We start from the raw sequence: 57671 nt of genomic DNA, 5'->3' as shown, positions 1-57671 counted from the left end.
CCTACTATCACGTCCTGGTTGGAGCAGTTGGGCGCTGGGTGATCTCTGGCTGTCCCCGGCGCTACTGGCAACCGTGGCGGCCACCTTGTTCTACCTTCGACTGGACAGGCCACTGGGCATTGCCCTGGGGGTGGTCCTGGCGTTGTTCCTGTGGATTGGCGCCCACTTGGCGCAGCAAGGCACGATGGTCTGGCTCGGCTCGGGTGTGGCGCTGTTCGTCGTGGGCTGGGTCATTCAGTTCATCGGCCATTATTACGAAGGCCGCAAACCGGCATTCGTGGACGACCTTTCCGGCCTGATCATCGGCCCGCTGTTCGTCACGGCCGAAGCGGCCTTTTTGATGGGGATGCGCAGGAAGTTGCAAGGGAACATCGAGGGGCGCGTGGGGCGCACGCACAAGCGGGATTTGAAGAAGGCGGCGGTTTAAAAGCTCCTCGGCCCGTTTCTGCCGAAGGCTGTCAGATCGTTCCCACGCTCCGCGTGGTAACGCCGCCCAGGACGCTCCGCGTCCATCGCCAGGGTGAGGCGGAGCGTCACGGGATGCATGCCCACGCAGAGCGTGGGCACGATCAATCAAACAGAAGGGCTATATACCGGCCAACTTCTGCCAGACCTTGGGTTTGAAGAACAACGTCTCCCCTCGCGCCAGGCCGATCAGGCTGTCGTGATCCTTCACCACCTCGACTTCGATCAACTCTGGCTGCCCCTCGGCTTTCAACGTCACTCGCGTGGTCGCGCCCAACGGACGGATATCGCGCACCTCCGCGGGATGGTGACCTTCCACCTCCTGACGCGACAGCGAGACCTCATGGGGGCGGAACAGCACATGATTGTCTTCACCCAGATGCAGGCGGTTGGAATCGCCCAGGAAGTGGTAAACGAAATCGCTGGCCGGGTTCTCGTACACTTCGCCCGGCGAGCCGATCTGCTCGATCACCCCTTTGTTCATGACCACAATGCGATCGGCGACTTCCATGGCCTCTTCTTGGTCGTGGGTCACAAACACGGACGTCAGGTTGATGTCTTCATGCAGACGCGCCAGCCAGCGACGCAGCTCCTTGCGCACTTTGGCGTCGAGCGCGCCAAACGGCTCATCCAAAAGCAACACTTTGGGCTCGACGGCCAGGGCCCGAGCGAGGGCGATGCGCTGACGCTGCCCACCGGACAACTGCTCGGGATAACGGTCCGCCAGCCAGTCCAGTTGCACCATGTTCAGCAGTTCATGGACCTTGGCGGCGATCTGGGTTTCGTTGGGGCGTTGGTTCTTCGGCTTCATGCGCAAGCCGAACGCGACGTTGTCGAACACCGTCATGTGGCGGAACAAGGCGTAGTGCTGGAACACGAACCCGACGTTGCGATCACGCACGTCGTGACCGGAAACATCCTCGCCATGGAACACGATATTGCCCTGATCCGGCGTTTCGAGACCGGCAATGATGCGCAGCAGCGTGGTCTTGCCACACCCAGACGGCCCCAGCAACGCCACCAGCTCGCCACTCTGGATGTCCAGATTGATGCTGTTGAGGGCCTTGAAAGCATTGAAGTTCTTGCTGACGTTACGGACTTCGATCGACATGGATTATTCCTCCGCCGCGCTTTGGCGCAGACGGCTAATGCGCGCTTCGCTCCACTGCTTGAGCAGCAGGATGAACAGCGCAAGGATCAATAACAGGCTCGCCACGGCAAATGCAGCCACGTGGTTGTACTCGTTGTAGAGAATCTCGACATGCAGCGGCAGCGTGTTGGTGACGCCGCGAATGTGGCCGGAGACCACCGAGACCGCACCGAACTCGCCCATCGCCCGTGCGGTGCACAGCACCACCCCGTAGATCAGGCCCCATTTGATATTGGGCACGGTCACATGCCAGAACATCTGCCAGCCATTGGCGCCCAGCAGACGAGCCGCTTCTTCTTCCTGGGTGCCCTGCTCCTGCATCAGGGGGATCAACTCACGGGCCACGAATGGCACGGTGACGAAGATGGTTGCCAACACGATACCGGGCAGTGCGAAAACGATCTGGATGTCGTGGTCCTGCAACCAAGGGCCGAAGACGCCACGGGCGCCAAACATGAGGATGTAGACCAGACCGGCGATCACCGGGGATACCGAGAACGGCAGGTCGATCAGCGTCACCAGAACCGCTTTGCCGCGAAATGAATATTTGCTGACACACCATGCCGCCGCGACACCGAAGACCACGTTCAATGGCACCGAAATCAGCACGGCATAAATCGTCAGCTTGAGTGCGGACAGTGCATCGGGCTCGAGAATCGCCGTGAAGAATCCGCCCAGCCCGTTTTTCAGGCCCTGGCTGACGACCACGAACAGTGGCAACAGCAAAAACAATGCGAAAACCAGCCAGGCAAGGCCGATCAGGATACGCCGCGACACCGCGCTGCCCCGACGGGCAGCGTTCGCAGAGGAAGCAGCAATGAGCGATGGACCGGACATAAGCGCCTCCTCAGTTCGGGGTTTCGATGCGGCGCTGCAGAATGTTGATCAGCAGCAACAGAATGAACGACACCACCAGCATCAAGACGCCGATGGAGGTCGCGCCGGCGTAATCGTACTGGTCGAGTTTGACCATGATCAGTAACGGCAGGATTTCGGTTTTCATTGGCATGTTACCGGCGATGAAAATCACCGAGCCGTACTCTCCTACGCCACGGGCGAAAGCCAGCGCGAAGCCGGTCAGCCAGGCGGGCAACAGCGCAGGCACCAAGACGTGACGAAACACCTGAATCGGCCGTGCGCCGAGGCAAGCGGCAGCTTCTTCGACCTCACGTGGAATGTCGGCGAGCACGGGCTGAACAGTACGCACCACGAACGGAAGGGTGACGAACGTCAGCGCCAGGGTGATCCCCAGCGGCGTGTAGGCGATTTTGATGCCCAGGTCCGTCGCGAACTGGCCAACCAGCCCCGTAGGCGTGTACAGCGCAGTGAGGGCGATGCCGGCAACGGCAGTGGGCAACGCAAAGGGAAGGTCGATCATGGCGTCGATGATCTTGCGCCCTGGAAAGGAATAGCGCACCAGCACCCAGGCGAGCAGCGTACCGATGACGCCGTTGATAATGGCCGCATAGAACGCCGTGCCGAAGCTCAGTTTCAGCGCCGCCAGCACCCGAGGTGCGGTGACGATGTTCCAGAATTGCGCGGCGCTCAGCTGAGACGCGTGTACAAACATGGCCGCGAGGGGTATCAGCACAATCAAGCTGAGGTACACCAGGGTGTAACCCAGCGTCAGCCCGAAGCCGGGTATGACGGGGGATATGCGTCGAGACATAGGTGTCCTTGGTTGATACGCAGAACCCGGCACAAGTCCGGGTCTTTATCTTGGTCTGCGAAAACGCCGCAAAATCTAGCAGATATCGCCGCACTAATTGTAGGAGCGCGCTTGCCCGCGATGAGGGCGTGTCAGGAAGCAAATCTACTGACAGATAGCAATCGTCCGGATATGGCCCAGACCAAGCGCGCACTTACCATTCAGGGACGTACGTTGAATTTACTGCGGTACGTATATCTGGTCGAAAATACCGCCGTCGTCGAAGAATTTCGGCTGGGCCGATTTCCAGCCACCAAAGTCTTTATCGATCGTCACCAAGTCCAGTTTCGGGAATTGCTTCTCGTACTTGGCCGCCACTTCCTTGTCACGAGGACGGTAGAAGTTCTTCGCCGCTATTTCCTGACCTTCCTTGCTGTACAGGTGCTTCAGATACTCGGTAGCGATTTCGGTGTTGCCTTTCTTCTCGGCATTTTTATCGACGACCGCTACAGGCGGTTCGGCGAGGATCGACAGTGAAGGCACGACGATATCAAATTTATCCGCGCCGCCATCTTCTTTCAGTGACAGGAAGGCTTCGTTTTCCCAAGCCAGCAGGACGTCGCCCAAGTTGTTCTGCACGAAGCTGATGGTCGCACCGCGCGCCCCCGTATCTAGGACCGGCACGTGCTTGAACAGCTCTTTGATGTAGGCGTTGGCCTTGGCTTCGTCGCCATTGTTGGCCTTCAACCCATAGGCGTACGCCGCCAGGAAGTTCCAGCGGGCGCCTCCGGAAGTTTTCGGGTTGGGGGTGATCACCGAAACGTCTTTCTTGATGAGGTCGCCCCAGTCATGGATGCCTTTCGGGTTGCCTTTGCGCACCAGGAACACGATGGTCGACGTGTAGGGGGTACTGGCATCCGGCAGGCGCTTCTGCCAGTCGGTTGGCAGCGACTTGCCCAGCTTGGCGATTTCGTCGATGTCACCGGCCAGTGCCAGGGTGACGACATCCGCAGGCGAACCATCGATGACCGAGCGCCCTTGCTTGCCCGAGCCGCCGTGGGACTGGTTGATGACCACGTTGTCACCTGGGTGAGATTTCTTCCAGAAGTTGATGAACTCGGCGTTGTAGTCCTGGTACAGCTCGCGCGTCGGGTCATACGACACATTGAGCAATTGGTAGTCCTTGGCAAAAGCGGAACCGGCGAACACAGCACTGGCGAGCGCTGCCAGCGCATAGCGGCGAATGGACATGAATCAAGCTCCTGGAAATCGGTGTTGTTGGCGTTTTTCTAGTTTTTACGACGCTTTACTTTTTGTAGGGAGGCGCTTGGTTTGGGCCAAGCGCGCTCCTACCGGTCTGACTCAGTTCGACTGTTTGCCGGGGTTCTGCAACCGGAATTTTTCCTTGCGCTCGATCTGCACGACCTGCGCGTTGTGCACAGTGATTTCAACTGCGCCAAAACGCAGGTCGCGCAGCGCACTTTGGATTTCCCGCAGAATGCTTGCTTCGTCCTGTCCGTCGACGCTACGTAGGGATGCGCTCATCATGGTGCTCCTTGAGAGATTGCCCGCAGCAACGGTGAAAATCGGCTGCTTATGGCGTGGGAGCGATATTAGAGACGGGGAGATATTCTTAAAAATACTATTTAAGAATGCAGATATAACCAAAGGAAATTACGCGAACACCCTCGCTTTACAGGCCTTGGGAAACGCCCGCTTTTCGCGAATTCCCACGGCTGCAGACCTGTCACCCGAAGGGCGAGTAACCCTTTCGGGCGTCAGACAGAAGCGAACTCCGGCGCATGCTGCCAGTCGATCTGGGCGGCGGGCATCGGCCGAGCGAACCAGTAGCCCTGGCCCAGTTCGCACTGATTACGCAGCAGAAAATCCGCCTGATCGGCGTGCTCGATGCCTTCGGCCAATACCCGCATGCCCATGGCCCGCGCCAGCGCGATGATCGCGTTGACGATGGCGACGTCGTCATCGTCTTCGGGCAGGCCCGCAACGAAGCCTTGGTCAATCTTCAACTTCTGCACAGGCATCCGCTTGAGCCGTAGCAAAGACGAGTAGCCGGTGCCGAAATCGTCAATCGACAACTTAAGCCCCAACTCGCGCAACCGGTGCATCTGTTCGATTGCCTGCTCGGGGTCGTCCATGACCGCGCTTTCCGTCACTTCCAGTTCCAGATGTTGCGGCGCCAGACCGGTCTCGTTCAGTGCCCGCGCCACTCGACGTTCAAGATCGCCGCGGCTGAACAGCCGGCTGGAGACATTGACCGCCACGAACGAGAGCTCAATGCCTTCGCTGAGCCACTGGCGCATCTGCCGACACGACTCAACCAACACCCAATTATCGATATCGGCGATCAAGCCACTTTGCTCGGCAATCGGGATGAACTCTCCCGGCGAGACCATCCCCAATTGCGGATGCTGCCAGCGCACCAGGGCCTCGACCCCTTCGATACGACGCGTCTTGAGGTTGTGGATCGGCTGATAGAATACGCGCAGCTCCTCATGCTCGATGGCCCGGCGCAATTCCGTGGCCAGCTCCACACGACGCTGAGCGTGAGCAGTCAATTGCTCGGTGTACAACGCATAGCCTTCGCGCCCCTGACTCTTGGCCTGAAACAACGCGGCATCGGCATTGCGCAACAATTGCTCGGCAGTTAGTGCGTCGCTGGGGAACAGGCTGATGCCGATACTCGCCGTGAGAAACAACGACTGTCCTTCGATCACGAAGGGCTCGCGCAAGCCATTGAGCATGGACTGCGCAAGCTCCGCCGCCTGGGCCGCGTGATAAGGCCCCTCCACCAGCACCGCGAATTCGTCGCCACCCAATCGGGCCAGTGTCAGCCCCTTCTCCAGCAGGCGGGTGAGCCGTTCGGCGACCGCCTTGAGCACCTCATCACCCAGATTGTGACCGAGGCTGTCGTTGATGTGCTTGAAGTGATCCAGGTCGATCAACAGCAACGCCAGGGTCTGCTTATGGCGCTGTGCATGGGTTTGCGCTTGCTCCGCGCGGTCGATGAACAGCAGGCGGTTGGGCAGGCCGGTGAGTGCATCGTAGTGGGCCAGATGGGCCAGTTCCCGCTCGGAATGCTTGACCGTGGTGATGTCGGAGAACACAGCGACGAAGTGAGTGATCACACCCTGATCGTCCTTGATGACCCGAATGCTTTGCCACTGCGGGTACACCTCACCGCTTTTACGGCGGTTCCATATCTCGCCGCTCCATTGCCCGGCGCTGAGAATGGTTTTGTACATGCGCTCGTAAAATTCCGGCCCGTGTCGGCCGGATTTGAACTTGGCGGGTGTCAGACCCAACACTTCGTCCTGTCGGTAGCCGGTGATTTCCATGAAGGCACGGTTGACGTGCACGATGACGCCATTGGCATCGGTTACCAGCACCCCTTCCAGCGTACTGTCGAAGACTGCCGACGCCAGGCGCAGACGCTGAATGTCTTCACCGCGCCGCGGGGCTGAAGCCAGCCTGCGCGACAATCGGACGCGGGCCAGGAAGATGCAGATGCCGCTGACCACCAGCCAGGCATAACCGCTCATCAGTTGAGCACTGGCCAATCGACCCGGATCTTCGATCAGGTGAGGAAGTGCGAAGTCGCAGAACGCTAGCCAGAAAACCGACAGCAGCCCATACAACAGCGCGGTTTTAAGCGCATCTCGGGTAATCGCTGACATGAAAAACCAAAAGCCTTACAGATGGCCGGGATTATAGATTAAGAAACATCCCGCGACGCTTATCCGAAACACCGACTGGTTTTATCAGATGGCTAAGTGATAATGCGCACTGTCATCTCAGGGCCATCGCATGCGCCCTGCCTCCCGATGCGTTACAACCGAGGGCAACTCAGCCTATGTGGAACAACGGTCTGCTCGACCTGTCCGTCTGGCAATTGGTCGCAGTCATTCTGGCGATGACCCACGTCACCATCGTCAGCGTCACAGTTTATCTCCATCGCTACTCCGCGCATCGCTCTCTGGAGCTCAATGCCGGGCTCAAGCATTTTTTCCGTTTCTGGCTGTGGCTGACCACCGCGCAGAACACCCGCGAGTGGACCGCCGTCCATCGCAAGCACCACGCCAAATGTGAAACCCGCGATGACCCGCACAGCCCCGTCGTCAAGGGGCTGTCCACCGTGTTGCGCAAAGGCGCCGAGTTGTATCGCGTCGAAGCGGAAAACCCCGAAACCCTGCGGATCTATGGCAAGAACTGCCCTGAAGACTGGATCGAGCGCAACCTGTATTCGCGCTACCCGAAGCTGGGCATCGCGATCATGGCGGTGCTCGATCTGGCACTGTTCGGTGTCATCGGCATCACGGTCTGGGCCATTCAGATGCTGTGGATTCCATTATGGGCAGCCGGTGTGGTCAATGGCCTGGGTCATGCCGTTGGCTACCGCAATTTCGAGTGCCGTGATGCGGCGACCAATCTGGTGCCATGGGGCATCCTGATCGGCGGTGAAGAACTGCACAACAATCACCACACCTACCCCAACTCCGCCAAGCTGTCGGTCAAACGCTGGGAATTCGACATGGGCTGGGCGTGGATCAAGCTATTCACCTGGCTGCGGCTGGCCAGCGTGCAACGCGTGGCGCCCATCGCCCACCGGGTCGCCGGCAAGGGCCATGTCGACATGGACACTGCCATGGCCATCCTGAATAACCGGTTCCAGATCATGGCGCAGTACCGCAAGCTGGTGATCGCGCCGCTGGTCAAACAGGAACTGGCCAAGGCCGACGCGTCGGTGCGGCATCAGTTCCGTCGCGCCAAGCGCCTGCTGTCGCGGGAAACCAGCCTGTTGGAAGACCGCCATCAGATGCGTATCCAGACCCTTCTTGAGCACAGTCAGGCGCTGAAGGTGATCTACGAAAAACGCCTCGCGCTGCAACAGATCTGGGCCCGGACCAGCAGCAATGGCCACGACATGCTCGCCGCCATCAAAGACTGGATGCACGAGGCCGAAGCCAGTGGCATTCAGTCCCTGCGCGACTTCGCCGACCAGCTCAAAACCTACTCGCTGCGCCCTCACCACGCCTGATGCCGTTGATCGGCGCACGCTTGTCCAGGCGTGTGCCGGTTGAACTAAGGGCCACTATACCGATCTCACTATCACTTCCCCGCTATGCTGAAACACGTTGTGGCTGTGCGCCGCACCTTATTCTTGAGATGCAGTGCCCATGGACAACCAGACGCCTTCCCTTGACACTCCCGCCTCTGCCGAAACACTCCTTGCCCTGATGCACGCTCAGGCCGAAGTGGCGCGCTTGAGCGAGCGGGAGCAGCTGTTCAGCTCCCTGCTGGTCAGTGTCAATGCCGTGTTGTGGGCATTCGATTGGCAGACGCAGCGCATGGTCTATGTCAGCCCCGCGTACGAGCGCATCTTCGGTCGCTCCGCAGGCCTGCTGCTCGCTGACTTCGGCGAGTGGCGCGACAGTATCTATCCCGATGATCTGGATTACGCCGAGCGCAGCCTGAGTGAGGTCCTGGAAAAGGGCTCCATCGAGGATCGCGAATACCGCATCATCCGTGCGGACGGGCAAGTGCGATGGCTCAGTGACAAATGCTTTGTGAGCCATCAAGCCGACCAGCGCCTGATCGTCGTGGGGATTGCCGAAGACATCACCGAGAAGAAGCAGTTGGAAGACGAGCTTCAGCGCCTGGCGACCACTGACGTGCTTACCCAGAGCAGCAACCGTCGACACTTCTTCGAGTGCGCGCAGCGGGAATTCGAACAGGCCAGGCTTCAAGGCACGCCGATGGCGTTTCTGCTCCTCGATGTCGATGATTTCAAGATGGTCAACGACACATGGGGCCACCAGGAAGGAGACATCGTGCTGCAGCGCATCGCGGAGTGCGGCCGGAACACGCTGCGTCGCGGCGATTTGTTCGGGCGCATCGGTGGCGAGGAATTCGCGGCGGTGTTCGTCGGCTGCGCGCCCGACATGGCCAAACAGATCGCCGAGCGATTGCAACGGGAAATCCAGCGTTTGACGTTCCCGCGCGACGATAAGGTGTACGGCATCACGGCCAGTCAGGGCCTGACGAACCTCGGCAAGCAGGATCAGAGCCTGGAAGCCCTGTTTGCCCGCGCTGACGCGGCCATGTACCAGGCCAAACGGCAGGGCAAGAATCAGATTGTGTTGGTGTGACCACGGCCCTTGCTCACGCCACCAGCTTGCTTCGCACTCGCTCCAGATCAGAAGCATTGATCTTCAACAGACGCGCCGACTTGCTTTTCGCAAGTGCCTCTACAGGGTCCTCCTGGTTCAGCCTCCCCATTTGCCCAGCCAAGTTCATCGCCAGCACTTCTCGGGTGTAGACCCCCGTGTTGTATTGGTAGACAGCCGCAATCAGCTCACGTAACTCCAGCGGCAAGCGCCAGCGTGTCCGTAACGCCGAACCGAAGGCTGCGGCGTAATGCTCAAGCGCATGAGCGATGGTCACATCGTCCAACTTGCCTCCTCCTTGCAGCCACTCCTGAAGGCACCGGATGACCGACAGATCGCCCAACCCCCTGAGCAGCCCGGCGCAATAACAGCGTTCGTGATCCAGCTCCAGGGAGCGCGCGAGTATTTGCGCGTACCCTGCCGTCCGACGCGACACGTCCCAGATGTCACTGGCCTGCAAAATCAGTGCTGCGTCGGTCAGGATCGCGCCACGCTTGAGCGCCAGCCCCTGAACGAGATTGGCACTCTGTACGCCGCCCAGAACACTTAACGCCTGCCCCAGTGTCTGTTGAGGCTTGCCCTGGTGCTGGGACGCACTGTTGGCGGCGGCAATCAACACAGCGGTGACGTGCGGATCTTCGATCAACTCGTGCTCAAGCGCCTTGAGATCGACCCCTGCCGGGCTGCGGCTGCGCGCCAGCACGTCGCGCACATCGACATACAACGGGCCCCCGTCGGCCAGTTCGCGGCGTTGTTCCAGAAAAGCATCCAAGCCCACGCCAGGCGCCAGTGCCGGAACCTCGCAAGCCACTTGCGCGCCATCCTTGAGCAGCAAATGCTCCAGACGCTGGCGCAGGTTGTCGATGTTGAGGGGGCGGGTCAGGTAGGCGGTAGGGGCCAATTGAACGGCTTCGCGCACGCTGGCGCTGTCGTTACGATTGCTGAGCAGAATGAAGCGCACGGGGGGCTGGCGTTTAAGAAGCCGCACACCGCGCAACAGGCTCAAACCGTCGACGCCCGGCAGCTCACGGGAAGCGATCACCAAGTCCGGGATATAACCCCGCATCAACTCAATCGCCTGCTTGCCGTCCGTGCACACATCAAGCTGTGCATCGCAACGCACATTCAAAACCAGCTCGCTGAGCATCTCTCGGGCCCAGGGATCGGCCTCGGCAATCAATACGCGAGGTACTGCAGGTGCCTCTACAACGGTCATCATGACTCTCCGGCAACGGTCTAAATACATTAGTCAAAGACCGCCGTCTGAGACAGGCCACAAGCGCAATTTCTGACGTCAACAAACGAAAAAACCTGCCGAAGCAGGTTTTTTCTGACGATTTGGTCACAATTTGATCAATTGCGACCCCGGCTCAAATTGGTCAAGCCAGTTCAGCAAAGCACTCTTCGATGATCTTCAAGCCTTTGTCCAGTTGCTCGTCCGGCGAGGTCAGCGGGACCAGCACGCGCAAGACGTTACCGTAGGTGCCGCAGGACAGCAGGATCAGGCCTTTCTCACGCGCCTTGCCCACTACCGATGCCACCGCAGCCGCGTTTGGCTTGTGCGTATCGCCGTTTTCGAAGCACTCGATCGCGATCATTGCGCCCAGCGCGCGAACGTCACCGATGACGGCGGGGAATTTGGCCTGGATCGCCTTCAGACCCGTCACCAGACGCTCACCCACCGCTTTGCAGCGGTCCAGCAAGTGCTCTTCCTCGAACACTTCCATCACGGCCAGCGCTGCGGCGCAGGCTATCGGGCTGCCAGCGTAGGTGCCGCCCAGGCCGCCCGGCGCGATGGCGTCCATGTATTCTGCTTTACCGCAGACACCGGCGAGCGGGAAGCCGCCGGCAATGGATTTGGCGAAAGTGGTCAAGTCCGGTGCAACACCCATTTGCTCCATGGCGAAGAAGGTGCCGGTGCGACCTGCCCCGGTTTGCACTTCGTCAGCGATCAGCAGGATGCCGTGCTGGTCGCACAATTGACGCAGGCGTTGCATGAAGGCTTTCGGCGCCACGTAGAAACCGCCCTCACCCTGGACGGGCTCGAGGATGATTGCGGCGATGTCCTTCGGCTCGGCATCGTTCTTGAAAATGCGCTCAATGCTGGCGATGGAGTCGTCAATGCTGACGCCATGCAATTCGTTGGGGTAAAGCGCACGGAAAATGCCGCCAGGCATCAGGCCCATGCCCGCAGAGTAAGGCACGACTTTACCCGTCAGGCCCAGGGTCATCATGGTCCGGCCGTGATAAGCGCCGGTGAATGCGATCACGCCCGCACGGCCCGTGGCAGCGCGTGCAATCTTGATGGAGTTCTCCACCGCTTCGGAACCGGTGGTGACCAGCAAGGTTTTCTTGGCGAAGTCGCCGGGCACGCGCGCGTTGATTTTCTCGCACAGCTCGACGTACGGCTCGTAGGCGAGAACCTGGAAGCAGGTATGGGTCAGCTTGGTGAGCTGCTCTTGCACCGCCGCGACGACTTTCGGATGCAGGTGCCCGGTGTTCAGCACTGCGATGCCGCCGGCGAAATCGATGAACTCGCGGCCTTCGACGTCAGTGACGGTGGCGTTTTTCGCAGAGTCGGCGAAGATCGGGTGAATTTGACCAACGCCGCGTGGGACAGCGGCTTCGCGGCGTTTCATCAGGGATGCGTTGGTTTTGCTCATGATTTCCTCATTCACCGCTCATCGGGCGGCGTGGTCCAAGGATTTAGCGGCGGGGTCAACAGCGGCAGCATACGATGATCGACTGCCCCGGCCTCCCGACCGCCCAACAGGTTCATTACAACAAAGACCCGCCGAGCGTCGCTCTCGCGCCCGGCGGGCTGAATCTTCTAACGCTTCTCAAAGGGTCGCGACGCAGCGCAGCCGCTTCAGACGGAGAGGCAGAGGTATTTGATCTCCAGATAGTCCTCGATGCCGTACTTGGACCCTTCCCTGCCCAGTCCGGAAGCCTTGACGCCACCGAACGGCGCGACTTCATTGGAGATCAGGCCAGTGTTGATGCCCACCATGCCGTACTCCAGCGCTTCCGCCACACGGAAGACGCGGCTCATGTTCTGCGCGTAGAAATACGAAGCCAGGCCGAATTCGGTGTCGTTCGACATCGCAATGACATCGGCCTCGTCCTTGAAGCGGAACAGCGGCGCCAGCGGGCCGAACGTCTCCTCCTTGGCCACAGCAGCGTCTTTCGGCACGTTGACCAGAATAGTCGGCTCGAAGAAATTGCCTTCCAGGCTATTGCCGCCGGTCAGCACTTTTGCACCCTTGCCCAAGGCATCGGCGATGTGCTCCTTGACCTTGGCGACCGCCTTCTCGTCGATCAGCGGACCGGTCGTGGTGCCTTCTGCCAGACCATCGCCCACTTTCAGTTTGGCGACAGCGACTTGGAGCTTCTCGGCAAAAGCGTCGTAAACGGCGTCCTGTACGTAGATGCGGTTGGCGCAGACGCAGGTTTGACCGTTGTTGCGGTACTTGGAAACGATCGCGCCTTCGACGGCCTTATCCAGATCCGCATCGTCGAACACGATGAACGGCGCGTTCCCGCCCAGCTCCAGAGAGACTTTCTTGATGTCGTGGGCACATTCGGCCATCAATTGACGACCAATCTCGGTCGAGCCGGTGAACGACAGCTTACGCACGATCGGGTTGCTGGTCAGCTCGGTACCGATGTCGCCGGCACTGCCTGTGACGACGCTGAAAACGCCCGCCGGAATGCCAGCACGCTCAGCCAGTTCGGCCAGTGCCAGAGCGGAATACGGGGTTTGCGATGCAGGCTTCAAGACCATCGTGCAACCGGCCGCCAACGCAGGGCCAGCCTTGCGGGTGATCATCGCCGCCGGGAAGTTCCATGGAGTGATCGCAGCGGTCACACCAATGGGCTGTTTCAGCACGATCAGGCGCTTGTCTGGCTGATGGCCCGGAATCACGTCACCGTAAACACGCTTGGCCTCTTCGGAAAACCACTCGATGAACGACGCAGCGTAGGCGATTTCGCCTTTGGCTTCCGCCAGCGGCTTGCCCTGCTCCAAGGTCATCAGGCGACCGAGGTCATCCTGGTTCTCCATCATCAGCTCGAACCAGCGCCGCAGCTTGGCGCCACGCTCTTTAGCGGTCAGGGCACGCCAGGCAGGCAATGCCTTGTCGGCGGCTTCAATGGCTCGGCGGGTCTCCGCAGCGCCCATTTTCGGCACGGTGCCCAGAATCTCGTTGGTCGACGGGTTGTTCACCTTGATGGTCTGGCCACTGTCGGCATCGGCCCAGGCGCCATTGATATACGCCTGCTGGCGGAACAACTTCGAATCTTTGAGCTGCATGTCGGCCTCCTAAACAGCACCGCGCGACGCGGAGCGAATTATTGATTGTTCAAAGGCGCCTCGAAGGAGGCTGCCGTCAGGAAAACATTCACCGGGCTGCCCACGCACAGGCCGCAAAAGCGCAGGGAATTGAGCGGGAGCGTTTGAAATCTCAAACGAATCCTAGGGACAACAGGGGTAAAGGACAATAGCCCGTTCGAAAAAAAGAACGCTTGTAGCCCTGCGGGAGAAAGATTCCGATCAACGCCCTCCCTGAGCGCCAAAACGTGCGAAATCAACAACAGTCGCTCGCCAGCATGGACGCACGCAGGTCAGATGAGTATTATGGCGCCCGCGTTGCACTTGTAGCTCAGCTGGATAGAGTACTGCCCTCCGAAGGCAGGGGTCGTGGGTTCGAATCCCGCCAAGTGCGCCATCTTCGATTCAGCGCTTTCCGGACGTCCTGGAAAGCTGCGTTACACCTCAAAGCCCGCCGACGTGCGGGCTTTTCTGTTTACAGAGCTTCAGGCTGTCAGGCCTGCCGCCGCGAAAGGATCGCGAGACCAAGCGCAGCGACCTCACTCCTCCTCCACATCCCCCAGGCCCAACAGCACCTGCGCCTGATCCAACCACACGGTTTGCGCCGGTCCATTGTCGTCGGCGACGTCGGCGCGCACCCATCCACCACTGGCCACGGAAGTGACGCTCACGAGGGTCCCCGCTTTGATGGTCCGGCGCTTGTCAGTGCAGGTGGATTGAGGGGCTTGGTAGACCCAGGCATTGCCGCCAATGATCTTGCCCTGTAAAGGCGGGGTGTAGGTTTCTTCCTGCCTGCCGTCGTTGTGACTCAGCAGATCGCAGTCAACGGGCGCGGCGGGCATGCCGCTGATCAATTGCACCTTTTGCATCAGCACTTGGGTGTGATGGTAGCCGCTGACCGCACCGAACAAGCTGCCTTTGAGGACGACCGGCTGGTCGAGGTACGGACGTAGCTTGTCGTAATCGCTGGTCTGGAGCACCAATTGAACGAGGGTCTCATTGTCTTCGACGCTGACGTCCCCCTCATGGTCATTGCCGTTCATGCATAGCGGCTCTGAGAGCGAGAGATAAAAGCCGACCTGCGGCTCGTCCCCTGTGACGACGTCCTCAAAGCTCGGAGGGCCAGGGAAGACCTGGCGAGTGAGGGTGCCGCTGAGGGTGGTGTCTACCGGTTCATACTGTTGGCACTCGCTGGCGTGGACGGTAGTCAACGGGGCAAGGCAGAAGGTAAGTATCAACAGCAGGTGACGGCGGTATATGGCGGTCATTGGAGGATGTTTCCGACTCAGCTATATGAAAGGTCATGAGAGGTTAGAGAAATCTCTGACAGCAGCTATCGGAAAATGACTTGGTGATAAACAGGGCGCCCTAGCCCTGCTTAACCTGATCGGGCTGGTTTTCGTCCTTGCGGGCTTGTGGAAAAGTATTTCCTTTACAGGCATCGGTCGTCGCTGGGCCCGTCGGCCCGGTGCTGGCGTCGCGAGTCATGCAGCAACCTTTGCTGCCCTCGGCCAACGGTACTTTGGCCGAGGTGGGCGGTGGCCGCAGTCTCCAGGCACCCCGTGGCGGAATGAAGTCTTGTGGCACCTCACAGCTGACACCATCGTTACGACAGGTCAGCCGGCTGCAAGCCCACCGACGTCTTCATAACCGCTCGGGCAGTCTGAAACCACTCAAAAGTCGGCTTTTGAACGGATTGAATGCACTGTTGGCACGCAGTTCGTAGGAAATGCTGGCGTCGTCGAGCCACAATCGAAGGTTGAAGCGATCCGGTGCCTCACCCGCGGCAAGATCGGATTGATCGAGGAGGCGAAACCAGGCCCACGGGCCATCCAATGTGAGCCCTCCATGGCCGCTGGCCGGAGGCGGGGAGATCGCCAGGCGCACTCCGCCAACGCTGGCAGGGTTGGGCCACTGCAAGGCGACAGATCGGCTTGGACCGTGGTCGTAGCTGACTTGCTGACCGTCGAGGTCCAACAGGAATTGGTTGATGGACGCCTCCATCGCCACGGGTTTAAGTTCGAAGCGCACGGTGGGCTGCACACCCCCGGCGCGGAAGAATGCATCACGGATTGCCGCCGCCCGTTGGAATGTCCGCAACACCGATACGTTGATTCCCAATTTCTGAGCCGCCCCCGGCTGCCAACGCCAAGCTGACGACGAGGTATCAACGTAGCTTTGCAGGTATTTGCGGAAATAACTGTCCATCACTCCACCCACACCGAAGAACTGGCCGAAGTCATCGAGGGTAGCGTCGCGCTTGCTTCCCGGGGTCAGCGGGTAGCGACCGCTCAGCGACTTGCGATAGACGTTCACCACATCGCTGATCCATGCCGCGTTCAGTTGATCCCGCACACCGCCCATCAACGTACTGGTTGTGGCGCCGACCACCGATTTCACCAGCCCTTGCACCGCCGGCGGCTGGCGCTCGACGTTCAGATTGACTCTCGCAGCTGCGGCGCTCGCGGAATTTTTGGCCTCGCCTAATAGCGCTTCGCCGCTGGCACCCGCCATGGCGCTGACCTGAACGTAAAGCGCGTTCATGTCGGCAAGCAAATCTTCGATGGCCGCCGGTTCGCTCGCGCCTTTACTCACGAATGCACGGAGATCTGCAAAATGCGCGCTGACCGGGTCCTCGTTCGCGACCGACCTCAACGCGCTGTTCTGCTGCTCCTGCCCAAGTAGTGAACCCAACCGCTGTTTGAGCCGGTCAACAGCCTCCCCGGCCTCGAGACCATGCTCGTCCATCGCTTCGTCAAGCTGATGCAGATGGGTTTCCCTTGCGACCGCCACCAGCAGTTTTTTTAGCGGCGAGCCAGGCCCGGAGATGATTCGCAATGCCTCCGCCGCCTGAGCCACACTGGTGACGGGTACCAAATCGAGATCCGCGAGCAGGGCGTCCCACTGCCGCTGATAATCCAGGAAGTATAAGCGCCGCACCTCGCTGGCAAGGGTGACGACGTTCTGCTGATCCGCGCGGTCCAACCCCAGCACCCATTGCTCTTCGATCAGCGCGGCAGCTTGGCTGAGATTGGCCGCGAGGAACACCTCTCGATAGCCTGTGGCGGTGAACAAACCACTTAACGGATCGCTCAGTGGTTTGCCGCTTTTACGTGAGAAGACTAAAGCGGCATCCCGGCCGGCAGCATCGGTCAGTCGAAACGACGACACACGCTCTGGAAGCTTCATCCGCTTGATGCGGCCATAGACGCGTTCAGCCATTGGCAGTTGCTGTATGTGCCGACGTAGGTCATCGATCAGATGCTGGTCCACATGCGCAAGCGGCGGACGGCGCGTAAACAGCGTCTGCAGGTGTTCACTCAGCGCCCGACGCTGATCGGGAGAAAGATCTAGCGGCAGGTTTTGCTCCCAGTCCAGTGCCACCCATGCCTTGATAAAGTCAGGGTCGTAGTGGTTGCTCTCGGCGAACATCAGGTAGGCCTTGAGTCCTTCGTAAAGAAAGTCCGAGCTGTGACTGCTCCGCAATTGTTCCTCGATACGAGAGACCAGACGCGGCGCCAACACCGCGTTCAATAACTTGCGATAGACGCTCTCCGATTCAGCCTCCAGATTGCCCGGATACAGGCCGAAGCCTCTGGCCAGGGATGGCGGATCGCTGGCCAGATTACGCACTGCATTGAGCAATGGCAGGACGGCGAGGACCTCGCGCTGCGCCGGGCTGAGGTTCTGCACGCTCTGTTCCAGCGGCGCGACCCGTTGATCGACCTGCGCGATGAAAGCCTGGTTAGCTCGAAAGCTGAATAGCCAGAGCGTGCCAACCGCCAGCACGATTGCGACGGTGGCCCCCAACGCGCTGCGTGCAAACCACCTGCGCCGCCGCTCGGTCCGCGGATCGATCTCGACCAGTCCGCGCTCGGCAAAGGCAACAGCAGTGAAAAGCCTCTCGATGAAATAGCTGCGGCCGGTCCCGGTCGCAAGGACCGACGGCTGATGGTCGAGGTCCATGCTTTGGGCCATGGCACCGATCGAACGGTCGATCGGACGGCCCTCCTGCGTACCGCATGTGAAATAGACACCACGCAGCAACGCTGGGGCTTCAAAAACGTTAGGCTTGAATACGGCGCTCAGAAACGCTTCGAGGGTTTCTTTCAACGCAGCGAACTGTTGCGGGAAGCCGTAAATCAAATCGCGTCGGGCGGAGTCGCGCGTTTGCTGCAAGCGGTCCACCAGTCGCACGTTAAGGCGCTGCTCCAGCAAAGTGAACTCGTCCGCGAAGCGATCCAGTGGGCCCTCAGCCTGCCGACTGCCCTCCTGAACGCCATGGTCGAGCGTGAAGGTCATTCCCCATACCTGCGCCCGCTCTTCCTGGCTCAATGCATCGAAAAATTCCACGAAACCAGGCACCAGGTCGCACTTTGTCAGCATGACGTAGATCGGGAAACGCAAACCCAACCGGTTATACAGCTCCTGAATTCGCAAGCGAATCGCTGTCGCTTGTGCCGCACGTTCCTCCTCGCTGCCCAACAGCAAATCGGACAGGCTGACTGCGATGAACACCCCATTGAGGGGCCGACGCGACCGCTGGGTTTTCAGCAGGTCAAGAAAGCCCAGCCAGCCGGCCTTGTCCGCTTCGGCGTGAGTGTCCTGCGTGGTGTAACGACCGGCCGTATCGAGAAGAACCGCCTCATCGGTGAGCCACCAATCGCAGCTGCCCGTCGTGGCAATGCGTCGAGCCCCCTCATGGGCCGCCAACGGAAAATGCAATCCCGAGTTGACCAACGCGGTGGTCTTGCCCGAGCCGGGCGGACCGATAACGACGTACCACGGCAATTCGAAGCGGTTTCGTCGTTGATTAACGCCCAGACGCGCTTTCCCAAGCAGCCTGGCTGCCTCGTCCATACGCTGGCGCAAGGTCGTCAATTCCTCGGCGATTGCCAGGCGGACAGGGTCCTGTGCCGCTTCCGCCCTCAGGCGCTGCAGGTGCTTGGCGGCCTCCCGTCGCGCCTGCAAAACGCGTAACCCTCGCCACGCGATCCAGATCACGCACAGCAGACCGATCAGCCCCCAACGTCGATGGTCAGGCACGAGCACGTCAAGCACGGGGCCGATGAACCAGATGATGATGCCCAATGCGACCAACAGAAAGATCGGCACGACCCAACGGATGACACAACCTACAAATCCCTTCACTCCACTCCCTCCGCCAATACCGCGATTTCCACCCGACGGTTCTTCGCTCGACCTTGCTCAGTGGCATTGGAAGCCAGCGGCTGGGTGTCACTTACACCCTCGGCGGAAAAGCGCTCGGGTTGGCCGGTCTTGGCTGCCAGAATGTGCAGTACCTGCTGGGCACGAGCTTGAGACAGCGCCCAATTGGAGGGGAAGCGTGGGGTGGCAATGGGTTGGTTGTCGCTGTGCCCTGTAATCCGGACCTGCCCTTTGACTTTGCGGATAGCATCGGCAATGCGCAGCATCAGCGGCTGGTAGTCATCGACAACCGTGGCGCTGCCCGAAGAGAAAACCTGATCGCCCCGAATCGTCAGGACTGAACGGTCTACCGCGTCTTCCACAACGATACGGTGAGCTTTGATGTCCTCCACCAGGAAGCCGGCCAGGCGGGGCCGCTCATACAGTTTGGGCTGAAGGAGGGGCGGGCTGATCGCCTGTATCGGAATCTCGCTCAACGCATGAATGGTCTTGAACACGGGCTCGGCCTCGAAGGCCAGTTTCATCCGCAGGGCGAGCAGCAGAACCAGCAACAATGCAACGCCCACCGCCAGGCCGACCCAAGGCGCTACGAACTGCAGAACCCGCGGGTGCATGACGTTCACGCCGCACCAATGGGCCGACAACGCATGTTCATACTCACCACGGGCACTGCGAATAGCGGCACTGGTACGCTCGCGAAGCGCTTCGAGTTGGCTGCGGCCTTCGTTCATTACCCGATAGCGCCCTTCGAAACCCAGGCACATACACAGGTAGAGCAGCTCGAGCAGATAGAGGCGTTCGCGGGGGCTTTGCAGGCAGTGCTCCAGCAACTGAAAGACCTTTTCACCCCCCCAGGCTTCGTTGTGTTCCGTGATCAGCAAGCTCTGCTTGCCCCACTCACTGCTACTACCCCACGGTGTGCTGAGTACCGCTTCATCGAGCGCGGTGCACAGAGCGTAACGCGCGAGCAGCACCTCGTTGCGCACTACTCCAGCCGCTTCAGCGCGCGATTCGAACTCACGCAGTTCACCCAGTAACTGGGCACGCAAACTGGCGGGCGCTGGGTGATCGACGGTTCTGCGCAAGCGGGTGAGCATGGCCAGTAGAGGGCCGGCAGCGGCTTCCAGCGGATTGAGACCCTGCGCCTGCCCGAGCGGCAATGGGTTAGCAGACGCCGATAATTCAGGCGAAGCGCCTCTCCCGGCCTCAGGCGCCAGCGGAGCGAGGTCGTAGAGGCGAGGCATGTAATGTGAGCAATCGCCGCCGGGGATCGGGTGGTTGAACGGGTTTTGATTGGAAGGCATCGTGCGTTATCCCCGGATGGCCCAAAACGCGAGGCTCAAGCCGGGAAACTCGCCTGCAATGTGTAAGGCGAAGCCCCCGGAATGCGCCAGCTGTTGCCAGTGTTCACTGCCACGATCCAGCTCGTAATACGTAGAGCCCGCATGAAACGGAATCTGCCGTGGGGCCACCGGCAACGGCATCAGGTTGATACCCGGCAATTGCAGGTTCACCAGATCACGAATGTGTTCCACCGAGCCGATCTTGCTCTGTTGAGGGAAGCGACTGCGCAGGGTTTCGCCGGGCATGTCGGCCCGCACCACCAAAACGAAACAGGCATGATCGATCAAGGTGCGGTCCGTCAGCATCGCGACATGGACACCGTAGGCTTTTTCAACGATGTCGATTGGCGTGGCCTTGGTATCGATCAGCATCGACAAGGCTTCGCGCAAGGCGAGGATGACCGGTTCAAAGGTCTCGGCCAGGGCATCGTGCCTGTAATGCCCATAGGTTCGAGGTCGCCGGTCGTCCTGGGCGAACGTGGCAAACTCGCCTGCCAGACTGACCAGTTCACTGTAGAACCGCTCCGGGTGCAGCGGACTGAGTTCGCTGAGATGACGAAGCTGCGGTTCGGCCCGGTTGATCAGTTGCAGCAACATGAAGTCGGCAATTTCCGAAACGCCGCCAGCGCTCGAAGCGACAACCCGCCCGGCCAACGCTTCGCCCCGTTGATGCAGCAGGCCCAGCAGCTCACTGCGAAAGCTCGCCAGGGGTTTGGAAGCCGCAACGTCGAGTACCGGCGGGATGTAGCGGTGATCAAGGCGCAATGCGCCATCGGCCGATTTTTGCGAGACGAGGGCGACCCCGATTGCGGCATATTCGCCCAGCCCGTCCGTGTCGGTCAGCAGACGTAGCGCCCGCGCGCCCACCGCCACCGGAGCCCGGTTTTCGAACGGCGAATTGTCATCCCTTACTTCACGCACTTGGCTGATGAATCGAGCGCCTCCCACAGCCTCGCCTTCATCCACCGTGTCTCGCTGCCCTGCACGTTTGTGCGGCAACGCAAGATAGACAATGGCGTCGCGCGGACCGCTTTCGACGTGCAGTGGCGCGGGAGGCAGGTCGTCATGGGGAATGTTGAACGGCGTGCCGTCAGGCAACAGCCCCCGTGCAGAGGTGATCGCCAGCTTGCCCTGACTTAGCAGACCCTCATCCAGCAACAACTCGGAGAACCCCCAAGCGCCTGCCGATAAAGGACGACTGCGTGCATCGATGAGGTTTTCCAGGTAGCGGTCATGCTGCTGAAAGTGTTGGGTGCCAATGAACATGCCTTCCGACCAGACCACACGATTATTCCAGGACATGAGTTCTCCGAATGCCTAGTGAGCAGAGTGAATTGAAGGGGCGGACAGGGCGGTACGGACCGCCAGGGTGTCGAGGGCGATATCGAATTCGTGGGACATGCGCGGGGGAACATCAAGCACGGCGCGCCAGAGCGCCTGGTCGAGCTCACGATAACCAACCACCAGCCCGACCCGCCGCGTGGCGGCATCGAGCGTCCGCTCGACCGTCAGATGCTGGCCGGGTTGCAGCAGCACTTCGTCCTGATCGACCAAGTCGCTACCCAGCGAATCCTGCGCTCGCTCCGCTAGGGCGAAGTAGTCGGCACGGTTGAAACTCGCGGCGTTTTTCAGCTCGAACAGACGCACCCGAACCGGCGTAGGCTGACCGCTCCCACCAGGGTTAAGCCCGTCAGCGGCGGTGAAATGCAGTACAACCCGGGAGGCTTCAGTGGCCCCCTCAACCGGGTTCGGCGGTGCTATGTGTCGGGAACACGCCATCAGCAACAGTGCCATGGCGGCGGCCAATCCAACTCTTTGAAACATCCTGCGCCCTCATGACGAACTGACTGGCTATCCGTTATTCCGCTATCGCTCATTCAGGAAGCGATGCCGCTGTGGACAAGGCTGCTCGTAGGCACGACGGCATACGGGGCAGAACAGAAGCACAAAGTTCAATTCGTCTTAGTGTGAATGTGTGAGTAAAGCTCGGGGCAGTGCTAACAGCCCCGCGCCGAACACGTGCCGACTAGCGCGCCCCCACAGTTGCCTGGTTGAAAGCAGCCATACGTATATAACTAGCGTAATGCCATTAACAACGGAACTATCCCTGCTCTGGAAACATTTAGTCATTGCCGAGTGCGACTTAATGGCTAAAGAGCCCTGGCTGCTTAAAGTTTTTCAAAATGATGCGCAGCCGTTTGGCGGAAGGCAGCGCCAGTCCATCCGATTGGCACAACGCCGCCCTGCACTCGCCTCCTGAACGCCGAGACCCTTTAAAACCGCGCTCTCGATAGATTGAACCAGTCAAGATTCAATCAGCAAACGCAGGCTCTAAACTTCTTTTACACAATCTTACACATCTTATAAAACCCGAGAAATACTGCCGACCACTGAGAAATTACATACCCCATTAGTGTACGAATCTGTCTGAAGCGGCGCATAGCTTACCTTGACATTCGGAAACTTACACAACAAAAATAAACAACTTTTCGAATTCACCGATACCCGCTTGCCATCAAGCTTGATCAGCTAGAACGACATTTCCTTATTTCTTGTAGGAAGTTTCTTCGTCAGTTAGTGAGTTCCCCCACGCCGATAAGGAGATCGATCTTGGCGGATTGTTTTTTGTTGCTCGCACCCGTTTCCGCAAGTTCTCCGTGCGGCGATAACTTGGAATACGACGCGGACTTTCTAGAACTGGAGCGCAACGCCCAAGGTAAGCCCGAGCGCACGATGGGCGAAGCCGTGCATCCCGCAGAACCGCCAGATTGGCGGCAAATCGAACAGTTCTCCGTCGCGCTCTTGCAGCGCAGCAAAGACTTGCGCATCACCCATTTTTTTCTGCAAAGCGCGTTGGCCCTCCACGGCTTTCAAGGGCTGGCCAATGGCCTGACGCTGATTAACGGTCTGATCGGTCAGTACTGGTCCACCCTGTACCCGCGACTGGAGGCCGATGACCATGACGATCCCACAGTACGCATCAACGTGCTTTCCGGTATCGCATGCCAGACGACTATCCGGTTGCTGCGCGAAAGCCTGCTGACTCGATCGCGTGCGCTAGGCCCGATCAGCCTGCGAGCGGCATTGCATGCCAGCGGTTTGCAGGCTGTCGCGGACGAACACTTGACGCCGAACGAGCTGGCAGGCGCGCTGCGTGACAGTGACCCCGAACACTTGTCCGAGCTGCGCGCAGCGTTACAGGAAGCCCACAGCACAGCAGATGCGATCGAGCAGTTCGTTTCACGTCAGGTCGGCTCCGCGCGCGGTGTCGATCTCTCTGCACTCAAGCAACCGCTCAAGCAGGCCCTGCAGATTCTGGGCGAATACGCGTCCACCCCGGAACGCCTCGCGCCGCTGCGGGAGGGTTCCCAAGAGACCGCAGCAGTCGAAATCAACGCAACCATGCCTCGCATGTGCAGCGATATCGCCAACCGAGAAGGCGTAATCAGCAGCCTCGAGCAAATCCTCAGCTACTACGCCCGCCACGAGCCTTCCAGCCCGCTGCCGTTGCTGCTGAACCGAGCGAAGAGCCTGGTCCACAGCGACTTTGCCGCCATCGTGCGCAATCTGATTCCCGACGGTCTGTCCCAATTCGAAAACTTGCGGGGCCCTGAAGCCGAATGAATCGGGGCGCCTGCCTGTGCGCCCCTTCAAGCAAAGAACCCGCAATCCGTTACCGGCCAAGACCGATGACACCAATCACGTCGCAGGAGCGACCAGGAGGAGCAACGTGGCGAACACCAGTTCTCAGAAATTCATTGCGCGCAACCGCGCCCCACGGGTGCAGATCGAGTACGACGTCGAGCTCTATGGGGCCGAAAAGAAAGTCCAGTTGCCGTTCGTGATGGGCGTCATGGCCGACCTGACGGGCAAGCCTGCAGAGCCGCTGCCCGCGGTGGCGGATCGCAAGTTTCTGGAAGTCGACGTCGACAACTTCGATTCCCGCCTGAAGGCCATGCAGCCCCGCGTCGCCTTTCATGTGCCGAACGAGCTGACCGGGGAAGGCAATCTGAGCCTGGACATCACGTTCGAGAGCATGGGCGACTTCAGCCCCGCCGCAGTGGCTCGCAAGGTCGATGCCCTGAGTCAGTTGCTGGAAGCCCGTACCCAACTGGCCAATCTGCTGACCTACATGGACGGCAAAACCGGCGCCGAAGAAATCATCTTGAAAGCGATCAAGGACCCTGCCCTGTTGCAGGCCCTGGCCAGTGCGCCAAAACCCGACGAAGCCGAGCCCAAGGCCTAATCAGGACGAACGATCATGACCGAATTGCTGCACGACAATCAGCCACAGGCCAGCCAGACCGAAGACGCCGATGCGTTCGCCTCGCTGCTGTTGCAAGAATTCAAACCCAAGACCGAGCGCGCTCGAGAAGCGGTCGAAACCGCAGTGCGCACGCTGGCCGAACAGGCGTTGGCACAGACCGATCTGGTTGCCAGCGATGCCATCACCTCCATCGAGGCGATCATTGCGGCCATTGACGCCAAACTCACTGCACAGGTTAACCAGATCATCCATCACGCCGAGTTCCAGCAAGTCGAAAGCGCGTGGCGTGGCTTGCATCATCTGGTCAACAACACCGAAAGCGATGAGCAACTGAAGATCCGCGTGTTGAATATTTCCAAGACGGATCTGCACAAGACGCTGAAGAAATTCAAGGGCACGGCATGGGATCAGAGCCCGATCTTCAAGAAAATGTACGAAGAAGAATACGGGCAGTTCGGTGGCGAACCTTACGGCTGCCTGGTGGGTGATTACTACTTCGATCAGTCGCCGCAGGACGTCGAGTTGCTCGGAGAGTTATCCAAAACCTGCGCAGCCATGCACGCACCGTTCATCGCAGCCGCCTCGCCGACGGTGATGGGCATGGGCTCTTGGCAGGAGCTGTCCAATCCACGTGATCTGAGCAAAATTTTCACCACACCCGAATACGCGGGCTGGCGCTCGCTGCGCGAATCCGAAGACGCGCGTTATATCGGACTGACGATGCCACGCTTCCTGGCGCGCCTGCCCTACGGCGCCAAAACTGATCCGGTGGAAGCCTTTGCCTTCGAAGAAGACACCGATGGCGCCGACAGTGCCAAGTACACGTGGGCCAACGCCGCGTATGCGATGGCGGTCAATATCAACCGCTCGTTCAAGCATTACGGCTGGTGCTCACGAATTCGTGGCGTCGAATCCGGGGGCGAGGTCCGCAATCTCGCCGCACACACTTTCCCGACCGACGACGGCGGCGTCGACATGAAGTGCCCGACCGAAATCGCCATTTCCGACCGTCGCGAGGCCGAGTTGGCGAAGAACGGTTTCATGCCGTTGCTGCACAAGAAAAACACCGATTTCGCAGCCTTCATTGGCGCTCAGTCATTGCAAAAGCCTGCCGAGTACGACGATCCGGATGCCACTGCCAATGCCAACTTGGCGGCACGCCTGCCGTACCTGTTCGCCACCTGCCGCTTCGCTCATTACCTCAAGTGCATCGCGCGCGACAAGATCGGTTCCTTCAAAGAAAAGGACGAGATGCAGCGCTGGTTGCAGGACTGGATTCTGAACTACGTCGACGGCGATCCGGCGCATTCCACCGAAACCTCCAAGGCCCAGCATCCGTTGGCTGCAGCAGAAGTGACAGTCGAGGATGTGGAAGGCAAACCGGGCTATTACCAGTCGAAATTCTTTCTGCGTCCGCACTATCAGCTCGAAGGGCTGACAGTTTCGCTGCGGCTGGTTTCCAGACTGCCCTCGGCAAAAAGCGCATAGCGGAACCCACGCTTCAAAAAAGAGCGTGTCGTTCACAAACAGTCGGGCACCGGCTCCGACTGACCACAACGTGGTGAAGACCACAAGGGAGAAAAAATGGCTGTTGATATTTTCATCAAGATTGGCGACATCAAGGGCGAGTCCATGGATCAGGCCCATAAGGACGAAATCGATGTGCTGGCCTGGACGTGGGGGATGTCCCAGTCCGGCAACATGCACGTCGGCGGCGGGGGCGGAGCGGGCAAGGTCAACATTCAGGACCTGTCGCTGACCAAGTACGTCGACAAGGCCACGCCAAATCTGATGATGCACTGCTCCAGCGGCAAGCACATCGATAAGGTCACCTTGACGGTGCGCAAGGCCGGCGGGGAGAGCCAGGTCGAATACCTGGTGATCAACCTGGAAGAAGTCCTGATTACATCGCTGACCACCGGTGGCTCAGGCGGCGATGATCGCCTCACCGAAACCATCACCCTTAACTTCGCGCAGGTGCTGGTGGAGTACCAGCCACAGAAAGCCGACGGCACAAAGGACGGAGGCCCGATCAAGTACGGCTGGAATATCCGCTCCAACACCAAACGCTGATTGTTGACGCCCTCGGTACTTCTCGCCGGGGGCGTCTACCACCTTTATCGACTCCGTTTTCGGTGCCCGACCTATGGCGTTACCTCTGGAAATGAACGTGCGCGAGCGTCTGCAGCCGTCGTTGCTGGACCGTCTCACCGATGAAGAGCCCGCCAACCTGCAGGAAGGCGCAGACAAGCGGGTCATGTCGGCCACTCGACTCAAAGCATCGGTAGTACGTGACCTGACTTGGCTGTTGAATACCACCTCGTCGCTGAATGTAGAAGGTTCCCTGGACCTGGCAGCCGCGACGTCGGTGATCAACTACGGCTTGCCTGCGCTGGCGGGCAACAGCTCGTCGAGCGTTGATGTCCGCGTTCTTGAGGGTCTGATCCACCGAGCCATTGCGACCTATGAGCCGCGCATACTGCGCCACACCTTGCGTGTACGCGCCCAGGCGTCGCCTGAGCATATAACCCACAACGCCCTGAGCTTCGAAATCGAGGGCGACTTGTGGGCGCAGCCTTTGGCGCTGCCACTTTTGCTGCGCACCGATCTGGATCTGGAATCCGGCCATGTGCACGTCATGCCTGCCGAACAGCGGAGACGTTCATGAATCCACGCCTGCTGGAGTTTTATAGCCAGGAGTTGCAACACGTGCGCGAAAGCGCGGCGGAGTTTGCCAGGGAGTACCCGAAAATCGCCGGGCGCCTGGGCCTCTCAGGCATCGAATGTGCCGATCCCTACGTCGAGCGCCTGTTGGAAGGCTTTGCCTATCTCACGGCCCGGGTGCAATTGAAGCTCGACGCCCAATACCCGACGTTCACCCACAGCCTGCTGGAAATCGCCTACCCGCATTACCTTGCCCCCACCCCTTCGATGACCGTGGTGCAGATGCAGGTCGATCCGGAAGAAGGCTCGCTGCAGGACGGTTTTACCCTGCCCCGTGATCGCGTGCTGCGAGCAACGCTCGGGCCCGATGCCCAGACCGCCTGCGAATACCGCAGCGTTCACCCGGTGACGCTGTGGCCGTTGAGCCTCGGCGGCGCTGATTATTTTGGCAATCCCGCCACCGTGCTCGGGCGTCTCGCCGCCAGCGAACCCGACGCCAAGGCCGGCCTGCGCATTTCACTGAAAACCGGCGCCGAGATCCCGTTCAACACCCTCGCCCTGGACGACCTTCCCCTGTACCTGAAGGGCGCGGACGAACTGCCGTTTCGCCTGTACGAACAACTGATGGGCAATGCCTGCGCGGTGTTTGTTCGCCAACCGGGTGCAGACTGGGTCGAACGCCTGCCGAGCGACGCCCTGCAACCCTGCGGCTTCGATGATCGAGAAGCCGCGATGCCCGTCGTGGCACAGGCATTCCAGGGCTATCGGCTGCTGCAGGAATACTTCGCGCTGCCCCAACGCTATCTGTTCGTCAACTTCACCCAATTGCGGCGCGCCGTACAGCGCTGCTCGGGAGCGGAGTTGGAACTGATCGTATTGTTCGGGCGGTTTGACCCGACGTTGGAGGGCAACGTCGGACCACGACAGTTCGTGCCCTTCTGCACCCCGGCGATCAATCTTTTTCCGCGTCGCGTGGACCGCATCCACCTGTCTGAGCGGGTCAACGAGCATCATGTGATCGCCGACCGCACGCGGCCGACTGATTTCGAAATCCATTCGCTGACCGGTGTCGTCGGTCACGGCACCGGGCCAGAACAACCCTTCCTGCCCTTTTACGCGGTACGTGACCCCTCGCGATACGGCCGGGGCAAGGCCTTTTACACGTTGCGTCGCGAGCCTCGCATGCTCCCCAGCGAACAGCGCCGCACCGGTAACCGCTCGCCTTACGTGGGGAGCGAGACCTTCGTCAGCCTGGTAGACGGTCGCCAAGCGCCCTATCGCCACGACTTGAGACAACTGGGTATCACTGCGCTGTGCACCAACCGCGACCTCCCCCTCTTCATGAACGTAGGAGGCGGCAACACCGACTTCACGCTGGCCGACAGTGCACCGGTCAAATCGATTCGCTGTGTCGCCGAGCCGAGCCGACCTCGTGCCAGCCACGCACACGACAGCACCGCCTGGCGTTTGATCAGCCAGTTGTCTTTGAACTACCTGTCCTTGAATGAAAAAGGCCAAGGAGCGGCCGTTTTGCGGGAACTGCTGCGCCTCTACGGCAATGATCACGATCCTGCCCTTCAATTGCAGATCGAGGGGCTACACGATGTCAGCAGCAAACCTTGCACACGGCGCCTGCCGATGAAGGGTCCCGTTGGGTTCGGTCGCGGCTTGGAAATCACCCTGACTTTCGACGAGAACGCCTTCCGGGGCACCGGTGTATTCTTATTGGGTGCGGTGCTTGAGCGCTTCCTGGCGCGCTACGTCTCTATCAACAGTTTTACCGAGACGGTGATTCGCACCCACGAGCGCGGCGAGATCACTCGATGGAAAGCCACGCCTGGCAGGCGGCCGACGCTGTGAGTAGGCTCGCTGACATGCATGAGGCGCCTTGGGACTATGACTTTTTCCAGGCGCTGCGGCGAATCGAATGCGAATTCCCGGAATCGCCGCGCCTGGGCCGTTCACTGCGCCTGAAAGATGACCCATTGCGACTTGCTCAGCAGCCCGATTGTGCATTCGCGCCTTCCACGCTGGCCGCACTGACCCCAGCGCAGAACCACCAACCCGCACGCCTGGAGCAATTCTTTTTTGGCCTTGGCGGCCCGAACGGCCCATTGCCATTGCACCTGACCGAATACATACGCGAGCGCCAGCGCAATCACGCGGACAGCACCAGCAAACGCTTTCTGGATGTGTTCCATCATCGCCTGCTGAGCCTGTTCTACAGGGCTTGGGCCGAAGCGCGACCGACCGTCAGTCATGACCGTCCCGACGATGACTACTGGTCTGCACGACTCGCCGCTATAAGCGGACGCGGCATGCCTGGCTTGCTGGGCCAGGGGCTCATTCCCAAGACTGCCACGTTGCATTTCAGCGGGCACCTTGCGGCGCAAACCCGCTATCCCGACGGGCTCAAGGCCATTCTGGAAAGCTATTTCGGCTTGCCAGTGGAAATCGAGGAGTACATCGGTCAGTGGCTGGACGTTCCGGAGCGCAACCGTCTCGGTATCAGCGCCCATCAACTGGGTGTCGACTTTTGCCTCGGGAGCCATGTGTGGGATCGGCAACACAAGTTTCGTATCCGTCTGGGACCGCTCACGCTCGACGAATACCGAGCCATGCTGCCCGGGGGTAAGCCACTTGGCCATCTCGCGGCGTGGGTCGATGAGTATATGGGGCGCGAGATGGACTGGGACCTCAATCTGGTGCTTCGACACTCCCATGCCCCGGTTTTTCAATTGAACGGTCAGTTGCGTCTCGGCTTCGACACCTGGCTGGGGCAACCCGGGGGGGACGCTCGTGACCTCTTACTCAATCGCCAGTACGCCCATCAGGCAACCGCGACAGCGCCCGACGTGGTGACGTCGCCCCCTCTTTACGCTAGGAGCACCGAACATGGGTGAGATTAGCCGCGCAGCGCTGTTCGGCAAACTCAACAGCGTTGGCTACAAGGCCATCGAAGCCGCCACCGTTTTCTGCAAACTACGAGGCAATCCCTACGTGGAGCTGGCTCACTGGTTCCATCAGTTGTTGCAATTGCAGGACTCGGACCTGCACCGGATCATGCGTCAGTTCAACGTCGAACCAGCGAGGCTGACCCGTGACCTCACCGATGCGCTGGATCGCCTGCCAAGGGCTTCAACTTCGATCACCGACCTGTCTTCTCACGTCGAAGAAGCGGTGGAACGCGGCTGGGTCTACGGCAGCCTGATGTTTGGCGAAAGCCAGGTGCGCACGGGGTATCTGATCGTGGGCATTCTCAAGACGGCAACGCTGCGCCATGCCTTGCTGGGGTTGTCCTCAGAATTCACCAAGGTCAAGGTCGAGATCTTGAGCGAGCGGTTTGATCAATTCGTCGGTGACTCCCCGGAGAACGCACTGAGCGCCAGCGACGGCTTCCAGATCGCCTCAACCCCAGGCGATGCCCGTGGTGCCCTAGCGCCGAGTGCGATGGGCAAACAGGACGCGCTCAAGCGCTTTACCGTCAACCTGACCGAGCAGGCGCGTGACGGCAAGCTGGACCCTATCGTCGGGCGCGATGAAGAAATCCGGCAGATGGTCGACATTCTCATGCGTCGTCGTCAGAACAACCCGATCCTGACGGGCGACGCGGGGGTCGGTAAAACGGCAGTGGTCGAAGGGTTCGCCTTGCGCCTGGTGGCAGGTGACGTGCCCCCAGCGCTCAAAGAGGTAGAGCTGCGCAGTCTCGACATCGGTCTATTGCCGGCCGGCGCCAGCATGAAGGGCGAGTTCGAACAGCGCCTGCGTCAGGTCATCGAAGATGTCCAGGCCTCGCCCCAGCCCATCATTCTCTTCATCGATGAAGCCCACACGCTGGTCGGCGCGGGCGGCGCGATGGGCACAAGTGATGCAGCGAACCTGCTCAAGCCGGCTCTGGCACGTGGCACATTGCGCACGATTGCCGCGACGACCTGGGGTGAATACAAGAAGTACATCGAGAAAGACCCAGCGCTGACCCGTCGTTTCCAGGTTGTGCCGGTCAGCGAACCGTCGGAAGCCAAAGCGGTGTCGATGATGCGTGGCGTGGCTTCGACCATGGAGCGACATCATCAGGTCCAGATCCTCGACGAAGCGCTGGAAGCATCGGTCAAGCTCTCCCAGCGGTACATTCCGACGCGCCAGTTGCCAGACAAATCCGTCAGCCTGTTGGACACCGCCTGCGCGCGGGTCGCCGTCAGCCTGCATGCGGTACCGGCGGAAGTGGACGACAGTCGCCGCCGCATCGAAGCGCTGGAAACCGAGCTGCAGATCATCGCGCGAGAGCATGCGGTGGGGATCGACACAGGCATTCGTCAGTGCAGTAGCGAGACGTTGCTTGTGGAGGAGCGGGCGCGGCTCACGGCGCTGGAATGCCGCTGGGCGGAGGAGAAGGCGCTGGTCGATGAGCTGCTGGCGATCCGCGCAGAACTGCGCGAAAACACCGGGGTCGCTGATCAACCCTCAAGCGCCGTACCCAGGCGGGAGCTGCGCGAGACGCTGGTGGACCTGCAATCCCGTCTCAGCGCTCTGCAAGGCGAAAACCCTTTTATTCTGCCGACCGTGGACTATCAGGCCGTCGCATCGGTGGTCGCTGACTGGACCGGTATTCCCGTCGGCCGCATGGCGCGCAACGAACTGGAAACAGTGCTCAACCTCGACCGGCACCTGAGCAAACGCATCCTCGGTCAGGACCACGCTCTGCAAATGATCGCCAAGCGTATCCAGACCTCGCGCGCCGGACTCGACGATCCGAACAAACCTATCGGGGTGTTCATGCTCGCGGGCACCTCAGGCGTGGGCAAGACCGAAACAGCGTTGGCCCTGGCGGAAGCCCTATACGGTGGCGAACAGAATGTCATCACCCTCAACATGAGCGAATTCCAGGAGGCGCACACCGTGTCCACCCTCAAGGGTGCGCCGCCGGGCTATGTGGGGTACGGCGAGGGCGGAGTGCTGACCGAGGCGGTGCGTCGCAAACCTTACAGCGTGGTGCTGCTCGACGAGGTGGAAAAGGCCCATCCGGACGTGCATGAGATCTTCTTCCAAGTCTTCGACAAGGGCGTGATGGAGGACGGCGAAGGCCGCGTGATCGATTTCAAGAACACGTTGATTCTCCTGACCACCAATGCCGGAACCGAGTTGATTTCCCATCTGTGCAGCGAGCCGAACAACGTCCCCGATCCCGGAGCCATCGCCAAGGCTCTCCGCCAACCGCTGTTGGAGATTTTTCCGCCCGCGCTCCTTGGGCGCCTGGTGACCATTCCGTACTACCCGCTCAGCGATGCCATGCTCAAAGCCATCACCCGCCTGCAGCTCGACCGCATCAAAAACCGCGTGGAAAAAACGCACAGGGTGGCGTTCGACTACGAGGACGAGGTAGTCGAGCTGATTGTTTCGCGCTGTACCGAGACCGAAAGCGGTGGCCGAATGATCGACACGATCCTGACAAACACCTTACTCCCCGACATGAGCCGCGAGTTCCTGACACGCCTGCTCGATGGCAAGCCGATGGCGCGGGTCATGATCGGTGAACGAGATAACCAATTGGCTTACCAGTTCAGTGATGTCGGGGCCTGATGCGACCCCTCGTGCATGCGCTGGCGAACGCGCTGATTCCGGAAATCAAGAGATAAACCATGCAATTTACGCAATTCACCCGCCTGGCGCCGGTCAGCAGCCCTCTGGGCCCGGACGTTCTGATCCTCAAGCGCTTGGACGGCAAGGAAGAATTGGGCCGGCTGTTCGCTTATGACCTTGAACTGATATCCCAGAACAACGCCATCGACCTCAACCAATTACTCGGCAAACCCATGAGCGTGTCCATGCAGTCGAGGGGCGGAGGCAACCGCTACTTTCACGGGGTAGTGGCGCGGTGCAGTCAGGGTGTCGATGTCGGCCAGTTCGCCAGCTATCAGGTCACTTTGCGCCCATGGCTGTGGATGCTGACTCGCACGTCGGACTGCAGGATCTTTCAGCACCTGACCATCCCGCAAATCATCAAGCAGGTGTTTCGCGATTTGGGCTTCTCGGACTTCGAAGATGCCCTCAGTCGCCCTTACCGTGAGTGGGAATACTGTGTTCAGTACAGGGAAACGAGCTTCGATTTCGTCAGCCGCCTGATGGAGCAGGAAGGCATCTATTACTTTTTCCGGCAGGAAGAGGATCGCCATGTCTTGGTCCTGGCCGACGCCTACGGCGCCCATCAGGCCCCACCCGGCTATGAATCGGTGCCTTTTTATCATCCGGACGGCCAACACCGGGAGCGCGACCACATCAGCGGCTGGCACCTGGCGCAGGAAGTGCAGCCCGGTTCCCTTGAGCTGAACGACTACGACTTTCAACGCCCAAGCGCGCGTATCGACGTGCGTTCAGCAATGCCTCGTCCGCATACGGCTGGCGACTATCCGCTGTTCGACTACCCGGGGACGTACGTGCAAAGCGAGGACGGCGAACACTACGCGCGCACCCGAATCGAGGCGATTCAGAGCCTGCACGAGCGTATCAAACTGAAAGGCAACGCACGCGGGCTCGGCGCAGGGCACGTGTTCAGCCTCAATGGTTTTAGCCGTGAGGATCAGAACCGTGAATACTTGATCGTTACAGCGCGCTACACGGTCACTCAGGAAAGTCTGGAAACCGGCCAGGGCAATAGCGAACTGCAGTTTGAAAGCGAGCTGACCTGCATCGCCGCTCACCAGAGTTTCCGCCCGCTGCCGATCACCCCGAGGCCAATCGTCAAAGGTCCACAAACTGCCATCGTTGTGGGCCCCGAGCAGGAAGAAATCTTCACCGACGCCTTCGGTCGCGTGAAGGTGCACTTTTACTGGGACCGCCACGACCAGTCCAACGAAAACAGCTCCTGCTGGATTCGCGTTTCGCAAGCCTGGGCCGGAAAAAACTGGGGTTCGGTGCACATTCCACGCATCGGCCAGGAAGTCGTCGTCAGCTTCCTCGAAGGCGATCCGGATCGCCCCATCATCACCGGGCGCGTTTACAACGCAGAACAGCCCGTGCCCTACGACCTCCCTGCCAATGCGACGCAAAGCGGCACCAAAAGCCGCTCCAGCAAAGGCGGCACCCCCGCGAACTTCAACGAAATCCGCATGGAGGACAAGAAGGGCGAAGAGCAACTGTACATCCACGCCGAGCGCAATCAGGACATCGTGGTCGAGGTCGACGAGAGCCATTCGGTGGGGCACGATCGCACCAAAAGTGTGGGAAATGATGAGCAGGTGAGGATTGGCCAGGATCGAACGAGGGCCGTAAAGCGCAACGATCGACTGCAGGTGGGTGGAACAAAATCCGACAGCATCAGCACCCGATATCTGATTGAAGCAGGCTCACAGATTCGTCTTGTCTGCGGGGAAAGCATCCTCGAAATGAACGCCGATGGCAGGATCACCATTTCATGCGTTTCGTTCAAAGCTCACGCCAGCGAGAAAGCCGATATCGACACAGCACGACTGGATTTGAATTCTGGTGGTGCGAGCAAAGTGGACGGCAACGGCGAAGGGAATAGACTGAAAATTGATGAGGATTTGAAAGCGTTTTTTTCGCGCAACAGCAATGAAGGGTGAAATTTTCAAAACACCAGAGTTTTTGGAATCCACCGGCCACGACGTCTGCGACAACTTATGGGGTGGACAAACATCTTGAGCTAGACAATACCGTTAGCCGCTACGCAAGCGGCCTCTCGATGGCGTTCGAATGAGCTCTAGAACGATGATTACACCTTCCCGGAACTGGAAACGCTGATCTCGATCATGCCCTGCCGCACCATGAAGCCGATTTTTTAGTCCCTGAACTCTGGCCAGGCGGCTATGGTTATTGGTGCCGTTGTCGGCGCGCGGATTTTAGGGTTTTCTAAAAGGGTTTCTACAGTATTCTTTTAGGGCGGGGTCGTTAATTGAGCCAATATTTTGAAACGTCGCCGGTTCTAAAAAACTCTTCAACCATTCTGCAGACGAATTCAAAATTGCAAGTCAGATGCCGAGCATCCCAATAGTCACCTAGGATATCCACCTCCTCCGCGCTTGCCGTTGGGTTGGAGTACCCTCTGACCACGGAGTCGTGTTCTGTAGTCTCCAATAGGGTGACAAGATAGTTTCCTCTGTCAGCCGCGACACTCAAGCTGTAGGGTGCGATGTCAGGGGCATCCACGAGATCTAAACAGATTGAGCCTGAGCAAAATCCCAACCGACTTAGATGACGCCAGATATCCTCCCACGCGGTAAAGTAGCTGGAACCTCCGTCGATTTTTCCATTATTGGGGATTACCCAAGATATAAAGAAATTTATTTGTTATTCCCCACCTAGAGCTTTTCATTCCAGATATCGAAAAGGATCCTGCCTGATGCGGCTTCATGTATATAGAGTGAACTAAGCTAAGCTTCTATATCCATCGATACCAGATCCGGCTTACAGTAATCACATACATATTCTCCTGTTACAGTCATCACCATATCTGCTCTTCTGGTCAATCCCGCCTTGTATACCTGCTGAACCACGCCTGATTCAGCATGTGCATCGGCCATATTGCCATTTGGAGATTGAACTGAGGTTGCCAGCGTTTCGCTTTCGAATAGACGTTTGAGGGATTATCCAAACCAGCGTTTTATTATCCCGAGCGCAACCTCGTATATACGAGCGGATTTTTAGTTCAACACCTCGCGAGATACGTCACCGGTTTCAAAAAACTCGTTGAATAGGTTGCGAACCAATCCGAAATCACTGGTCAGATACCGAGCATCCCAAAGATCACCCAACATACATACCATCTCTGCAACCGCTGCGGGATTGGTAAAAGACCTCACCTCAGAATCATCCCTCGTAGCCTCCAGCAAAGTTACTAAATAGCGACCATCATCAGCGATCAAGTCCATACTGTACGGACCAGTTTCCGGAGCGTCCATCCACTCTAGACACATCGAGCCTGCATGTAGCTTCATTGATTCCAGGCGGCACAGCACCTCGTCCCATCCTTCGACATCATTATGCCCCCCAGTGGTGTCTCCGCCGCTTGAAAGTGTCCACGATATTAGAAACTTCATTCGATTTTGCTCCTCAGAAATTTTCCCATTCCCTGCTCCCAACGGAGTATGTATCCATCACGAAGCTCGTAAATGGTAAGTGATTTGAGCTCGGCCGACTTCGCCATAGCGACTAAATCAGTTTTGCAAAAACTGCACACGTTTCGGCCTGTGACGTTCATCGTCATATCTGCACCTCTGGTTAGCCCTTTTTCATAAGCCTGTTGGATTACTCCTACCTCTGCATGCGCGGTGGCCATATTTCCATTAGGATGTGGCTTGGAGTACTTTAGTATTTTAAATTCCACTAGCTTAGCTATCAGAGTAAGGTGATTACGGTCCGCCAGGGCGGAAGGTCTGGCCAATTGATTCACGTCCCGAAACGTAAACTCGCGAATCCACCCCTCAGCGAAAACCACCGGCTCTTCTCGTAGGTCGCGGATTACGTAGCGCTTGTAGAGCACCGCCTGCTTAACATGCGGTTTAGCCACGTTCGCAGCCTTCGGCCCCGCCCCTAACAACATCATCCCCGCCACACCCTGCAGCAGGTCGCGGTAACCAGGCCCAAGCCGGTCACCTAAGTCTCCGAGCAGGACCATCCCGCCCATGGCTCCAGCACTCGCAACCACCATACCTGCAAGTGTTGTCGCACCCACCATCGCGGCGAGCACAGCAGCCATTCCTAAGGACGCAAGTCCCAGTATCTCCAAGCCGGACTTCATCCAGCCTTCAATATCAAGGACGAACGCAGCCGACACCGTTGCCCCGCCGATGAACACGTTTTCGCTACCCGCTTTGATGTGCGCGCCGCACACCATTTTGCTTCCCACCCGGGCAGCGGGCTTGCCGTTGATGAAGACCGTCGCGCTGCCCTCGGCGACGGTGACCTGAAACGGCCATAGGGGATGATTGAGGGCCAGTCCCGTGCAGGAAGCCGCTGCGTCATCCCCTGCGCGTATGGCGGGCCGGCCATTGATAAAGACGTCCGCGCTTCCTCGTATCAGCTTTCCCGTTGTGGGCTCGGGCCAGTTGAACACTGCGCCAAGCCCTTTCACGATCTGGAGGATGGACAATCCTCCACCGGCAATTACGCCGCCCACGATAGAGATGGCCAAGCCGCCTGTTGCAGCGGTGGCTGCAAGCGCCGCAGCGCCGATCAGCGCTCCGACAACGGCGCCAGCGACCATGGCCGCCAGGCCGAAGCCATGTGCTATTTCATCGCCGACGCGCGCAGCCGGCCACGAGTTTTCACTGGCGTTGACCGCTTGATCATTCGCCACCAGTTAGGCGTTATCGGGGGATGCGGGCCGCAGGGTGAAGCTGTGCATGACCTTCCTCCAGGCCATCTCATGGTGCGGAAGATCATCGACGGTCGTTGTCAGCGTGGTGATCAGTACTGCTGCTCCGTGCTCAACGAACACTTGGCGCAGCATCAGTGAGTGGCCCTCTCTTTCCCAGGTGTAGTCCACTAGCGCGGCGGGACGCCCGTTGAGTTCGAAGTCCCACTTCTGCAGGAGGCTGAATCCCGGTAGCTGCTGTTCGGCGCTGGCCAACTGGCCGGCAACGTAGTCAGCAAATGCGCCGGCGTTGTCGATCGAATCACGGCTGATGACGAAGCTGGCTTCTTTCGCGCTTGCTACAGCAGGCAGTCTGAAAATATTGATGGTTTGATCGAGCCAGTTTTCAGGGACTTCTAAATCGGCTTCATGAATTCGGTAGGGCATCATCGCGAGCAGCGTTCCGTGCAGGGACAGATGGGACGAGAGCGTCCGAACGTATCGAGACTGAGCTGAAGCGCTCTCTTCGGGCTGCGTTTATGCCAAACCTGAGGAATTGATGAAGCAGGCCCTTACGTCTCAAGCCGTAGGTGATTTCCGAAAGGTTTGCAGTCCTAGGAAATAGGCACTTCAATCGGCCTCAGACGTGAATACAAAAGCGCGTTTTTAAGCGAGTCCCTGGTCGACCGCCGGATCATCTGCGACTTTCAGCCTAATGGCCTGTCGCGAGATACAGTCGGTGAAGCCTCACCCTGAACATCCTCACCACTCCGCTAAGCCCCCACCAACGCCCTTGGATCGACTCAATCCACCCCTCACCGCGGGAACGTTTGCCCGCTTCAAGGGTTCACACCTCTTGTCTTTGAACCGTCTTCCTCGCGAGTGAATGTTATGGAACACGTACTTCCGGACACATGGCTGAACGCGCTGCCGTTGCCTTGGCTGAACACGTTGGTCGTCGCGACAGCGGCAGTGTGCATTGCGCTGTTGGCGCGGTGGATTGCATTGGTGGGGCTTCGACGTTTGTCTCGGCCCTTCGTTTTCGCCCAGCAACTGATTTACCGCGGCGAAGCGCCCACACGTTGGCTGATCCCTCTTTTGGCGCTGCAAACAGTGTGGACTTCGGCGCCCGACGACTTGATGTTGATCAAGGGCGTGCGTCACTTGAATGGGATGTTGGTGGTGGCGGGGTTCACGTGGCTTGCACTCAGTTGCGTGAAAGCGATTGGTGAAGCCGTGGCGATTCGCAATCCTCTGGACATCGAGGACAACCTGCAAGCCCGGCGTATTCAGACGCAGGTGCGAGTGTTGGTACGGTGCCTCAACGTGCTGGTGTTGCTGTTCGGCACGGGGCTGATCCTGATGAGCTTTCCCCCTGTGCGGCAGATTGGTACGAGCCTGTTGGCGTCGGCGGGGTTAGCGGGGCTGGCCGCAGGCTTTGCTGCCAAACCGGTGCTGGGGAACTTGATCGCTGGGTTGCAGATCGCGATTTCTCAACCCATTCGGCTAGACGACGTGGTGATTGTCGAGGGTGAATGGGGACGCATTGAAGAAATCAGCGGCACCTATGTCGTGGTGAAGATATGGGACGAGCGGCGAATGGTGATTCCGCTGCAGTACTTCATCGAGAAGCCATTTCAGAATTGGACGCGGAGCACATCAAGCCTCATCGGTTCGGTGTTCCTCTGGGTTGATTACGCCCTTCCGCTCGAAGAACTCCGAGAGGAAGCGGAACGTATCTGCAAGGACATCCCGCACCTGTGGGACGGCCGCGTGTGCGTGTTGCAGGTGACGGACACGACCGACAAGGCCATGCAACTACGCGTGCTGTTGAGTTCAGCGGACTCGTCCCGCAGTTGGGACGCCAGGTGCCACATGCGCGAGCGGCTGATCAGCTTCGTCGCCAAGCAGTATCCGCAATGCCTGCCGCAATTGCGGGCAGAAATGTCATCACGCACGGTACAACCGGAACGCGAGGGCCACGAGGCCCCCACTGAAATCGCACGCCAGCCGCCGGTATGAGTTCAGTACCCGCGGTTGAGCATCACGAACTTGCCCATCATCGCAGCGGCGAATTGCTGAGCGCTCATCTTTTCACCGTTGAAATCCACCACGTCGTCGGCGTAATGCAGGTTGGAGACGATGTTGTCGCCCTCGACCTTGCCCAACTGCAACATGATCGCCATACCGCCGACGGAGTCTGCCGCGCCTTGGGCATTCTGCGCGACGGCCGCTGGATCAGTAATGCCGGCCGACTGAGCCTGTAGCGTTGCGAGGTCCCTGATGGAGCCTTTGGACAACACCAGCTTCGCCTCGAGATTGGTCAACAGTTGCTTGAGCAGCGCGGAGCCCGGCTGATCGAGGGAGGTCGGGTTGCTCAGATCCATCGACAAGGTGAAGCGGCTCTCGCCGCTGGCGGTTTTAAGCGACAGCTTTTCCAGTTCGATGTGCGGTTTGGCGGCCAGCAGTTTGTTCATTTCGGCCTGCACCAGCGCTTGATCGGCAGGGCTCAGGTGCGGTGTATAGCGCTGGCCGGTGGCCGAGGCGGCTTGAGCTTGAGGTTGAATTTTATCCTGGTAGAACTGCAGCAGATTCTTGGTCGAGGCCACGTCAAAATTGGCGAACTTCCACAGCATTTGCGAGGAGCCGATGTCCTTGCCGTTGAAGCGGATGTTGGCAATGTCGTAGGTCACCTGTGCCGCCAGCTTGCCTTCGACTTCCTGCAGCAGGCTGGTGTTGACGAAATCCTTCAGCTCCACGGCAGGCTGGTTGGCCGCCTGAAACGTCATCGAAGATGCCTTGGCATCGCTGTGGCCCAGATAGAAGCCGGATTGGCCCTTCGTGCCACCCGTGTTGAAGGTCACGTTGTCGAGCAGCAGATGCACTGGGCCCTCCTCAGAGGTCGCGGTCACATCAAGCTTGCTCAGCACGCCGTTGGCTTCCAGCTTTTCACCATCGGCCGTGCCTGTCGCGTTAAGGGTGAAACCGGAGAACTTGATCGAGCCATTCTGGCTGTCGAACTGGAAGGGCAACAGCTCGACCCGGCCTTGGGCAGCACGGTCGTAGCCCATGCTGAACTGGCCGGTCAATGGAGACTGGCCAGCGGTCATTTCAAACCACTTTTCCGAGAAAGCATTCTTCTCCAGCACCAGGTTGCTGGCCGCCATCACTGGCACCAGATCGAGTTTTTTCACCCGGCTCCAGGGAAAAGGGCCATGCTCGATGTTGTCTTGGAACAGCAGCACGACTGGTTGCCCCTCATTGAACCTGGGGGCTTGAAAGGTGACCTTGTAATGCGCGGTACTGGTGAAGAAATGGCGGTTCAGCGAAACCAATTCGACACTGGCGCTGCCTTCATGACCGACCAATGCCGCCTGGATTTGCTGATTGCCCTGTTCAACCGCATCGCCCAGCACACCTTCCAGACGGATGCCCGTGTACCAGGCGCCAGCGGTGATAAGGGCGCCTGCAACGATGACCACGCCCAAGGCAATGTTGACTGATTTTTTCATGTGTCGACTCGAAGATGTCCGTTCTTGAAGAGAGGTGGCGCCTTCCCTGGCCCGAAGGGTGTCGGCGTCGCGATCCACGCATTGGACAGGGTTCTGCACTGTCCGGGGCCCGGCGAGGGTAGCATCGCAAGGCCCCTTTTGCAGCCGCCGTCCCTAGCCACAGCCTTTGCACAGGGGTTAGGCTGGACGTCAAACCGAACACGGGATGGATCAGATGAGCGACACGCAAAAGGCCAGAGGGCCGATCAAAGCGGTGATTTTCGACATGGACGGGTTGTTGCTGGACACCGAGGGGATTTACACCGAAGTCACCAATACCATCGCCAACTGGCACGGAAAGACATTCGACTGGGCAATCAAACAGCACTCCATCGGCCGTGGCTCACGGGATTTTGCCGACTACGTGATCAGTGCTTTGAACCTGCCGATGTCGGCCGACGAGTTTCTCACCGTCCGCCAACCGATGCTCGATGAGCGCTTTCCCCACGCGCAACCGATGCATGGCGCCGAGGCGCTGGTTCGCCATCTTGCCGCCCACGGCATTCCGATTACCGTTGGCACCAGTTCTTCGCTGCATTATTTCCACGTCAAGACCAGCAACCACCGCTCATGGTTCGACCTGTTCCACCATGTAGTGACCGCCGATCATCAGGACGTCAAGGCCGCCAAGCCTGCACCCGATATCTTCCTGACTGCCGCCCGCCTGCTGGGGGTCGATCCGAAGGATTGCCTGGTATTCGAAGATTCCCCGTTCGGTGTGACGGCCGCCAAGACGGCTGGCATGTACGCCGTCGCCGTGCCGGATTCGCACATGCCGGTTTCGCAGTACGCCCATGCGGATCTGATGCTGGGCTCGTTGGCCGAATTCCCTCTTCAGGATTGGGGACTGCCGGGTTATGGGAGCTGAATGATCGAGGCGTTGACGCTGCGACCGAACGACCCGATCAATCGTCAAGCTCCGCGCTTCAGATCCACGCCGAGCGCCCGTGCGAACGCCTTGACCAACGGGCTGCGCGGCGCGTTCTGGCGCACGATGAGGTGGAACGGTGTGCTCAGGTGGATCATGTCAGGACGCAATGCACGCAGTTGGCCATCGCGCACCAATGAGCGGGCGTAATGCTCAGGCAAAAAGCCGATGAAGCGGCCTGTGAGGATCAGGATGGCCACGGCTTCGACTTGCGACGCAGAGGCGGACTGGCTGTCGTAATTGACGAAACTGGCCTTGTCGCGATGAATCGCATAGCGGTGGTTGATGACTTGATGTTGGCGCAAACAGTCGACACTCAACGCACTGCCATCCAGTGAAAACAATGGATGGCCGACCGCACAGTAAGCGTGGGAGCGTTCTTCATACAGCTCGAAATAGTCGAACTCTTCACGACGCTGATACACGGGAATGACCCCCGCGTTCAGCCTGCCCTCGGCTACGCCCCGCTCTATTTCATCGAGTTGCGAAGCCAGCAGACGCAATCTGACCTTGGGGGCGTCATCGTGCATTGTTCTGAGGGCCGCAATTAACGGCGAACTTTGATCGGACACAGTGCTGTCGATTACACCAATACTCAGGTCGCCGATCAGCTCATGTTGCGCCGAACTAATGCGGTCGCGAAAAGTATCCACCGACGCAAATAATTCGATCGAAGCCTGATAGACAAGTTTGCCTTCTTCGGTCAGGTGAAAGCCTTCACGCCCCCGCGTACACAGACGCATGCCGATGCGAATCTCAAGGTCGGAAATTTGCTTGCTGATTGCGGCAAGGCCCACGTTCAGCTCGTTTTGCGCGGCGCTGAAGCCTCCGGCCTCGACCACGGCCTGGAAGACGCGCAGCAGTTTGAAGTCCATTCCGCTGAGCGACAAGGGTGGGCGGATTCCCGGCTTGGGGGGCACGTTTCCAGAAGTGGAAAGTGGAGTTTCCATAATGCTTATTTACCTCGCCCGTTACATTCAACAGGCTTTGACCCACAACAAAAACATGCCCGATCAACAATGATGAACATAGAAAATGGCGATTGGCAACCATTTGCACCACGCCCTGATCAATGACGCCATTGTTGATTTCAGCCAATAAAACCTGACACTTCGATCAGGACCTCAAGGCTCGATAAGCGATGTTCGATGGGCATTCTCGCGCAGCTGTATGCTGCGCAGGTTCACCAGATGCCCGTCGTTTTAGAGCGGAGCGTAATGTTTGACTGCCCTCACTCTCAGCGAACTCCCAGCCTCGAATGCGTGCCCGAACACTCACCGAATGGCCTGACGATCACACGCTGAAATCGAACACCACGGCCTGTATACGCTTCGGAGATACACCATGAATCAGAACCCGGCAGAGCACCTGCAAGCCGAACGCAAAAAGGCCGAAAACGAGTTCGACATCACGCGGTACGAACACGTCCCGCGTCGCTATTACGGGCGCATTTTCTTCGCCACCCTCATCGTCATCGCGTTGGCTGGCTTGGCCCGCGCCTTCGCCAACGGTCAGATCGAGTGGGAATACATCGGTCAATTCCTGACATCGCAAGCGATTCTATGGGGCTTGGTAAACACCATCGTCATGTCGATCCTGGCAATGGCGCTGGGGGTGGTGTTCGGTGTGATCACTGCCATCATGCGCATGTCGGCCAACCCGATCCTGCGCTCTGTGGCGATCACCTACACGTGGCTGTTCCGCGGCACGCCACTGATTCTGCAACTGCTGCTGTGGTTCAACCTGGCGTTGATCTTCCCGGTCATTGGCATTCCCGGCCTGTTCGAACTCGATACGGTGAGCGTGATGACGCCCTTCGTCGCGGCCTTGCTGGGCTTGAGCATCAACCAGGGCGCTTACACGGCCGAAGTGGTACGCGCCGGCCTGCTGTCGGTGGACACCGGCCAATACGAAGCGGCCAAATCCATTGGCATGCCGCGCTTGCAGGCATTGCGTCGGGTGATCCTGCCCCAGGCCATGCGCGTGATCATCCCGCCAGTGGGCAACGAATTCATCGGCATGGTGAAGATGACCAGCCTTGCCAGCGTCATCCAGTACTCCGAATTGCTGCACAACGCTCAAAACATCTACTACGCCAACGCCCGGGTCATGGAGCTGCTGATCGTCGCCGGTATCTGGTACCTGGCGGTGGTCACGGTGCTGTCGTTCGGCCAAAGCCGACTGGAGCGTCGTTTCGCTCGCGGTGCCGGCAAGCGTTCGTAAATCAGGCCTTGGAGTTGCGCATGAACAAAAGCCACATGAGAACCATCGTCAAAGCCGTGGGCCTGAACAAATATTACGATCAGTTCCACGCCCTGAAAGATGTCAGCATCGAGGTCGAACAAGGCGAAGTGCTGTGCATCATCGGCCCGTCGGGTTCGGGCAAGAGCACTTTGCTGCGGTGTGTGAACCAGTTGGAAAAGATCGACAAGGGCGGCCTTTGGGTCGATGGCGAATTGGTGGGTTACCGCGTCGTCGGCAACAAATTGCACGAACTGACCGATGTGCAGATCGCACGCCAGCGGCTAAGCACTGGCATGGTCTTTCAGCGTTTCAACCTGTTTCCCCACATGACGGCCCTGCAGAACGTGATCGAGGGGCCCATTCAGGTGCTCAAGCGCTCCCCTAAGGAAGCTAACGAAGAAGCCCTTGAGTTATTGGCCCGCGTGGGTCTGGCGGACAAACGCGATGCCTATCCCGTCGAACTTTCCGGTGGCCAGCAGCAGCGCGTGGCAATCGCTCGCGCGCTGGCAATGCGGCCCAAGCTGATGCTGTTCGACGAACCCACTTCTGCCCTTGATCCGGAGCTGGTGGGCGAAGTGTTGTCGGTGATGCGAGACCTCGCGCACAGCGGCATGACCATGATCGTTGTGACCCATGAACTGGGCTTCGCCCGGGAAGTGTCCAACCGCATGGTGTTCATGGACGCAGGCCAGATTGTGGAGGCCGGTAGCCCCGAAGACATACTAATAAGCCCACAAAACCCAAGAACCCAAAGCTTCATTTCTGCCGTTCGCACCTAAACCAGAACAAACGAGAACGACCATGAAAAAATTGATCCTCCCCGCGTTGCTCGCTGGCCTGATGACGTCGCCACTGGTGTTTGCCGACTTACCCGCCAGCATCAAGGAAAAAGGCGAAATCACCGCAGCGATTGTCCCTAACTATCCGCCGATGGATTTCAAAGACACCAGCACCAACACCCTGACCGGCTTCGATGTCGACTTGGGCAGCGCCTTGGCCGAACGCCTGGGCGTGAAAATCAAATGGCAGGAAACGGCCTTCGAACAAATGGTCAGCGGCTTGGTCACCAAACGCTTCGATATCATTCTCTCGGGCATGACCGACACCGCCGAGCGCCAGAAGTCGGTGACCTTCATCGACTATTTCACCAGCGGCCCTCAGTTGTACACCCTGACCAAGAACACCGAGCTCAATCAATTGACCGACGTGTGCGGCAAGAAAGTCGGCACCAGCCGCCGTACCACGTGGCCGGCTGAAATCACCGCGTGGAGCAAGGAGCACTGTGAAGCGGCAGGCAAACCCGCCATTGTCGTAAGCGGTACCGAGGGCTCTGCCGACGCACGCGCGCAGCTGCGTCAGGGGCGTCTGGACGCGGCGATGCAAGGCAGCGAAACCATTCCGTACCTGATGTCGCAAGAAAAAGACACCTACAAGCCGATCGGGCAGGCGATTTCCAAGCAGTTCACTGGGCTGGGCGTGAGCAAATCCAGCCCCGAGCTGGCCAAGGCCATCGCTGATGCATTGCAGGCGATGATCGACGACGGCACCTACGGCAAAATCCTGAAGAAATGGGAACTTGAGCAAGGCGCCGTGAGCAAGGCCGAGATGAATCAGGGCAAGTAAATCCGCCGCGCAAACCCTCATGGATGATGTGGCAATGCGGCCACCTGTAGGAGCGCTTGCCCGCGAGACGTTTTGTCAGACGCCACAAATGACAGAGGCAAATCGCATTCGCGGGCAAGCGCGCTCCTACAGGGTTTAGCGCCGAGCACAAGATTAAGGACAACAATGGCCACTTATTCTCTCGTCATTCGTCGGCTGATGGTCTGCTCGCTCACTATCGTCATGAGCCGAGCGATGACCAGCCCCCTCCTGACGCTGTTTCTGAGCACGAAGCTGGGGCTTGACCAACAGGATGTCGGGCTGTTGATGGGCATCGCCGTGTTTCTCGCGACGCTGCTGGGGTTATACGGCGGCTACATCATCGACCGTCTGGAAAAGCGCAAACTGCTCATCCTGGCGATGCTTTCCAGTTCGATTGGCTTCGCACTGCTGACATTCGCTCAAAACCTTTACCTGACGACGCTCACGCTGGTGATCACTGAAACCGCATCGGCGCTGTTCTTGATCGGGTCCAAAGCGATCATCAGCGAAAACCTGCCCATCGGTCAGCGCGCCAAAGTCTTTTCGCTGCGCTACACCCTGACCAACATCGGCTACGCCACCGGTCCGATGCTGGGCGTGGTGATCGCCGGGCAGCTGCCATTGGCGCCCTTCCTGATCGCCAGCGCTATCGCATTCGGCAGCATATTCCTGATGATCGGCATCCCGCCCACGGCGGCACGCCATGAGGACGCGCCGCGGAGTTTTTTCGATACCCTGACCACGCTCAAGGGCGACCGCACGCTGATCCAGTTCACGGGCGGCAGCTTGCTTAGCACGATTGTGCACGGGCGGTACACGCTGTACCTCTCCCAGTTTTTGCTGGTCACTCACACGTCGCACCAGGCCTTGAAAATCCTCTCTGCGGTACTGGCCTGCAACGCAATCACCGTGATTGCGATGCAGTACCAGATCGGCCGCTTCCTCAAGCGTGAGCAATTGCCCTACTGGATCTGCATGGGCACCGCGCTCTTCGCCATTGGTCTGCTTGGCTTCAGCGTTGCCGGGACGACCTTGGCGTGGTGTGCGGCCATGTTCGTATTCACCTTGGGCGAAATGATCATTTATCCCGCCGAGTATCTGTTCGTCGACACCATCGCTCCAGAGCACTTGCGCGGCAGCTATCTGGGCGCGCAGAACCTCGCAGCATTCGGCGGAGCCATGAGCCCGGTCATTTGCGGCTATTTGTTGATCAACACGCCCGCGCCAACGATGTTTTATGTGCTGGCGGGCCTGACCGCGATAGGTGGGACGTTGTGTTTCATGGCGGGGCGTCATGCCCGGCTGAGCAGCGCTGACGTCACGCTGTAGCTAGCGCTCTCGTCCGCCAGCGAGAAGCGTGTCATTGCTCAGCCAGCGATCACCTCTGCGTAGGCCAAGCCATTTGTCACTTTTCAAAGCCGTCAAAAACAGGCGAGTATGTCCGGCCAAGAGTTGTCGGTCTGAAAGGCCTTTACGAGCCCCCTTGCAAGCTTGCCGCAGACTGTCCTGATTTCCCCTTACCGACGAGAAGGATATCGAGCAATGAACTACCGCATTCTTGGCCAATCCGGCCTCAAGGTTTCGACGCTGACCCTGGGTTCGATGATGTTTGGCGTGCAGACCAGCACCGAAGAGTCGCTGCGCATTATCGACAAGGCCTGGGACGAAGGCGTGAATTTCATCGACACGGCCAACGTCTACAACGCCGGGCGCTCTGAAGAGATTGTCGGCGAGGCCATCGCCAGCCGCCGCAGTGAGTGGGTTCTGGCGACCAAGGTCGGCAGCAGTTCCGGCAATACGGCACCCAATACCAGCGGCCTGAATCGCAAACACATTTTCAACGAAATCGAGTCCAGCCTGCGTCGACTCGACACTGATTACATCGACATCCATTACCTGCACAAGGAAGACCACAGTACTCCCTTGGAAGTGACCGTTTCCGCCATCGGCGACCTGATCCGCGAAGGCAAGATCCGCTACTGGGGTGTCTCCAACTTCCGGGGTTGGCGCATCGCCGAGGTGGTGAATGTGGCGCAGCGTCTGGGGGTCGACAAACCGGTCATCAGCCAGCCGTTGTACAACATCGTCAATCGTCAGGCCGAGCTGGAGCAGATCACCGCGGCGCGGTTCTACGGGCTGGGTGTCGTGCCCTACAGCCCTTTGGCTCGCGGTGTCCTCAGCGGCAAATACGCACCCGACGTCACCCCGGATGCCAGCACCCGGGCCGGACGGCAGGACAAGCGCATTCTGGAAACCGAGTGGCGTACCGAATCGCTGCACATCGCGCAGAAACTCCAGCAATACACACGGGAGAAAGGAGTGGGCCTGGTGGAGTTCGCCATTGCCTGGGTGCTGAACAATCAGGCCGTGACCTCGGCCATTGTCGGTCCGCGCACCGAGGAGCAATGGGACAGCTACACCAAAGCCTTGAGCGTGAAGATCACGGCCGAGGATGAGGCGTTCATCGACTCACTCGTGACACCGGGCCATGCATCGACGCCAGGCTTCAACGATGTCCAGCATTTTGTGTCGGGACGGTACATCTAAAAGCTCGAAGCGTTGATGCCGGCCCGCGCAATGTGGGTTTCACACGAGCGGTGAAGCTCGCCGAAGAGATGAGAGCGGCGCGCGACGGTATGTCGCCGCGCCTGCCACCGGCCAGACTCAAGAGGATCAACACCCTTACGTCCTAGCGAATTCAGCCCGCCCCTCGACTAAGACGGTCTTCATCCACCGGTCACGCCCAAGGTGCTGGCTCGCCAAACGATCGTTGAAGCGCCCGCTGAACTGTTGCGACGCCAACGAGCACCCCAGTCCGGAACTGGGTGGCCAATTCTTCCACACGCTGTCGACCCGGCCGTTGAGGCTCCCTTCTAAAGTGACCACCCAGCAAACGCTGGCAGAGCATGCGCGCAAACTGATCAGACGAGGGCCGGGCGCCAAGACAGTCCTTCCAAGGGTTCGACGGGAGGTACTCGCTGACGAGGCGCCAACGGAGGAAAATAATGGCACCTGGCGATCATTGGCTTGCGAATCAATGACTTCAAACGTCCGCCTGTCCGAACGTCGAAATGCCTGCTGAGGCGTCCGATTTCCGACGATTCGTATCGCCCAAAGGATAGAACACCCATGCACATGAACGCGGCAAAGCCTTGTAGAATGCGCACCGCCGCCACCGGACGAGAAATGTTTCACCGTTTGACAAGGCCGGATACGGCCTCTAGTGTTTCCTTGGATCCAATCTCCGATCAGCGAAGAAGAAGTCACGATGCGCAGAGCTGAAAAAGAACAATTTCTGCGGGAAATTCTCGGCAGCGAGCAACCGCCTGCGCATCTGGCACGCGGGGTTATCGAAGAAAAGCTGCGCGCCGCCATTCTTGACGGCCGTCTGCCGGCAGGCTTCGCCCTGCGCCAACAGGAATTGGCCACGATGTTCGGCGTCAGCCGCATGCCGGTGCGCGAAGCGTTGCGCCAGTTGGAAGCTCAGTCTTTGCTTCGCGTAGAGACGCACAAAGGCGCCGTCGTTGCCCCGCTGATCAACGAAGACGCCACCGACGCCTACGCGCTGCGCATCCTGCTCGAATCCGAAGCCTTGCGGCAATCGATCCCACTGCTGACCGCCGAAGACATCCAGGCTGCCCGCGGCTACATCGAACAGCTCGAGGTCGAAACCGATTATTCGAAGATGGGCACGCTCAACCGCCTCTTCCACATGGCTCTGTATGGCCGTGCACCCAACAAGCGTCTGCTCAAACTGGTGGAAGATGGCTTGAACGAAGAGGAACGCTTCCTGCGGTTCAACCTCAAGCACATGGGGTTGGGTAAGTTGTCACAGCATGACCATCTGGAGTTGCTGCAAATGGCCGAGGCGGGGGATGTCGATTCGACGGTCAGTGCACTGACCCAGCACTTGAACCGTGGTGTGGCCGCTATCACCACGTATCTGAACAGCCGATCTGCGGATGCTGCAAAATCCGGCTCGGCATCGAGGAAGCGCGCTCTCATCCAATGAGGGCTTGTGGACCGTGAGCGCTACCGTTCACGGCCAACATTCGCGCCCCTGTCTACGGCCCTTGCGGGCCGGATGAGGCATGGGGTGATCGAGCATCGGATGTCGCGATGCCAGCGCCGAAGGACCCGGCCCCAAGTGATCAGCAGTCTGCCCGCGCAGGCTTGGGGAAACGTTGTGTACGCTGAAAGAAGCAAATGGCTGATGGTGGTCAATTCCGGACGACCTATCAGAACCCGCTTGATCTGCTTTCCCCACGCGGGGGCCGATCCCGAGCAATTCCGCGACTGGTCGGACGGCCTGGCGGATCATATCGAGCTGGTCACTTTGCGTTTGCCTGGCCATGGCAGCCGTCTCAAGGAAGCGCCCTACGATCAATGGGCACCTTTGCTGCACGACACTTTCCTTGCGCTGCAGCCCTACCTGACCGAACCCCATGCGTTCTACGGCCACAGCTTCGGAGGGCGAGTCGCCTACGAAATGGCCCGATTAGCGCAAGCTCATTATCCTGGAATGACCCGCCGCTTGTTCATCTCCGGCTGTCGCAGCCCCGACAGTCGCCAACCCTTGCCCTACCTGCACACACTTCCTAAAGATGATTTTATCCGGGCGCTCATCGCGCTCGGCGTTGCGCCAGAATCCATGCTTCATGACAAGAAGTTGATGCGCTTGTTCGAGCCTGTCATGCGCAGCGATCTGAAGCTCTCGGAGCTGTGGTCCCACTGCCCCGATGAAGGCCTCGATATTCCACTGACTGCCCTCTACGGCAGTGACGACCCGATCGACACCGCCCCCAGCATGATGAACTGGCGCGAGTTCACCCGTCGCGAATTCGAGCTGATCGAAGTCCGCGGCAATCATCATTTCCTCACCTCGCAACGTAATCGACTGCTGCACATCATCAACACGCACCTTGGCGTCCTTGACGTCTGACCCTGCCCCCTCCCTCCGGCCGTTCTGTTCCGGAAACGTACGTCACGCCCCTATGAAGCGCACCACCAGGTTTGTTTGTGCAGCGTTTCCCCTAACGTTCCCTACTGTGAAATCTGCCCGCCGCCGGGCGAACGACTGTGTTTCAGGCACACTCGGAGTGTGAGCTTGCCTGCAACAGGTTCCGCAGACGTCATTTCATGGAGCAGAGAAAGGAGCAACACACCGGGCGGAGGCGTAATGAGGGAAGTCCATCTACGTCGCCCATAAAAACTTCCAAGAGCGATTATTCGGTAAACGCGCAACGCTGAACGAGGCATTCGTTCATTATTATCAATTCTGACTCAATTGAGTTGGAAGGGTTGCGCTCGCACCAATAAAACTTCTGAGAAAAGTTTTAACGGACTCATATGCGAGTCATTTTTCTGAACTTAAAAATAATAAAAAAGTGTTTGCCCGATCGTTAAAAAGTGCATTACCGTTTTCCCGTCGCCAGCCTGACGACATGGCAGACCTTTACTGGGCCTGCCGAAACCCCGCACCAGCCCGAGGGTGCGGACACTTTGTTGAACATGACCATTAACGAACGAACTGTTCGCCGCCTGCTCGCCGCCTGCGCTCGCGCATTGGTTATGAAGACGTTGTTGCGACACTCTTGTTACGCAATAACGATCGGACCATTTGCCAGTAATCAGTGGCCGAACAGAAAGTTTGCACTTCAAGGACGTACCATGAACATTCAACAACAACTGCTCGCCCGACAATCCGAACTAAGCTCTCATCCGATCTTTATTGAAATCGACTCTCTGCCTGTATTACGGCGGTTCATGGAAGCACACGTGTTTGCCGTGTGGGATTTCATGTCGCTGACCAAGCGGCTGCAGCAGGAGTTGACCTGCACCCGCTTGCCTTGGCTGCCACCCAACGACCCCAAGGCCGCGCGCCTGATCAACGAGATCGTCTTGGGGGAAGAGTCGGATGACCGCCTCGGCCACGGACACTACAGCCATTTCGAGCTGTATCTGGATGCTATGCGTGAAGTCGGCGCGAGCACTGCACGCATCGAGCATTTTGTCGAACTGCAAAAAGAAGGGGTGCATTACGAAACCGCCCTGGAGCGGGCACAAGCGGGCAAGGCGGAAGCTCGATTCGTTCGCGACACGTTGAACATTGCACTCAATGCGCCTGCTCACAGCGTCGCCGCCGCCTTTCTGTATGGGCGAGAGAGCGTCATTCCGCGAATGTTCCAGCGGATCCTCGACGACTGGGGCATCAAGGACAACCAGGCCCCGACCTTTCGCTACTACCTGGAGCGACACATCGAGGTCGATTCAGAGGACCACGGGCCCGCCGCCGAAGCGCTGCTGGCACGCCTGGTCAACGGCGATCCACAGCGCGAGCAGCAAGTCTACGAAGCAGCCATCGCAGCCGTCGAAAGCCGCATCGCGCTCTGGGATGCCCTGCGCGTGAGCATGCGCCATCCGGTGCTCGTTGAAGTCAGCGCCTGACCGCGCTGCCGGTTCATCGCTTCTTTCTGTTTCCCACAAGGACGACATCATGAAAGCCGAAGATTACCTGTCCTTTGCCGATGCCTGGGAAGGCCGTGCGACGATTCGCACCCGACCACGCCGCATCGTTGAGAACGACACGAAACTCATCTATCCCCTCAGCCGTCAGCCACTGGTGCTGAGCGATACCTTTACCCGCGAATGCGCTCATCTGCGTGATTTCGCCCTCATCCAGAGCCTGTACAAGTTCATCAACGATGTGGTGATTTTCGAGACCGAGATCGTCGACAAGACCGCCCGCAGCATCGCCAAGGACAATTTTGCGATTCGTTTCCCCTTTGCCTGCCGCTATGACGCGATGACGGTGGTGGTCGACGAGGATTACCACGCCCTGGTGGCGATGGACTTCATGCAACAGACCATCGCCCTGACAAGTATTGAACCTGTTCACCTACCTTCGGAAATCGAACTCAGCCGCGCAATCCCGGCAGCGCTGGCGCTTGCACCCGATCACCTGCACAGCGCCGTCGAGCTGATCTGTGTGGCGATCGCCGAGAACACTGTGACCAACGATGTCGCTGCGTTCGCCAAGGACGACACCGTGAAGCAGTCGGTCAAGGGGCTGATGGCCGACCATCTGCTCGACGAGGGGCGGCATTCGGGCTTCTGGGCACGGCTGGTACGCATCTATTGGAGTGCGGCTCCCGAAGAAGACCGCCGAACCATCGCAGGCATCATGCCTGTGTTCATTGCGCAATATTTAACCAATGACATTCAGAAGGCCTTCGACTTTGCGCTGATTGAATACTTGGAGACTTCGGCGTCGGTGAAACAGGCGCTGCGGGATGAAGTGCAGGCGATGAGCTTCCCAATCAACCGACACCATCCGCTGGTGGCCAATATCGTGAGGTTCTTCAAGTCCAGCGCCATGCTCGATGCACCGTGTGTTCAGCAGGCACTTGCCGACTACCTGCCGGCAGGAGGCGTGCAATGAAACGCCTGGAGATTCTACTGATCGGCCACAGCCGGGCATTGCACGAATTGAGTGTCGAGCTCGATAGCCATGGCCACGGCATCCACACCTTGAAGGATGCGCAGGCACTGGACAGTTCGCCACTGCACGGCGTCTCGCTGCTCATAGAAGACGGCACGCTAGCGCTGACCAGCACCCGCCTGCAGTCTTTCAAGACCGCCATCCATTTGGGGCTGCGTGTTGGGTTGATGCCCGGCATGCGCCGTGGCTTGCCACAGGTTGAGCTGCTGTGCTGGTACGGTTCTGCGACTGCCCAACGTCTGATCCTCCGTGAAACGCTTTCCGCCGAGCAGACCGGTAATGGCCGTCAGTTACGCGACAGCGCGGTGCTGACGCTCATCGACAGTGTGGCGCTGCACGTAGCCCGGCTTTCCCGTGACCCGGCGCATTTCTCCCGTACAGCAAAGGTCGAACCACCGCACAGCGAATGGCAGGACGGTTTGCACAAGCTCGACCGGTTGGCTTTCGAGCACCGCTTCAATGACACCGCTCATCCCCAATTATTGACCGTTGCGCAGCAATCACTGGTGGCACGGCTGGATCGCAGCTTCCAACAACACGGCGACCGCAGTGCGCTGGAAATCGACAGCGAGCGTATCAGCTACGACGCGTTGCGCGCTCATGCCGTGGCTATTCAACAGCGTATGGCACCGCTGTTGAGTCAGGCGCAAAACGGTCCTCCGGTCATTGGCCTCTGTCTGGCGAAATCACCTGCTCTGTTTGCGGGGATCCTGGCGATACTGGGAGAAGGCGCGATCTACTTGCCGCTTGACCCCAGCCAGCCGCTGCAACGCCAGCAGTACATACTGGAAAACGCAAACGCGGCATTGCTGCTGCATGACGGCCAGCACCCACTTGCGCAGTCCAGCGTGCCCGGGCTGAACATTACCGCGATCGACGCCAAGCCCACTGCCCAGTCGATAATGCGGCGGGAGCCCGCAACGGATGCTCCCTGCATGGCGCTTTACACCTCCGGCACCACGGGGCATCCCAAAGGCGTGATGCTCAGTCAGCGCAATCTCAGCCACTTCACGGCTTGGTATGCGGACTACGTCGGACTCGACGCGCACAGCCGGGTATTACAGTTCTCGACCCTAAGCTTTGACTCGTCAGTGATCGACATCTTCCCGACCCTGCTTACTGGGGCGCAGTTGGTGGTTGCGACTGAAGATCAACGACGCGACCCACAGCAACTCGCGGAGCTGCTGGAGCAGAACGTCACCCATGCCTTCCTGCCGCCCGCGTTGCTGAGCATCCTGCCCCTGGACATGCCGTCGACACTCCGACACCTATGCACGGGCGGCGATGTCTGCGAGCCCTATGTGATCGAGCGCCTGGCCTCGCAATGCTCCTTCCACAACCTGTATGGACCGACCGAAGCCACGGTGCTGATCACGGCCGGGCAATTCCTCCCTGCAAGCAGCAATCGCAACCTCGGGCGCCCCATCGCCAACAGTCAGTTGCTGATTCTCGACGAACAGATGCAGCCCGCTGCGCAGAACACCCCAGGCGAGCTCTACATCGTCGGGCCTGGGGTGGGGCTGGGTTACATTGGCCTTCCCGAGTTGACCGCCGAGCGTTATGTGCACATCGACCCGGGCGACGGAGAAACATTACGCGCCTACCGTACTGGGGATATCGGCAAGTGGACAGACGCAGGCGTCGAACTTTTGGGGCGTCGTGACAACCAGGTGAAAATTCGCGGCTTTCGGGTCGAACCGGAAGAGATCGAACACTGTTTGCGGGACAGCCAGCTGTACCGCCAGGTTGCTGTGGTAGTCGACGACCAACGGCGAATACTGGCCTTTCTCGCTCAACCTCATGGCGTCGAACCCAATGCTGCGAGGACGCTGCTCAAGGCGCACGTCGAGCGGCTACTGCCCGATTACATGCGCCCGGCAGCCTACACTGAACTGACGGCGATGCCTTCTGCCTCGAACGGGAAGGTCGACCGAAAAGCGTTACTGCATTTGCCGATCAACCTGATCGAACAGGCGCCCCGTCGCCAACCCGAAACCGACAACGAACGCCTGCTGCTCCCGCTCTGGGCCGATCTGCTGGAGTTGCCTCCGGGTGATATTTCCACCGAAGAGAGCTTCTTCAACCTCGGGGGTCACTCGATCCTGCTGTCACAAATGCTGCTCGGCATTCGCGAGCGATTCGGGCGCAGCGTTCCGATCAACCGGTTCATCGAAGCGCCGACGCTTGCCAATCTCGGCACATTGCTCGACGCCGAAGGTACATCGCCGTGGACGATCAGCCCCCTAGCGATCAAAGACGCCACTGCGCCTCTCGATCTGCCCACATTGCCGGCCGGCAAGCTGGGAGACGTGCACAAGGTGATTGTCACTGGCGCCAACGGTTTTCTCGGCGTGCACGTGGTCGAGGCACTTCTGGCCTGGGGCGCTACCGAGGTGGCGTGCCTGGTGCGCGAGGGCAACGGGCTTACGGCGCAGGATCGCTTCATTGAATCGTTGCGTGAGAACCGCCTGGAACACTTGGACCTCAGCCGAGTGCGGGTTCACGCGGCCGACGTGACGCAACCTCAATTGGGTTTGAGGGATGAGGTGTACGAACGGCTTGATCGTGAATTCGGCGCTTTGGTGCACAACGCCGCCAACGTCAATCACGTGCAGGACTACGAGACCCTGGCCCAAGACAACGTCGCGCCCATTCTCGAGTGCTTACGTTTGTGCGAAGGACGCAGCAAAAAGGTCTTCAACTTCGTGTCGACCCTATCAGCCTCCAGTGCAGTGGGTGTGGATGGCAGCGTACTGGAAGCCCCTGCCGTCGAAACGCCGCCGATCTACATCAAGAACGGCTACAACCTGTCCAAGTGGGTCGCGGAGCGCTTGCTGCAAAAGGCACGTGAGCAAGGTGTGTGGGTCAACATCTATCGCCCCGGAAATATCGCCTTCAACAGCGTCACCGGGGTCTGCCAACCTCATAAAAATCGTCTGATGCTGATGCTCAAAGGCTCGATTCAGCTGGGACAGGTCCCTGATTTTTCGATGACCTTCGATCTCATGCCCGTCGACTTCCTCGCTCGCTTCATCGCGTTTCACAGCAGCCGTTACCAGCCAAGCCGCGCTGTGTTCAACCTGCATAACCCCGAACCGCTGAGTTGGAGCACCTACGTCGATGCCTTCCGCGAGGCTGGACGTGAGTTCGAGACGGTCAGCGTTGCGCAATGGCAAGCGCAGCTCAGTCGGGTCGACAGCGAAAATGCCTTATTCGGCGTACTTGGTTTCTACCTCGACGGCTTCGACGAGGACATAGGTGACATCTCAATGATCGCCTACCAGAACGCCTTGGAGGGTGTGCAACGCATGGGCGAGCGCTATCCGCAGAAAACTCCCGAGCTGCTGCGCAAGGGCTGTGACTACCTCAAACAAATCGATTTCATCTGAACGCACCACCTCATGTACATCAAGGAGAACGAAATGAACGCACTCAATAGCTTTTCGAGCCTTAAGCCGGACACGCTGATCACCGATCCGATCGGCGATCCCGTCACGGCTTCCGTCACAGTCCCCGCCAAGGCTTCCGATGTCTGGAAAGTGGTCGGGGATTTTGGCGGGTTTGCCCAGTTTGTTCAGGCGCTGGAGAGCACTGACGTCATTGGCAATGGCGTAGGCTCGATCCGCCACAAGCGTTTCAAGGAAGGAGGTTTCGAGGTAGTCGAACAACTTAACTCTTGGGATGAGGAAGCACTTGCGATGACGTGGACCACCCTCTACAACAACCTGGGCGTCGGCAAGCTGTGGGCCTCGATGACGGTGACTCCTGTCTCCAACATCAGCAGCGTCGCTACGTGGACAATCATCGCCGAGCCCACGACAGACAACCCCATGAGTGCTGACGAATTCAGGGCGTTCTTGCAGGACTTTGCCGACGTCGCAATGAGCAACGTCCCAAAGCTATTTAGCTGATTGGCAAGTCGGCGGAACATGATGCCGAGCGATGTCATCGCCGTGCATTAACCCGCGTAGCTGATTGAAGTGCCTGAAACGACAAAAGCCCTGTCTGCGTCAGCAGACAGGGCTTTTGGATTTGAATCTTGACGATGACCTACTCTCACATGGGGAAACCCCACACTACCATCGGCGATGCATCGTTTCACTTCTGAGTTCGGGATGGGATCAGGTGGTTCCAATGCTCTATGGTCGTCAAGAAATTCTGTAGCTGATCCGTCACCAGGGACGTGCCAGCAAAATTCGATGACCTTCACTTAAAGACAAAACCCCGTCTGCTTTCGCAAACGGGGTTCTGCAATTGAATCTTGACGATGACCTAC

At 58.9% G+C, this 57671-nt stretch carries 44 protein-coding genes, 1 tRNA gene and 1 rRNA gene (1 of these 46 running past the window's edge); 26 read left to right on the top strand and 20 right to left on the bottom strand.

Annotation, left to right across the window (positions count from 1 at the left end; all coding sequences use genetic code 11):
* Positions 1-427 carry the 3' portion of an Mpo1-like protein gene (locus DBP26_RS10945; protein WP_108237602.1) on the top strand. The gene continues 110 nt to the left of window position 1, outside the view, so 427 of the gene's 537 nt are visible here — the last part of the coding sequence; its start codon lies off the left edge, out of view; its stop codon occupies positions 425-427.
* 159 nt (positions 428-586) lie between these two features.
* Here DBP26_RS10945 and DBP26_RS10940 read toward each other — a convergent pair whose 3' ends face one another.
* From DBP26_RS10940 to dibA, 6 genes are all read right to left on the bottom strand, one after another.
* Positions 587-1576, bottom strand: coding sequence for a sulfate ABC transporter ATP-binding protein (locus DBP26_RS10940; protein WP_108237601.1), 990 nt, complete (start codon positions 1574-1576; stop codon positions 587-589).
* Between the two features lie 3 nt (positions 1577-1579).
* The gene (gene cysW, locus DBP26_RS10935) at positions 1580-2452 is read right to left on the bottom strand and encodes a sulfate ABC transporter permease subunit CysW (protein WP_108237600.1); all 873 of its coding nucleotides are present in this window, start codon (positions 2450-2452) and stop codon (positions 1580-1582) included.
* A gap of 10 nt (positions 2453-2462) precedes the next feature.
* Positions 2463-3284: a sulfate ABC transporter permease subunit CysT gene (cysT, locus tag DBP26_RS10930; RefSeq protein ID WP_108237599.1), complete on the bottom strand. Its 822-nt coding sequence runs from the start codon at positions 3282-3284 to the stop codon at positions 2463-2465.
* Positions 3285-3503: 219 nt separating this feature from the next.
* Positions 3504-4514 (bottom strand): sulfate ABC transporter substrate-binding protein, encoded by a 1011-nt coding sequence (locus DBP26_RS10925; protein WP_108237598.1) that lies wholly within the window; start codon positions 4512-4514, stop codon positions 3504-3506.
* Positions 4515-4625: 111 nt separating this feature from the next.
* Entirely contained in the window at positions 4626-4808 is a 183-nt protein-coding gene (oscA, locus tag DBP26_RS10920; RefSeq protein ID WP_108237597.1) for a sulfur starvation response protein OscA, read from the bottom strand.
* Positions 4809-5041: 233 nt separating this feature from the next.
* Complete coding sequence (gene dibA / locus DBP26_RS10915; protein WP_108237596.1) at positions 5042-6958, bottom strand: phosphodiesterase DibA; 1917 nt, start codon at positions 6956-6958, stop codon at positions 5042-5044.
* Between the two features lie 176 nt (positions 6959-7134).
* Here dibA and desA point away from each other — a divergent pair, with 176 nt between their 5' ends.
* Positions 7135-8319, top strand: a complete 1185-nt coding sequence (gene desA, locus DBP26_RS10910) for a delta-9 fatty acid desaturase DesA (RefSeq protein WP_108237595.1) — start codon at positions 7135-7137, stop codon at positions 8317-8319.
* A 139-nt stretch (positions 8320-8458) separates the two neighbouring features.
* Positions 8459-9430 carry a sensor domain-containing diguanylate cyclase gene (locus DBP26_RS10905; protein ID WP_108237594.1) on the top strand — a complete coding sequence of 324 codons (972 nt, stop codon included), beginning with the start codon at positions 8459-8461 and terminating at the stop codon, positions 9428-9430.
* A gap of 13 nt (positions 9431-9443) precedes the next feature.
* Here DBP26_RS10905 and DBP26_RS10900 read toward each other — a convergent pair whose 3' ends face one another.
* From DBP26_RS10900 to gabD, 3 genes are all read right to left on the bottom strand, one after another.
* Entirely contained in the window at positions 9444-10664 is a 1221-nt protein-coding gene (locus DBP26_RS10900; protein ID WP_108237593.1) for an HDOD domain-containing protein, read from the bottom strand.
* A gap of 163 nt (positions 10665-10827) precedes the next feature.
* Entirely contained in the window at positions 10828-12111 is a 1284-nt protein-coding gene (gene gabT, locus DBP26_RS10895; protein ID WP_108237592.1) for a 4-aminobutyrate--2-oxoglutarate transaminase, read from the bottom strand.
* Between the two features lie 206 nt (positions 12112-12317).
* Entirely contained in the window at positions 12318-13760 is a 1443-nt protein-coding gene (gene gabD, locus DBP26_RS10890) for an NADP-dependent succinate-semialdehyde dehydrogenase (RefSeq protein ID WP_108237591.1), read from the bottom strand.
* 338 nt (positions 13761-14098) lie between these two features.
* Here gabD and DBP26_RS10885 point away from each other — a divergent pair.
* A tRNA-Arg gene (locus DBP26_RS10885) sits at positions 14099-14175 on the top strand.
* A gap of 142 nt (positions 14176-14317) precedes the next feature.
* Here DBP26_RS10885 and DBP26_RS10880 read toward each other — a convergent pair.
* The 5 genes from DBP26_RS10880 to tssJ form a co-directional block, all read right to left on the bottom strand.
* Entirely contained in the window at positions 14318-15046 is a 729-nt protein-coding gene (locus DBP26_RS10880; protein WP_108237590.1) for a DUF4431 domain-containing protein, read from the bottom strand.
* Between the two features lie 376 nt (positions 15047-15422).
* Positions 15423-18929 (bottom strand): type VI secretion system membrane subunit TssM, encoded by a 3507-nt coding sequence (gene tssM, locus DBP26_RS10875; protein WP_108237589.1) that lies wholly within the window; start codon positions 18927-18929, stop codon positions 15423-15425.
* Positions 18926-20191 carry a DotU family type VI secretion system protein gene (locus DBP26_RS10870; RefSeq protein WP_108237796.1) on the bottom strand — a complete coding sequence of 422 codons (1266 nt, stop codon included), beginning with the start codon at positions 20189-20191 and terminating at the stop codon, positions 18926-18928. The genes tssM and DBP26_RS10870 overlap by 4 nt, the downstream gene beginning before the upstream one ends.
* Before the next feature lie 66 nt (positions 20192-20257).
* The gene (tssK, locus tag DBP26_RS10865) at positions 20258-21592 is read right to left on the bottom strand and encodes a type VI secretion system baseplate subunit TssK (protein WP_108237588.1); all 1335 of its coding nucleotides are present in this window, start codon (positions 21590-21592) and stop codon (positions 20258-20260) included.
* Positions 21593-21607: 15 nt separating this feature from the next.
* Positions 21608-22114, bottom strand: a complete 507-nt coding sequence (gene tssJ / locus DBP26_RS10860; RefSeq protein WP_108237587.1) for a type VI secretion system lipoprotein TssJ — start codon at positions 22112-22114, stop codon at positions 21608-21610.
* A 786-nt stretch (positions 22115-22900) separates the two neighbouring features.
* On the opposite strand from tssJ, the gene tssA reads away from it, so the two are divergent.
* The 9 genes from tssA to DBP26_RS10815 all read left to right on the top strand — a co-directional run bounded on the left by tssA (position 22901) and on the right by DBP26_RS10815 (position 34798).
* Complete coding sequence (gene tssA, locus DBP26_RS10855; protein WP_108237586.1) at positions 22901-23914, top strand: type VI secretion system protein TssA; 1014 nt, start codon at positions 22901-22903, stop codon at positions 23912-23914.
* Positions 23915-24020: 106 nt separating this feature from the next.
* Positions 24021-24536 (top strand): type VI secretion system contractile sheath small subunit, encoded by a 516-nt coding sequence (tssB, locus tag DBP26_RS10850; RefSeq protein WP_108237585.1) that lies wholly within the window; start codon positions 24021-24023, stop codon positions 24534-24536.
* 15 nt (positions 24537-24551) lie between these two features.
* Positions 24552-26045, top strand: coding sequence for a type VI secretion system contractile sheath large subunit (tssC, locus tag DBP26_RS10845; RefSeq protein ID WP_108237584.1), 1494 nt, complete (start codon positions 24552-24554; stop codon positions 26043-26045).
* A 96-nt stretch (positions 26046-26141) separates the two neighbouring features.
* Positions 26142-26630, top strand: a complete 489-nt coding sequence (locus DBP26_RS10840; RefSeq protein WP_108237583.1) for a type VI secretion system tube protein Hcp — start codon at positions 26142-26144, stop codon at positions 26628-26630.
* A gap of 73 nt (positions 26631-26703) precedes the next feature.
* Positions 26704-27225 (top strand): type VI secretion system baseplate subunit TssE, encoded by a 522-nt coding sequence (gene tssE, locus DBP26_RS10835; RefSeq protein ID WP_256601272.1) that lies wholly within the window; start codon positions 26704-26706, stop codon positions 27223-27225.
* On the top strand, positions 27222-29081 hold the full coding sequence (tssF, locus tag DBP26_RS10830; RefSeq protein ID WP_108237581.1) for a type VI secretion system baseplate subunit TssF: 1860 nt from the start codon (positions 27222-27224) through the stop codon (positions 29079-29081). The genes tssE and tssF overlap by 4 nt, the downstream gene beginning before the upstream one ends.
* Positions 29045-30124 (top strand): type VI secretion system baseplate subunit TssG, encoded by a 1080-nt coding sequence (gene tssG, locus DBP26_RS10825; RefSeq protein ID WP_108237580.1) that lies wholly within the window; start codon positions 29045-29047, stop codon positions 30122-30124. Before tssF ends, tssG begins: the two co-directional genes overlap by 37 nt.
* The gene (tssH, locus tag DBP26_RS10820; protein WP_108237579.1) at positions 30117-32798 is read left to right on the top strand and encodes a type VI secretion system ATPase TssH; all 2682 of its coding nucleotides are present in this window, start codon (positions 30117-30119) and stop codon (positions 32796-32798) included. Before tssG ends, tssH begins: the two co-directional genes overlap by 8 nt.
* Before the next feature lie 59 nt (positions 32799-32857).
* Positions 32858-34798, top strand: a complete 1941-nt coding sequence (locus DBP26_RS10815) for a type VI secretion system tip protein VgrG (protein ID WP_108237578.1) — start codon at positions 32858-32860, stop codon at positions 34796-34798.
* 1077 nt (positions 34799-35875) lie between these two features.
* Here DBP26_RS10815 and DBP26_RS10805 read toward each other — a convergent pair.
* The 3 genes from DBP26_RS10805 to DBP26_RS10795 all read right to left on the bottom strand — a co-directional run bounded on the left by DBP26_RS10805 (position 35876) and on the right by DBP26_RS10795 (position 37977).
* Positions 35876-36271, bottom strand: coding sequence for a hypothetical protein (locus DBP26_RS10805; protein ID WP_108237576.1), 396 nt, complete (start codon positions 36269-36271; stop codon positions 35876-35878).
* Positions 36268-37437 carry a PAAR domain-containing protein gene (locus DBP26_RS27450; RefSeq protein ID WP_305888009.1) on the bottom strand — a complete coding sequence of 390 codons (1170 nt, stop codon included), beginning with the start codon at positions 37435-37437 and terminating at the stop codon, positions 36268-36270. The genes DBP26_RS10805 and DBP26_RS27450 overlap by 4 nt, the downstream gene beginning before the upstream one ends.
* Before the next feature lie 96 nt (positions 37438-37533).
* Entirely contained in the window at positions 37534-37977 is a 444-nt protein-coding gene (locus tag DBP26_RS10795) for a DcrB-related protein (RefSeq protein ID WP_108237575.1), read from the bottom strand.
* A 441-nt stretch (positions 37978-38418) separates the two neighbouring features.
* Between DBP26_RS10795 and DBP26_RS10790 the strand changes: the two genes are divergently transcribed.
* Positions 38419-39549 (top strand): mechanosensitive ion channel family protein, encoded by a 1131-nt coding sequence (locus tag DBP26_RS10790; protein ID WP_108237574.1) that lies wholly within the window; start codon positions 38419-38421, stop codon positions 39547-39549.
* A 2-nt stretch (positions 39550-39551) separates the two neighbouring features.
* On the opposite strand, the gene DBP26_RS10785 is transcribed toward DBP26_RS10790, so the two are convergent.
* Positions 39552-41039, bottom strand: a complete 1488-nt coding sequence (locus tag DBP26_RS10785) for a YdgA family protein (RefSeq protein WP_108237573.1) — start codon at positions 41037-41039, stop codon at positions 39552-39554.
* A 214-nt stretch (positions 41040-41253) separates the two neighbouring features.
* Here DBP26_RS10785 and DBP26_RS10780 point away from each other — a divergent pair, with 214 nt between their 5' ends.
* Positions 41254-41946, top strand: a complete 693-nt coding sequence (locus DBP26_RS10780; RefSeq protein WP_108237795.1) for an HAD-IA family hydrolase — start codon at positions 41254-41256, stop codon at positions 41944-41946.
* 44 nt (positions 41947-41990) lie between these two features.
* On the opposite strand, the gene DBP26_RS10775 is transcribed toward DBP26_RS10780, so the two are convergent.
* Positions 41991-42956 (bottom strand): LysR family transcriptional regulator, encoded by a 966-nt coding sequence (locus DBP26_RS10775; RefSeq protein WP_108237572.1) that lies wholly within the window; start codon positions 42954-42956, stop codon positions 41991-41993.
* A gap of 394 nt (positions 42957-43350) precedes the next feature.
* Between DBP26_RS10775 and DBP26_RS10770 the strand changes: the two genes are divergently transcribed.
* The 11 genes from DBP26_RS10770 to DBP26_RS10720 all read left to right on the top strand — a co-directional run bounded on the left by DBP26_RS10770 (position 43351) and on the right by DBP26_RS10720 (position 57306).
* Positions 43351-44229: an amino acid ABC transporter permease gene (locus DBP26_RS10770; protein WP_108237571.1), complete on the top strand. Its 879-nt coding sequence runs from the start codon at positions 43351-43353 to the stop codon at positions 44227-44229.
* Between the two features lie 35 nt (positions 44230-44264).
* Positions 44265-45029 (top strand): amino acid ABC transporter ATP-binding protein, encoded by a 765-nt coding sequence (locus DBP26_RS10765; RefSeq protein WP_108237794.1) that lies wholly within the window; start codon positions 44265-44267, stop codon positions 45027-45029.
* A gap of 22 nt (positions 45030-45051) precedes the next feature.
* A complete protein-coding gene (locus DBP26_RS10760; protein WP_108237570.1) occupies positions 45052-45873 on the top strand; it encodes an ABC transporter substrate-binding protein in 822 nt (273 codons plus the stop codon).
* 165 nt (positions 45874-46038) lie between these two features.
* A complete protein-coding gene (locus DBP26_RS10755; protein ID WP_108237569.1) occupies positions 46039-47223 on the top strand; it encodes an MFS transporter in 1185 nt (394 codons plus the stop codon).
* A 213-nt stretch (positions 47224-47436) separates the two neighbouring features.
* Positions 47437-48441, top strand: coding sequence for an aldo/keto reductase (locus tag DBP26_RS10750; protein ID WP_108237568.1), 1005 nt, complete (start codon positions 47437-47439; stop codon positions 48439-48441).
* 721 nt (positions 48442-49162) lie between these two features.
* The gene (locus DBP26_RS10745) at positions 49163-49906 is read left to right on the top strand and encodes a GntR family transcriptional regulator (RefSeq protein ID WP_108237793.1); all 744 of its coding nucleotides are present in this window, start codon (positions 49163-49165) and stop codon (positions 49904-49906) included.
* A 174-nt stretch (positions 49907-50080) separates the two neighbouring features.
* Entirely contained in the window at positions 50081-50836 is a 756-nt protein-coding gene (locus DBP26_RS10740) for an alpha/beta fold hydrolase (protein WP_108237792.1), read from the top strand.
* A gap of 728 nt (positions 50837-51564) precedes the next feature.
* Positions 51565-52341 (top strand): DUF3050 domain-containing protein, encoded by a 777-nt coding sequence (locus DBP26_RS10735; protein ID WP_108237567.1) that lies wholly within the window; start codon positions 51565-51567, stop codon positions 52339-52341.
* Between the two features lie 49 nt (positions 52342-52390).
* Positions 52391-53335, top strand: coding sequence for a diiron oxygenase (locus DBP26_RS10730; protein WP_108237566.1), 945 nt, complete (start codon positions 52391-52393; stop codon positions 53333-53335).
* The gene (locus tag DBP26_RS10725) at positions 53332-56784 is read left to right on the top strand and encodes a thioester reductase domain-containing protein (protein WP_108237565.1); all 3453 of its coding nucleotides are present in this window, start codon (positions 53332-53334) and stop codon (positions 56782-56784) included. The genes DBP26_RS10730 and DBP26_RS10725 overlap by 4 nt, the downstream gene beginning before the upstream one ends.
* A gap of 33 nt (positions 56785-56817) precedes the next feature.
* Positions 56818-57306 carry an SRPBCC family protein gene (locus tag DBP26_RS10720; RefSeq protein WP_108237564.1) on the top strand — a complete coding sequence of 163 codons (489 nt, stop codon included), beginning with the start codon at positions 56818-56820 and terminating at the stop codon, positions 57304-57306.
* Positions 57307-57432: 126 nt separating this feature from the next.
* Here DBP26_RS10720 and rrf read toward each other — a convergent pair.
* Positions 57433-57548, bottom strand: a 5S ribosomal RNA gene (gene rrf / locus DBP26_RS10715).
* Positions 57549-57671: the final 123 nt, after the last annotated feature.

Origin of the sequence: Pseudomonas sp. RIT409, assembly GCF_003052515.2 — a bacterium.
Taxonomy (GTDB): Bacteria; Pseudomonadota; Gammaproteobacteria; order Pseudomonadales; family Pseudomonadaceae; genus Aquipseudomonas.
The sequence above is the reverse complement of the archived record's forward strand: the minus strand, read 5'-3'. Positions and strand labels throughout refer to the sequence as shown.

Excerpts from the sequence above, each read along its gene's own strand:
- DBP26_RS10940 (WP_108237601.1), bottom strand. The coding sequence starts at position 1,576 with ATGTCGATCGAAGTCCGTAACGTCAGCAAGAACTTCAATGCTTTCAAG.
- DBP26_RS10795 (WP_108237575.1), bottom strand. The coding sequence starts at position 37,977 with ATGATGCCCTACCGAATTCATGAAGCCGATTTAGAAGTCCCTGAAAAC.
- dibA (WP_108237596.1), bottom strand. The coding sequence starts at position 6,958 with ATGTCAGCGATTACCCGAGATGCGCTTAAAACCGCGCTGTTGTATGGG.
- DBP26_RS10785 (WP_108237573.1), bottom strand. The coding sequence starts at position 41,039 with ATGAAAAAATCAGTCAACATTGCCTTGGGCGTGGTCATCGTTGCAGGC.
- DBP26_RS10735 (WP_108237567.1), top strand. The coding sequence starts at position 51,565 with ATGAACATTCAACAACAACTGCTCGCCCGACAATCCGAACTAAGCTCT.
- DBP26_RS10925 (WP_108237598.1), bottom strand. The coding sequence starts at position 4,514 with ATGTCCATTCGCCGCTATGCGCTGGCAGCGCTCGCCAGTGCTGTGTTC.
- gabD (WP_108237591.1), bottom strand. The coding sequence starts at position 13,760 with ATGCAGCTCAAAGATTCGAAGTTGTTCCGCCAGCAGGCGTATATCAAT.
- DBP26_RS10770 (WP_108237571.1), top strand. The coding sequence starts at position 43,351 with ATGAATCAGAACCCGGCAGAGCACCTGCAAGCCGAACGCAAAAAGGCC.
- DBP26_RS10765 (WP_108237794.1), top strand. The coding sequence starts at position 44,265 with ATGAGAACCATCGTCAAAGCCGTGGGCCTGAACAAATATTACGATCAG.
- tssK (WP_108237588.1), bottom strand. The coding sequence starts at position 21,592 with ATGTCCTGGAATAATCGTGTGGTCTGGTCGGAAGGCATGTTCATTGGC.
- DBP26_RS10730 (WP_108237566.1), top strand. The coding sequence starts at position 52,391 with ATGAAAGCCGAAGATTACCTGTCCTTTGCCGATGCCTGGGAAGGCCGT.
- DBP26_RS10775 (WP_108237572.1), bottom strand. The coding sequence starts at position 42,956 with ATGGAAACTCCACTTTCCACTTCTGGAAACGTGCCCCCCAAGCCGGGA.
- DBP26_RS27450 (WP_305888009.1), bottom strand. The coding sequence starts at position 37,437 with ATGGTCGCTGGCGCCGTTGTCGGAGCGCTGATCGGCGCTGCGGCGCTT.
- DBP26_RS10780 (WP_108237795.1), top strand. The coding sequence starts at position 41,254 with ATGAGCGACACGCAAAAGGCCAGAGGGCCGATCAAAGCGGTGATTTTC.
- DBP26_RS10880 (WP_108237590.1), bottom strand. The coding sequence starts at position 15,046 with ATGACCGCCATATACCGCCGTCACCTGCTGTTGATACTTACCTTCTGC.
- tssE (WP_256601272.1), top strand. The coding sequence starts at position 26,704 with ATGGCGTTACCTCTGGAAATGAACGTGCGCGAGCGTCTGCAGCCGTCG.
- DBP26_RS10905 (WP_108237594.1), top strand. The coding sequence starts at position 8,459 with ATGGACAACCAGACGCCTTCCCTTGACACTCCCGCCTCTGCCGAAACA.
- DBP26_RS10790 (WP_108237574.1), top strand. The coding sequence starts at position 38,419 with ATGGAACACGTACTTCCGGACACATGGCTGAACGCGCTGCCGTTGCCT.
- tssF (WP_108237581.1), top strand. The coding sequence starts at position 27,222 with ATGAATCCACGCCTGCTGGAGTTTTATAGCCAGGAGTTGCAACACGTG.
- DBP26_RS10750 (WP_108237568.1), top strand. The coding sequence starts at position 47,437 with ATGAACTACCGCATTCTTGGCCAATCCGGCCTCAAGGTTTCGACGCTG.
- tssC (WP_108237584.1), top strand. The coding sequence starts at position 24,552 with ATGACCGAATTGCTGCACGACAATCAGCCACAGGCCAGCCAGACCGAA.
- tssJ (WP_108237587.1), bottom strand. The coding sequence starts at position 22,114 with ATGTTTCAAAGAGTTGGATTGGCCGCCGCCATGGCACTGTTGCTGATG.
- DBP26_RS10725 (WP_108237565.1), top strand. The coding sequence starts at position 53,332 with ATGAAACGCCTGGAGATTCTACTGATCGGCCACAGCCGGGCATTGCAC.
- desA (WP_108237595.1), top strand. The coding sequence starts at position 7,135 with ATGTGGAACAACGGTCTGCTCGACCTGTCCGTCTGGCAATTGGTCGCA.
- DBP26_RS10745 (WP_108237793.1), top strand. The coding sequence starts at position 49,163 with ATGCGCAGAGCTGAAAAAGAACAATTTCTGCGGGAAATTCTCGGCAGC.
- DBP26_RS10720 (WP_108237564.1), top strand. The coding sequence starts at position 56,818 with ATGAACGCACTCAATAGCTTTTCGAGCCTTAAGCCGGACACGCTGATC.
- DBP26_RS10805 (WP_108237576.1), bottom strand. The coding sequence starts at position 36,271 with ATGAAGTTTCTAATATCGTGGACACTTTCAAGCGGCGGAGACACCACT.
- DBP26_RS10755 (WP_108237569.1), top strand. The coding sequence starts at position 46,039 with ATGGCCACTTATTCTCTCGTCATTCGTCGGCTGATGGTCTGCTCGCTC.
- DBP26_RS10760 (WP_108237570.1), top strand. The coding sequence starts at position 45,052 with ATGAAAAAATTGATCCTCCCCGCGTTGCTCGCTGGCCTGATGACGTCG.
- DBP26_RS10840 (WP_108237583.1), top strand. The coding sequence starts at position 26,142 with ATGGCTGTTGATATTTTCATCAAGATTGGCGACATCAAGGGCGAGTCC.
- oscA (WP_108237597.1), bottom strand. The coding sequence starts at position 4,808 with ATGAGCGCATCCCTACGTAGCGTCGACGGACAGGACGAAGCAAGCATT.
- tssH (WP_108237579.1), top strand. The coding sequence starts at position 30,117 with ATGGGTGAGATTAGCCGCGCAGCGCTGTTCGGCAAACTCAACAGCGTT.
- cysW (WP_108237600.1), bottom strand. The coding sequence starts at position 2,452 with ATGTCCGGTCCATCGCTCATTGCTGCTTCCTCTGCGAACGCTGCCCGT.
- DBP26_RS10815 (WP_108237578.1), top strand. The coding sequence starts at position 32,858 with ATGCAATTTACGCAATTCACCCGCCTGGCGCCGGTCAGCAGCCCTCTG.
- DBP26_RS10870 (WP_108237796.1), bottom strand. The coding sequence starts at position 20,191 with ATGCCTCGCCTCTACGACCTCGCTCCGCTGGCGCCTGAGGCCGGGAGA.
- cysT (WP_108237599.1), bottom strand. The coding sequence starts at position 3,284 with ATGTCTCGACGCATATCCCCCGTCATACCCGGCTTCGGGCTGACGCTG.
- tssG (WP_108237580.1), top strand. The coding sequence starts at position 29,045 with ATGGAAAGCCACGCCTGGCAGGCGGCCGACGCTGTGAGTAGGCTCGCT.
- gabT (WP_108237592.1), bottom strand. The coding sequence starts at position 12,111 with ATGAGCAAAACCAACGCATCCCTGATGAAACGCCGCGAAGCCGCTGTC.
- DBP26_RS10900 (WP_108237593.1), bottom strand. The coding sequence starts at position 10,664 with ATGACCGTTGTAGAGGCACCTGCAGTACCTCGCGTATTGATTGCCGAG.